The following is a 57,536-nucleotide window of genomic DNA, read 5'->3' as shown; positions in this document are numbered from 1 at the left end:
CGGCCATTTCATCCCGATGGCCTTTGAGAAGGCACCGACCCTGACGGCCATGGACGCGCTGCCGCAGGAGGCAAGCAATGCCTATCTGATCTATGCCAGCGAGGTCCGCCATCCGGTCGAGGTTTTTGCCGACCAGGAGGCGCATCTCGCAAAGTGGCTCGGAAAGCGCCTCGACATCGCCGACCTCAAGGTGCCGAACCTGCAATCGGTCGGCTTCAAGCTGGTCGGTGGCCGCCTTCTGCCGGTGGCGGACAAGCCCGGCGCGATGTTCATGTTCGAAAACGAGGCCGGGCGTCGGGTCACGGTCCTTGTCGGCCGCAACGGGGAGAACCGGACGACGAGCTTCCGCTTCGCCTCCACCGGCGGCGTCGAGACCTTCTATTGGATCGACGGCGACCTCGGCTATGCGGTAACAGGCGACATTCCCCGCACGCTTCTCCAGCAGATCGCCGAAGAATGCTACCGGCAGTTTCCGAGCTAGGTTCAGCCGGCGCGACCGGGTCAGGCGCGCCCGGCCCGGATCATCGAAAAATAGTCGTCGCCGCCGACCTGGCCGCCTTTCAGCGCGATCTGCAAACCGTCCAGCGCACCGCCATGCGCGATGCAGAGCGGCGAGCCCGGTGTCTGCGGCAGCGGCATTTTCAGCGTCAGCGCCGCAATGCCCATCTCGCCGAGCGCATGGCTGGACGTGTCCCCGCCTGCCACCACAGCGCGGGAAAGGCCGGCGCGTGCGACGAGTTCGCGCTGGATGCCACCAAGCGCCCGGCCAAGGCGGTGGCGGGCGGAGCCGTCGAGTTCACCACCGCGATCCGCCGAGGGACCGAGTGCCGTATACAGCAGGACGCTGCGCCCGCTTTCCAGCACCTTGAGACCATCCTCGACCGCCGCGGCAATCGCTGCCGCTCCGCTGTCGCCGGACAGCAGTAGCGGATCGAGCGTTACGCCGCCAAAGCCATCGTCGAGCGCATGGCGGATCTGCCGTTCCGTCGTGGGTGAAACGCTGCCCGAGACGACGGCGATGCGATCCACCGCACCCGCCTCGGCAAAGGCCGGTTTTTCCCCGATCAGGCCCTCGGCACGCCATGCCGGGATCAGGGCATATTCCACGCCGGAAGAGCCACAGACGAAGCGGCTTTTTCCCCGCAGACCGTTCCAGAGCAATGCGCCGGCGGCGGCCTGTGTCGCCGCGTCGAGCACGTCGATCAGCAGGATATCGGCCGCCTCCGGTTCCGGCCGACCGGACAGGGCAACCATGTCGACAAGCGCGGACGACAGCGTCGTCTGCCGCGCGAGATGCATCAGCAGATTGGCCTCATCCATCGGCGTGACCGGATGGCGCGACATCACGGGATGGCGGTCGATCCGATAGTTGCGGCCCTGGTAGGCGGCAAAAAGGTCGCCGAATGCCGTGTAGCGACGGATCTGCGGTGCACCGACGATCAACGGCACCGTCGCCTCGCCGAGGACCGCCCGCCCGATCTCGATGGCCCGGCCAATGTTGCCGATATGCGGCGCGGAATCGAAGGTGGAGCAGACCTTGTAGTGGCAAAGCTCGGCATCCAACGCTTTCAACCAGTCGAAAGCCGCGCGAAGATGCACATCCATCCATTGCGGCGTCTCGCTGCGGCTGGTGCCGGCAAGACCGAACGCGCGTGCGCCTGAAAACCGCGACAACAGTGCGTCATCGGGCACTTTCAGGAACAGGACGGTTTCCACCCCGTTCGAGGCGAGCGCCTCCATCACATCGGTCGAGCCGGTGAAATCGTCGCCATAGTAGCTGATCAGGGGGCGCGTCATGGCTCAGGCCGCCTTGCCATCGGCAAATTTGTCGATGGATTGCGCAAGTTCGGCATGGTCCTTCGCATAGGTCTCGAGCGGAATGCCTGCAACCGACGCCTCCCAGGCCTGTTTGACCGCTTTCACGCCGGCACCCGGCCCACCGGGATGGCTGACGATGCCGCCGCCGCAGAGATAGAGCAGGTCCGTCGAGCCGCCCGTTGCCGCAATCGTATCAGGCGCCTGCCCGCCCCACTGGCCGGAACCGATCACCGGCAGCGCGACATCCCCTTCAAAGAACAGCGGCGTGGTAACTGCCTTGTAGGAGCGCACGAAGCTCTCGTCCGGCTCCCAGTATTTCACGCGGATGCCATTGATCTGGAACTGGTCGATGCCAAGCAGGCGCCAGAACTGCTGCCAGACCGAGAACTCGAAACCAAGGCCAGCATGACGCGTCAAGATATCCCAGCCATTGCGATGGGCATGCAGCACGAGGCTGGAGCGCTTGCGCAGGAAGGAGATGCCGCCAAAGCCAATCGAGTTGATGTTGACGACCGCGCAATTGCCGCCCGCCGCGGCCACCAGGTCGTGGTTGCGCATCATCTCGTCCGGGTCGGCATGGCTGATGCCGAAGGCGTACATCACCTTCTTGCCGGTCTTCTGCTCATGGTCGAGGATTTTCGGCATGATCGCCGCCACCCGCTCCTTGAGCGGCGAATAGGCCGGGCTCATCAGCTTTTCGTCATCCTTGATGAAATCGACGCCCGCCGCGATCAGTTCGCCGACCATCTCCGCCGTCTCGTGCGGCCGCAGACCCAGCGCCGGCTTGACGATGGTGCCGATGATCGGGCGGTCCTTCACACCCGTCAGCGCGAAACTGCCCGGCACGCCGAACTGCGGGCCCGGATGGGCGGCGGCAAAGTCCTGCGGCAGCTTCATGTCGACGATGCGGATGCCCGTCATGCCCTTGATGGAGAAGACGCCGCCGATCGCGATGGTCATCAGCGCGGAAAGATCGGTGCCAACGGCATCGATCGGGAATTCGATATCGACATCCGCCCGATTGAAGTGCGTCGCACCACCCGCCTCGTCCGGAAATGAGGCACGATCGGTCGATGGCAGATGGCGGATCGCAACCACACGCGCCGCCACCCGCGCCTTCAACTCTTCCGTCTCCCCCGGCAAGGCCACGAAGGTGCCGGTCGACTGGTCGCTGGCGATCTTCGTCGCCATCGCTTCCACCGAGCCGGGCGTCTCTATCCGATAGGTCAGACGGATCACGGTTTTTCCTCCCGGGCGTAGGCACGCGCTTGTTTGCTGTCGTCAACTGGTATAATGAGTATTTATGTTATTGCAAGCCGATTGCTGCGAAAGCTGTTGCGGCGAACCGACTTGGTGCATATTCCAACCTGTCGAAACCAGGTGATCCATGAACGTCGTCTCCGAACCCATCGTCCGCAAAAAACTCTCCGACGAAGTCTTCGCGCGCCTGAAGCACATGATCGAAACCGGCGAGTTGAAGGCGGGCGACGACATGCCGTCCGAACGCGAACTCATGGAGCGTTACGGCGTCGGCCGCCCGGCGATCCGCGAGGCGATGCAGGCGCTCGCCGGCAAGGGCCTTGTCGAGATTTCGCAGGGCGAACGCGCCAAGGTGCTGCGCATCACTGCCGAATCCATTTTCCGGCAGGTCGATCTGCCGGCCAAGATGATGCTCTCTGGCTCCTCCGATTCGCTGGAACACCTGAAGAGCGCCCGTATCTTCTTCGAACGCGGCATGATCCGGGAAGCGGCCGCCAGGGCGACGCCGGAGCACATTACGCAACTCAACGCCCTGCTCGACAAGCAGAGGCAGAGCCTTAGCGATGCGGACGCCTTCATCGAGGCCGACATGGAGTTCCACCAGTATATCGCGCAGATCTCCGGCAATCCGATCTTCGCGGCGGTCAGCGGTGCGATGCTGGGCTGGCTGAAATCCTACCATACGGAAATGCTCATCTGGACGGGCCGCGAAAACTTTACGCTCGCCGAACACGAGGAAATCATCCGCACGATCGAGAACGGCAATGCGGACCTCGCGGAAAAGGCGATGATCAAACATCTCGAACGCTCCCGCGCGCTCTACGCCATCAAGGAGCGCACGTAAGGTTCAGAACACGACCTCGATACAGCCATAGGGCGGCACCACGATCTGTTCGCCCGCCGGCACATCGGCTGTGTCCCCACCGATCAACGAAACCCTGCGTGGCTGCGCAGGCAAGGCCACCGTCTGCGGCGCGGGGGTCATGTTCGCCAGCAGCAGCCGTTCCTGTGCGGCAAGCCCAAGCACCGCATCCGGGCGCGCCGTCGCGACGGCATGCACCACTTCACCCGCCAAGGCGCCAAGGCGCGCCAGAACATGCGCGAGCGGCCGCAAAGCGCCCGGTACCGTCGCCTCGCCCTCCCCTGCGATCAAGCCGAATGGACCGGCCAGCGTCGAAAGCGTCAGCACCTCCAGCCCGGTAGTGGCGACCGTTGCGGCATAGGCCAACGTCCAGGCCGCGCCGAACTGACCGTTGTGCCGCGGATCGACATTGGCCATGGGAATGCGCCGGCCCGCCGGGTTATCCTTCGTCGTGCTGCCATAGGGATTCTGCCGCATGGCGATCGTCGACGGGCCGATGCGGTAGGCCTTGTCGCCATAGATCGCGCGGGCAGAGCTGACGACATGACGCAGCGCTTCAAACGTCTGCATGACGGAAAGATCATCGGCCGCATGCACGATCGGGTTGGTGCAATGGCTGACATAGTCGATAGGATCCGCCGGCACGCGCTTGCGGTTGAGTTCGGTGAAATAGCTCATCATGCCGCCGCCAAGCCGCACGCCGGCAAAGGCCGCGCGCGCGGCAGCATAGACCTCCTCCAGCGGCGGGCATTCCGGCCACGAACTTCCCGGCGGCGTCGATTGGCGATCGACCGAGGGGCAGACGAACAGCGTGTCGAGCGTTAGGCCGGCCTCGCGGACAAGGGCGGCGAACCCGGCCATTTCCTCGTCCAGCGGCCGTCTGCAGGGCACGGCAAGTTCCAGCGTCACCTTGAGGCCGGATTTTTCCGCGATCTGCGCGTAGCCCTTCAGGGCTGCAAGACCATGGCCCGCCCCCGGATCGAAATGGCAAATCAGGTGCCGTGCGCCGATGGTTTTCAGGGTTTCGAGTGCTGCCAACTCCTGCGCAAGGCATTCCGGCCGCAGACCGACACCGATTTCGGGAAAGCGGAGATCCGTTGGCGCCAGGTGCAGGGTGATGACGTCAGATGCGCCGGCAGCGGATGCAGCACCCTCTTTCGCCTGAATGTCAACGACGACCTTCTGGCTGAACGGCTCGTTTTTCGCCACGAGATAGGGCCACGCCAGCGCCAATGGGCGCACATAGGTCTTGTAGGAACCGTCGGTCCAGTTGCGCTGGTCCTCCATCTCGAAAATGTCGCCATCAAACGCCGTCGTCGCCGCGATACCAGGCGCGACCTGATGGGTAATCGCGGCGATGTCCTTGAACGGCTGCCAGGGCTCGATCTGGTTTGGCCAGTGCGACCGTTCGATGTCACCGTCACCATGCCGGACCTCGACAGGCGCTCCCGCAACGCCGACGATCGGGTGCAGCACGACGAAGCCGGCGCGGGCCGTTTCGAAATCGGCATCGCTGACACAATAGGTGGAGAACGTGATGGTCTTTGCCGTACCCGAAATCGCGATGGCACAATCGAGATTGGCGCCCGAGGGCGCGGTAAAGCGAGCATCATAGGTTACGGAGAAACCCTCATCCGTCTCCCGCACGGATAGATCCGTGATGGCGGCGCAACAAGTACCCCAATCCTTGTCGCGCACGAGAAAGGCGATGGCCCGGAGGACCTCGTGCCCGCGGAACCGCAGGGTGCGGAGGTTGCCGTCCTGAAGCTCAACACGGAGATCACCCGCAGCGAGTGTCCGGCTTTCCGGCTCACATTCGCTTGTGCCGTAGAGCCGCTGCAGGTCCTCGCTCATGTCAGCAAGTCTTGCAGCGAAACGGTTTCCGCACGTTCGGCGCTCAGATAGGCGGCTTCGACGAGCGCAAAGGTTTTCAGATTGTCGCGACCCGAGGTGTCCGGCTCCCGACCGGCCGCCAGCCGCTCGACCCAGTGTTTCTGGATGAGGGCGACGCTTTCCTGGATGTTGTGCCACGGCTGCGAGGCCCAGGGCAGCAGGTTCGGCGCAACGACGGTTTCCGTCGTGCCATCAGGCCCATGGACGATCAGCCTGTAGTCCTTGCCGAGGCGCAGCGTACCCTTGCTGCCGTCGATCTCGACGAAGGTCTCCGGGAACGGTTCTTCCGGCAGCCTCGTCGCATAGCTGACATCGACGATCGAGGTGACGCCGTTGTCGTGATCGAGCAGCATCGTCGCGACGTCCTCGCCGGCAATGTCAGGATTGATGCGGCGCGCGCGGGCTGTCATGCGGTTCGCATCGCCGAACAGGAAGCGGGCGATGTCGAGCGAATGGATGCCGAGGTCTTCGATGATGAAGCGCTTGCCTTTGGCGAGATAGGGCTGGCCGGAGAAGACGTCGAAGCCGGAGCGGAAGGAGACGCGACCCCAGAAGGCTTCACCGATCACACCGCTGTCCAGCACCGCCTTCACCGCCAGGATCGGCGTCTGCCAGCGGAAGTTTTCGTGGATCATCAGCGGAATGCCGGCCTTGTCCGCGGCAGCGACCATCGCCTTGGCATCTTCGAGCGTCGGCGCAAACGGTTTCTGGCAGATCGCCGGCACCTTGTGGCTGGCGGCAAGCTCGACCAGCGCGCGGTGGCTGCCGACGGTCGTTGCAATATCGACGAAATCGAAGCCACCATCGGCGAACATCGCGTTCGCCGACTGGTAGCGTCGCGCCACGCCGAACTGATCGCCGACGATCGTCAACCGTTCCAGATCGCGATCGCAGATCGCCACGATCTCGACGTCGGCCAGATCCTGCCAGCCATGCATCTGGTTGACGGCGAAGAAGCCGCAGCCGATCAGAGCTCCCTTCATCTTCGCCATGCTCAACCCGCCTTTGCCATCTGCATCAGCGTGACGCGTTGCTGCAAGCGGCGCTGCGCCTGATCGACCACCACTGCGACGATGATGACGAGGCCCTTGATCACCATCTGCCAGAACGAACTCACGCCCATCATCACCAACCCGTCCGAGAGAATGCCGATCACGAAGGCGCCGATGATCGTTCCGCCGATCGTGCCACGCCCGCCCGACATGGATGTACCACCCAGAACGGCCGCCGCAATGGCGTTGAGTTCGAGATTGGTGCCGGTCGCCGGATGGGAGGCCATCAGCTCGGAAGAAATGACCAGGCCGACGATCGCCGCGCAGAAGCCGGAGAACATGTAGACGAACATCTTTACGCGGTTGACGCGGATGCCGGACATGCGCGAGGCGCGCTCATTGCCGCCGACGGCGAAGATATGCCGGCCGAGCGGCACGAAGCGGGCGAAATAGGCCGCCCCCAGCGCCACGACAATGAGGATCCAGACCGAAACCGGCAGCCCCAGGATCGAGCCGGAGCCGAGATAGGAAAAACCCTGGTTGCCGAGGTCTTCGCGCCCCGTGAGGTTGGGCAGCGTCTGGCCGTCCGAATAGAGCAGCGCCATGCCGCGCGCCACATAGAGCGTGCCGAGCGTCGCGATGAAGGGTGCGACGTTTAGCCGGGTAATCAGCAAGCCGTTGACCGCGCCGATCAGGATGCCGACGACCATGACGATAACAGCCACCTCGACGATGTTGAAATAGACCGTGTAGCCCAGCGGCAGCGCCACGCCATACATGATGAGCCCGCCGGCGATCATGCCGCAGAGGCCGACGATCGAACCGACGGACAGGTCGATGCCGCCGGTGATGATGACGAAGGTCATGCCGATCGCCAGAAACGCGTTCTGCGTCGCATGTTTCGACATCAGGATCATGTTGGCGGTCGATAGAAAGTTCGGCGCGAAGATCGAGAAGAAGATGATCACCGCAAAGAGCGCGATAAAGGTTCGAAGCTTCATCAGCGTGAGCAGGGCGGCGCCGGTGGAGAGGTGGTTGCCGGTGGCGGCAGTGTGCGTTGCTGTCGTCATCACGCATGCATCCTTTTGGTTTTATGTCCCTCTGCGGAGGCCGAAATCACCATGTCCTCGGTGGCGTCCCTGCGATCGACCACCATCACCAGCCGGCCATTGCTCATGACCGCGATGCGGTCGGACAGCGCCATGACCTCCTCGAGATCGGAGGTGGAGAAGAGAATGGCAAGGCCCTCGCCCGCCAGCCGCCGCATGGTGCGGAAAACGTCGGCCTTGGCGCCGACATCGATGCCGCGGCTCGGCTCGTCCATCAAAAGCACCTTCGGACCGGTCATCAGTGCCTTGCCGATGACGACCTTCTGCTGGTTGCCGCCCGACATGGAGGTGACGTCGAGATCGGGGTTCTTCGCCTTGATCGAGAGATTGCGGATCGCGTTGGCAATCGCCTCCTTCTCGCGCTTCAGGTCGATATGAAAGCCGGCCTTCAGGAACTGGCCGAGGCTTGCCATGGACAGGTTGTCGGCAATCGACATGGACTGCACGAGCCCTTCGCGCTGGCGATCCTCGGGGATCAGCGACAGCCCTTCGCGGATGCGCCGGGTCGTATCGCGGCCCTTCAACTCCTCACCCTCGACGAAAATCTTGCCGGTATAGTGCTCGTGCCGGCCCATGATGCATTCGAAGAGCTCGGAGCGCCCGGCACCCATCAGACCGTAGATGCCGAGAATTTCGCCCTTGCGCACGCCGATCGAGACATGATCGACCGCATAGCCGCCCTGCGCGCGCGGCAGGCAGATGTCTTCCGTGCGGAAGACTTCCGCGCCCGGCTCATGCTCGACCTGCTTGGCAAAGTCCTTGGCGTCCGAGCCGATCATCGAGCGCACGATCCAGCGCGTATCGATGTCCTTGACCATAGCATGACCGGTGATCTGCCCGTCCTTCAGCACGGTGATGTAATCACCGATGCGCATCAGCTCCTCCAGCCGGTGCGAGATATAGACGATGGCCACACCACGCGCCTTGAGGTCCGCGATGACGCGGAACAGCACGTCGACTTCGGCAGCACTCAGCGCCGAGGTCGGTTCATCCATAATAAGGATACGCGTATCGAGCGACACGGCACGGGCGATCTCGACAAGCTGCTGCTGGCCGATCGGCAGGTCTTCCGCCAGCGTATCGGCGGAAATGCCGGCTTCGAGGCGGTTGAGGAATTCGTTGGCCTTCTCCACCTGCGCCTTGTGGTCGATACCGCGCAGGCCGCGGGTGATCTCGCGGGTGGCAAAGATGTTTTCGGCAACAGAGAGATTGCCGAACAGGTTCAACTCCTGAAAGACGATGCCGATCCCGTGGCGCACCGCGTCCGCCGGGCTGTTGAGATGGATGCGCTCGCCATCCATCCAGATCTCGCCGAGCGTCGGCCGCTCGACGCCGGCGATGATGCGCATCATGGTCGATTTCCCGGCGCCGTTTTCGCCGACAAGCACGTTCACCGCACCGCGCCGAAGTTTCAGGTCCGCCTTCTTCAGCGCCACGATGCCCGAATAGGCCTTCGTGATGTCCTTCAATTCGAGAATGACGTCGCCGTCGTCCTGTTCGGCCATGATCAGCCTCCCACGGTGATGGTGGCCGGCACGAATTGCGGCAGCTGGCCCTTGGCGGGCAACGGATAGGCGCCGATGGCCTTGATGGTCTTGCCGGTCAGGCCGTCGCGCGACAATTTCTCCAGCAGCGCACCGTTCACATAGGTGTTGAACGACTTGCCGTATTGCGCCCACTCGATCTGGTTCTTGAACTCGTTGAAGTTCACGAATTTCAGGCTGTCGCGCAGCGCCGTGCCGCGGATCGCCGGACCGATCGACACACGGACATCGGCCTTGCTGTCGCCATCGACATCCACGTCGACGTAACCGGCACGTGACTTGGTCTCTTCGCCGACGATCACGCCGTCGATCTTGGCGGCGAAGGTCCAGGGCGCGTTGCCCTGCTTTTCCTTGTGGCCGTATTTTTCAGCGGCCGCGTTCAAGTCGCTTGCCGCAAGAGCCGAGACGTCCTGGAACGCGCCGCCGCGCTCCTCGAGATAGGGCACGACCTTCGCGTCCCATACATCGGCGACCAGCTTGTCGGGATTGAAGGCGCCTGCCGCCGCCTGTTTCTGCTCGTCCTCGGTCTTGACGAACTTGCAGCCGCTGAGCGCGAGTGCGCCCGCAAGCACGAGTGTACAGGCAGCGTTTAACCTCAGCATTCCCATTCTCCGTCACAAACAGAAAACGCGAGGCGGGACCGCACCCCGCCTCGCGCCATCGCGGAAAGGATTATTCGGAGAGCGCGAAGGTTTCGAGCTTGCCGGCATTGTCCGCGGTGATGAGCACGCAGTCCATCAGCTGCTTTTCCTCGGCCGGCGCCTTGCCGGTCGTGATGTACTCATGCGCCTGGGTGACGGCGAGCTGAGCCTGGGCGTAGGCCGGCTGCATGACGGTCGCCTTGATGCCGCCTGCCTTGATGGAGTCGCGCACGTCGTTCGAGCCGTCGAAGCCGACGACAATGACATCCTTGCGGCCGGCAGCCTGCAGGGCGGCGATCGCACCCATGGCCATCGTGTCGTTGCCGGCGATCACGCCCTGGATATCCGGGTTCGCCTGAAGGATGGTCTCCATCTTGGAGTAGCCTTCGGTCTGGCTCCAGTTGGCCGACTGCTGGGCGACCATCTTCATGTCGGGATATTCGTCCATGACGTCGTGGTAGCCCTTGGAGCGGATACCGGCATTGAGATCGGCTTCACGGCCGAGCAACTCGACATAGTTGCCCTTCTCGCCCATCAGCTTGACGAACTCTTCGGCACCGAGCTGGGCGCCCTGATAGTTGTTCGAGACGATCTGCGAGACGGCAACGCCCGTGGCGTTGATTTCGCGGTCGATCAGGAAGGAGGGAATGCCCGCATCCTTGGCTTTCTGCACGGCAGCGATCGAGGCTTCCGAGCCGGCATTGTCGAGGATGATCGCCTTGGCCCCGCGGCCGATGGCCGTATCGATCAGCTGCGACTGCTTGTTGGCGTCGTCGTCATGCACCAGAACCAGCGTCTCGTAGCCGAGTTCCTTGGCCTTGGCTTCCGCGCCGACAGCTTCCGCCTTGAAGAACGGGTTGTCGTGGCTTGGCGTGATGATGGCGATGAGGTCGGCCGCGAAAGACGGCATGGCAACGCTTGCGGCCATGACGGCGGCAAAGCCGACGGTGATCAGTCTGCGGGTAATGTTCATAGTCTCTCCTCCCGGTTAGGCACCGAACTCCAGCGGCCATCCCTCCATTGAAAATGGCCGCCCCGGTGCGATCTTTAGCCGGCGCGTGACGCCGGCCGCGGCGGGCCTGGCCCGCCGGAAATCAGGTGATACGCTGGATGCTGGCCGCGATTTCCGCAGGCTCGAACACGCGCTTCCAATCGTCCTTCATGAGCACGGGCTTGCCGAATTCGATCGCCTTGTTGCAGGCATCGGAGAAGACGCCGGGCGTCTCCTCGAAGATCACCGCGCCGAGCACGTTCATATGGCCGAGCAGAAAGTCGCGGGCTGCTTCCTTGGCAACGCCGCGGCGCACGCATTCATCCATGGCTTCGCGCATCACGACGAGCAGCGACGCGCAGACGGTTTCGGACAGGCCCGGCTCCAGCAGCGCCATCTGCTCGACGGTGACGCGGTGCGAGCGCATGACCGGCGCCCAGATCACCTTGGCGATCTCCTCGCCGAGCGCATAGGCCTCTTCAGGGCCCTGCATCAGCGCGGACACGATGTGCTGCTTGGCAGCGACGCCGCCGAAGAAGTCGCGCTTGGCGACCGGATCCGTCTCGTCGTTGAAGATCGGCGGGTGGCAGGGATGCGTGACGAAGTAGGTGAGGTCCGCGCGCTCCGGCAGATGGCCGGCGAAGGGGGCGGCGGCATCGAGTGCCACGACCATGGTGCCCGGCTTCAGCTTATCGACGATGCCGGCTGCGACCTTGCCGATCGCCGTATCCGGAACCGCGAGAATGACGACATCAGCGCCATCAAGGCCTTCGTCGGCTGATACGCAGGAGAGCCCGAGATCATCGGAAAGGCGCGCCTTGCCGGCATCGCTCACTTCGATATGCCGGACATCGAAGCGAGAACCCTTGAGATTCTTGGCGAGCCGATAGCCCATTTTGCCACCGGCACCGAACAGCGCGATCGATGTCATCGAAGACCTCCCTGAATGCGAGCGGCCGGATCCAAAATCCTGTCCAGCCGAAATTTCCTCCACCGGTCACCCGGTGTGGGCCTATATTTCTCAACTGGTATAACAAGTCAATAACTATCTCTCAGAATAAGTGACATGAAAGAGCGCGTCTTCTTATTCCAACACGCAAAGAAAAAGCCGACCGTCTCGCGACGGTCGGCTCAAGGTCACGCGCTCCGCGCATGCAAGGATGTCAGAGGCTCACGCGGTTGAAGGCGGTCAGGTGTTCGGTAACGGCTGCAATCTCCTCCGCTCGTCGGCGTTCATGCCAGCCGAGGGCAGACGCGGCGACGGTTGCGATCTCGTCCAGTCCGGCGACGCTCAGCCGCCCTTCGATGGCAAGCGTCGTTCGCCGCATGACTATATCAGCGAGATGCTCGACCATTTCGTTGCGCGCGATCCAGTCGATTTCCGCCCTGGTGTAACCATCCACATGGGCGAGCGGCGCAACGCCAGCCTCCCCGCCGATATGAGCCAGCACCGCATCGGCGGTCGTGCCGTAACGGCCGAGCAAAGCATCGACCATCGCGGTGGGCAGACCGGTTTTCGCGGACCGTCCGGAAACCCAGGCGCGCCGCGCGGCATCATCCACCGGGAAGTCACGCCCACCGCCGATCGGCAGCATCTGCGTGCTGATCCTGCGCGGGCGGCCCATGCGGGCGAGGATCGTATTGGAAACCTCCTCGGCGAAACCGCGGAAGGTGGTCCACTTGCCGCCGACCAGCGAGATGACGGAAAACGGCCGGCTGCCGGTCGGCTCCACAACGGGTGCCGAATGGTCGCGGCTAATCAGGCCGGGATTGCTGGCATCGGACGCCGGCAGAGGCCGGATGCCGCTATAGGCATAGACGATCTGCTCGCGGCCGAAGTCCAGCTTAGGCAAAAGCGACCGCAAGCTGGCCAGGAAATAGTCGATCTCTTCCTCCTCGCAGCGCACCGTCTCCGGATTGTCGGCCTTGATGTCCGTCGAGCCGACCAGCGCGAGGCCGAGGAAATCGTAGACCAGACAGATGCGTCCATCGTCGGCCTCAAAATAGATCATCCGGCCCTTGAGGCTTTTGACGAGTTCGGGGTGCCGGAGGAGGATATGCGAGCCCTTCGTGCCGCCGATCAGTTTTCCGGCAACGCCAAGCGTCGCATTGACGTGATCGATCCAGGGACCGGCGCCATTCACGACGGTGGCCGCACGCACCAACTGCTCCGTGCCGCGCGGATCGCGAAGGCGCAGCGCACCCTCCTCCTGCCCCAGCAACGTCGTGTCGTTCATCGCGCGGGCGTCCGGATTGGCATCGAGGCCATCCCGCACCAGTTCCCAGACCAGGCGCTCCGGCCGGCTGATCTTGGCATCGTAATAGATACCGCCGGCGACGATACGCGGCGTGATCTCCGGCATTTCCTTGAGCGCCGTGCGACGGAAGAAGAACTGGTGCTTCGGCATGACGCGATGGCGGGCGCCATAGAGATCGTAGAGCGCCAGGCCGATCTTGATCAGCACGGCACCACGGCTGCGCGGCGCGGTCGTCGAGCCGAGCAGCGTGCGCAACGCCGCAAAGGCGCCCTTCATCATCGAGAAGGAGGGAATGAAGGTCGGCAGCGGCTCGACGCAATGCGGCGCATTGCGCAGCAGGAGATTGCGCTCCAGCGTCGACTGCGCGACGAGGCCGAGCTCACCCGTCTCCAGATATTTGATGCCGCCATGGATAAGGCGCGAGGGCGCGGCACTGGTGCCGGAGCCGAAATCGGCCTTGTCGACGATGAGGCATTTCAGGCCCTGCAGGCAGAGATCGCGGAAGAGCCCGGCCCCGTTGATGCCCGCGCCGAGGATGATGACGTCGAAGGTCTCGACCGTGCCGGCTGCTGTATCCGTCATGATGGGTATTCCTGTTCCTATACGGCATCGCCGAGACGCCGGAGCGTCGGCCAGAGCGGCTTCATGGCCTCGGCGATATCGAGGAAGACCCGATATTTCTCGTCATAGGCGCGCAGCCGGTCTGGATCCGGCTGATAGGTCGTCTCGATCGAGGCGAGATCGCGTGGATCGGCGGTGGGCGAGCTGAAAAGACCGGCCCCGGTTCCCGCACACAACGCCGCCCCCCAGGCGGCCGCCTCCTCCGTCCGCGTCGCCGTAACCGGCAGGCCGACAATATCGGCAAAAAGGCCGGCCATGGCGGGATTGCGCGAGATGCCGCCCGTCAGTCGCGCGGAGGTCGGCGCAAAACCGTCGCGCAGCGCATCGACATGAACACGATGGTTGAAGGCGATGCCTTCCAGCACGGCGCGCACCAGATCGCCCCTGTCGTGCCAGGCATTGAGGCCGTAGAACCCGGCGCTCGATGCCCCGCCGAAGGGCGAGCCGAACAGATAGGGGTGGAAAAAGGCGCTCGACGGGCGCTGGCGCGCAACCTCGAATTCCTTGCCGAGGATCGCGTGGATGCTCTCGCCCGACGCCTCGGCCTGCCGTGCATCGCCGGCGCAGAACTGCTCGATGAACCAGTCGTAATTGGCGGTCGAGGCGGGCGAGATGGACATGTTGTTCCACTCGCCGGGCTCGATGCCATTGCGGCAGAACCAGCGGCCATCGACCTTCGGCACCGGCGAGACCGTCTCGTTGATCGAATAGGTGCCGGCGATGACGGCGACCACGCCCTCGCCATACCCGCCCATGCCGAGTGCGGAGGCCGTGACGTCATGCAGGCCGGCCATCACCGGCGTGCCAGCGACGAGACCCGTCTGCCGCGCCGTCTCGGCCGTCACGCCGCCGACGATCACGGTCGAGCCCGCCATCGGCGGCTGTCGGCCGGCGAGCCGCTCCAGTCCGAACAGACGAAAGGCGTCGTCGGCATAGTCCTGCGTCTGCACATTAGTAAAGGAGGTGCTGGCTTCCGTTCGATCCGTGCCGATCGTGCCGCACAGGCAAAACCGCAACCAGTCCTTTGCCGCGATGAAGTGGGCGATGCGGGCGTAACGCTCCGGCTGGTGTTCGCGGATCCAGCGCAGAATGGCCGACGGCGCAGAGGCGTGCGGCTTCTGGCCGGTCAGCGCCAGCGACTGTTCGCCGATCTCGCCCTCGTTCCACGCATCGGCGATCGCGCCGGCCCGTGTATCAAGCGAAACGATGGCAGGGCCGAGCGGCCGCCTATCCTCGTCCAGCAGATAGATGCCGTCGCCATGGGCGGTGGCGGCGATCGCCACGATATCAGATGCCGGGCGACCACAGGCGGCCACCGCCTCCCGGATCGCATCCGCCGTTGCCGTCCACAGCCCGTCCATGTCGCGCTCGACATGTTGCGGCGCCGGAATCAATTGCGGAACACGGCGGCGGGCGATGGCCAGCACCGTGCCATCCGCATCGAAGATGACGGCCTTGGTCACCGTCAGGCCGCTGTCTATACCCATGATGCAAGGCATCGCTGTCTCCATTCTCAAGCGAAGGAAGAGCGGTGACCGACATCAGGATATCCGCGACAGCGGAAACCTCAGCCGGTCCGTTCCCCGTCCGCCACAATGACGTTGATCCCCTTCGAGCGCATGCGCGACAGGTGGGAGATCGGGATATCCTCATCGACGATCACCGCGTCGAATTCTTCGAGCGTCGCGAAGTGGTGCAGCGCGCGCCGCTCGAACTTGGTGTGATCCGCCAGAAGCACGCGCCGGGCGGAGCTTTCGAACATCGCCCGCTTCGTCGCGACGGTTTCCGGCGACTGGTGGTAAACCACGTCGTCGACGATCGCCGAAAGCGACATGAACACGGTATCCGCCCGGAGGCGGCGAATTTCGTTGGTGGTGATATGCCCCATGAAGGCATTGCACCAATGGTAGAACTGCCCCCCGAGACAGATCAGGTTGAGGTCGTTCACCTCTTTCATCTCGTTGATCAGCACGAGCGAATTGGTGATGACCGTCAGCGGCACTTTGGCCGGCAGGAACCGCGTCATTTCATGCACGGTCGTGGCGTCGTCCATGAAGATCGCCTGCCCCGGCTCGACGAACTGCATCGCGGCGCGCGCGATCGCCTTCTTCTCCTTGGCCTGCTTCGTCGCCCGGTAGGCGTCCGAGGATTCGATGAGGCTCGTGGGGGCGGCGGAAACGATACCGCGCGTCTTGCGGAAAAGGCCGCGGCTGACGAGGTCGTCGACATCGCGGTGCGCCGTCATCAGGCTGATGCCGAAGCGCTCGGTCAGATCCTCGATGCGGATCGACCCTTCCGCGATGACTGTTTCGGCAATCGCCTGGCGGCGCACGAGCTGGCGCGCATGCCGGCTGTCGCTCGGCAGCTCTTCCGATAGCAAATCCTTGACGTCGACTTTCTTGTTCACGGGGAACCCTGCCATGCTTCGAGGAGAGAAGTTTCGTATCTCGTATCGGGCGGCAAGGAAAATGCCAAGCAAGGTGGATGGGAGCGCCCGCGACAGGCGCTCCCGGCGTTGATTACTCGCTCAGAACGAACGGAGCGGTGTACTTGTCGACATTGTCCTTGGTGATCAGCAGGCAATCGAACAGCTGCTTTTCGGTGTCGACACCGGTCGAACCGTTCTTGATCACGTTGTCGGCCTGCTTGACGGCCGCTTCCGAGAACACGGCGACCGGCTGGAGCACGGTGTACTGCAGTTCACCGGCCTTGATGGCAGCGACCGCGTCCGGCGAACCGTCGAAGCCACCGACCTTGACCTGCTCGAGCTTGCCGGCTTCCTTCAGGGCAGCGATCGCGCCCAGCGCCATTTCGTCGTTGCCGCTGATGACGCCGATGATGTCCGGGTTTGCCTGAAGCAGGGACTGCATCTTGGCGTGGCCCTTGGTGCGATCCCAGTCAGCCACTTCCTTGCCGGACTTTTCGAGGTCCGGATACTGCGTAAGCACGGTTTCGTAGCCGTTCGAACGGGTAGCGGCGTTGTTGTCGGACGGTGCACCGAAGAGCTCGACATACTTGCCCTTGTCGCCAACCGCTTCGACCCACTGCTGCGCGCCGAGAGCGGCACCCTGGGCGTTGTTCGACACGAGCTGAGCCTTGGCAAGACCTTCCTGGTTGATCTCGGCGTTGACGAGGATGACCGGGATGCCGGCGGCAACGGCCTTCTTGACCGCGCCGACCGAACCGTCGGCATTGGCCGGGTCGAGAATGATGGCGACCGACTTGTTGGTGATGGCGGTGTCTACGAGGTTGCTCTCGGTGTTCGTGTCACCCTTGTGGGCGCCGACATTGGCCGTGTAGCCAAGGCTTTCGGCCGTCTTCTTGGCAACTTCGCCTTCCGTGAACCAGTAAGGGTTCGACGGATCGTTGACGATGACGGTGATCAGGCCTTCGGCCCAGGCAGAACTGAACAGCAGCGGCAAAGCGGCAGTTGCTGCGAAGAGTACACGCATACCTTTTTTGAACATGATCTCACTCCCTTTGTTGAGTTCGTTTGCGCCGATTTTCGGCAATACTTTCCGCTGCCGGGGCACTCGATGGTCCGCCTCTCCCGGCCGCAGTCAGTTCCGGTCAGCTGCCGCTTGTCAGCGGCGGCCGTATTTGAAGCTGTTGAGCAGAACGGCGGTGACGATCACGGCGCCGGTGAAAACCGTCTGCCAGTAGGCCGAGACGCCGATGATGACGAGGCCATCCGACAGGAAGCCGATGACGAAGGCGCCGAGCATGGTGCCGATGACCGTGCCGCGACCGCCCGTCAGCGCCGCGCCGCCGATGACGACAGCGGCAATCGCCGTCAGTTCATAGGTGGTGCCGGCCGTCGGGCCAGCCGAGGTCAACTGCGAGGACAGGACCAGGCCGGCAACCGCCGCGCAGATGCCCGAGAGCACATAGACGGTGATCTTCACGCCCTTGACCGGCACGCCCGAAAGCTCCGCCGCACGCTCGTTGCCGCCGGACGAGTAGAGCCAGCGGCCGAAAGCCGTGCGGGCGAGCAGGATGTGGCAGGCGATCGCGAAGACGAAGAGCACCAGCACGCCGATCGGCACGCCGGCGAGGCGGTTGAAGCCGAGCCAGTCGAAGCCGGTATTGCCGAGTTCCGGACGGCCGCCGAGATTGTTGTAGGTGAGGCCGTTGGTCATCAGAAGCGCGATGCCGCGGGCGACATAGAGCACGCCGAGCGTGGCGACGAAGGCCGGGACGCGCAGATAGGCGATGAGCACGCCATTGACGGCACCGACGACGGCGCCCAGCAGGCAGGTCAGCACCACGACGACCCAGACCGACGGATAGAGGATCACGCCGAATTGCGGCAGCGTCACACCCTGCATGAGGAAGCCCGCGACGACGCCGGCGAGCCCCAGCGTCGAGCCGACCGAAAGGTCGATGCCACCGTTGAGGATGACGAGCAGCATGCCGATCGCCAGCAGGCCGAAGATCGCCACATGCGAGGCCATGATCAGGAAGTTGTTGACGGTGAAATAGTTCGGCGACATCAGCGAGAAGACGACAATGATGGCGATGAGCGCGAAGAAGGCGCGACCTTCAAACAAAAGCTCGACGAGGCTCTTCTTGCGCTTGCCGCCGCTGACCGCCGTCTTCGTGTCGATTGCAGGTGTGACTGACATGGATTCAGCGCTCCTAATGGGCATGCACGGCTTCGCCAGAGGCGGCCATGATCTGTTCTTTGGTCACATCGGGACCGAATTCAGCGGAGATGCGGCCACGCCGCATGACGATGATGCGGTGGGCGATGCTGAGGCATTCGCCGACCTCGGAGGTGGTGTAGACGACGGCAAGCCCGCTTTTGGCGCGCTCGGCCAATAGCTTGAAGACCTCGGCCTTGGCGCCGATATCGATGCCGCGGCTCGGTTCGTCGAGCAGGATCACTTCCGGCTCCGTCGCCAGCATCTTGCCGATGACCACCTTCTGCTGGTTGCCGCCAGAGAGCGAGCCAATGGGGGCCGCACCGCCATCCGTCTTGATATGCACCTTGCGGATCGCCTCGCCGATCAATCCCGCCTCGCGGGAGGTCGAGGTGAACAGGCCGCGTGTGAAGGCGCCGAGGCTGGCGAGCGAGAGGTTGCGGCCGACGCTCATGGTCTGCACCAGACCGTCGCGCTGCCGGTCTTCCGGCACAAGCACGAGGCCATCGCGAATGCAGGCCGAAATCGACTGGCCGGTGACGTCCCGGCCCTTCAGCACGACCTTGCCGGCTGTGGGCTTGAGGCGCCCCGCGACCGTTTCGAGCAGTTCGGTGCGGCCGGCGCCCATGAGGCCGTAAATGCAGACGATCTCGCCTTCGCGAACCGAAAGGGAAAGCCCGTCGACCACCGAATAGCCGGCCCCGCCGGGATCCGTCACCGTTAGCCCTTCGATCGACAGCGCCACGTCGCCCTTGTCATAGCCGGTCGGCGGCGAGCCGAGATCGAAATTGTCGCCGACCATGTGGCGGACGATCCACTCGAGATCGATGTCCTTGCGCTCGGCATAGGCCGTCATCGCGCCATCGCGCAGAACCACCGCATGGTTGGTGATCTGCAGGGCCTCCTCGAGATGGTGCGAGATATAGACGATCGAAACGCCGCGGTTCATCAGGTCGCGAATGACCTTGAACAGCACCTCGACTTCAGAGGCACTGAGCGCCGAGGTCGGCTCATCCATGATCAGGATGCGCGAATTGACCGAAAGGGCACGGGCGATCTCGACGATCTGCTGCTGGCCGAGGCGAAGTTCCTCGACGGGGGTGAGAGGATCGATGTCCTCTTCCAGTTCAGCCATCAGGAGGCGCGTCTGGCGCTCTTCTTCAGCGAAGTCCACGCCTGTTGCCGTCATGATTTCGCGCCCCATGAAGATGTTGTCGCGAACGTTCATGTTGGGGGCGAGGCTGAGCTCCTGATGGATGATGGAGATACCGCGGTCACGTGCTTGGGAGGATGACGCGAAAACGATAGGCTCTCCATCGAGAATGATCTCGCCGGAGGTGGGCTGCACCACGCCGGAGAGGATTTTCATGAGGGTCGACTTGCCGGCGCCGTTCTCACCGAACAGCGTCGTGACCTGGCCGCGATGAATGTCGAAATTGACGCCCTTGAGGGCATGCACGCTGCCGTAGGACTTCGCCACGTTGCGCGCGGCGAGCACGACTTCACCCTTCGGTCCGGTGTCGGCGGCCGCGCTCATTGGACGTCGAGCCTCACGGGAATGACGATCCAGCTCTTCGGGTTGACCAGCTTGAACACGCCGATGACCGTCACGGTCTTGCCGGAAAGCGCTGCCGGGTCGATGCCGCCGAGTACCACCTTCTTGACCTCGTTGTTGATCGCCGAGCCGGCGTCCTGATACTCGATCTGGTTCTTGAACTGGCCGAATTCGATCTGGCCGGTGGCGTCGCGCAGGTCCGTACCGTTGAGCGCGGGGCCGGTCTGCACCCGCACGGTCAGCTCGGCCGGCAGGCCTTCGACCGCAACGACGTTGTAGTTGGCCTTGCGCTCGCCGACGACGCCGGTGAACTTGACCGGAAGGACCGGGCCGACCGAGGTCGCAACGCCGTATTTCTCGGAGGCCGCCTTCTTGTCGGCAGCAATCGCCGTCGACAGTTCGACCGCGTCGACGGCACGCGTCTCGACGCTCTGCTTGATGATCGGGAACTGCTCGGCGCCATAGGCTTCCGGCGAAAACTTCTGCACCTGCACGTCTCTCTCGGAGCCGATCTGGACTATCGTGGTGTCGAACGCCATGGCGCCGACCAGCACAACGGCGGCGGCAATGCCGATCCAGCGATAGTTTCGCGCGGGCTGCGGCGGCTTCGATAGCGTGGTGTCAGTCATGTCGATTGGCCTTGCGATTGAACGGAGGAAACGTCAGTGGGTGCGCCGGCAAGGGGCCGACGACAAGGGCACGCCGACAGACCCGCGCGCGCTGGCGCTGGTGGGCGTCACTGTCTTCCGTACAGAACATGTCATGATGTCCTCCCCATGAAGGCGCCGGCCAGATCTCCTCATCTGCCTTGCGCTGCATTGCACACATCTTTCGCAGTTGCGATATATGCGTGTTATATGTCCCATTGTATATGTTAACTTAACGCAGGCTGTCAATCTGCCTTTTTTGAGTGCCGCGTCTTCCGGTATCCACATTCCACCACCTCCACCTCGCCGGGTGGGCAGACGACATCACCCAACGCATCCCGATGTGGGCGCATAAACAAAGCGGAGGCGGAAACGTGAAAATCTATATATCTATCTGATATTAAATATAAAAAATTCAAATCGCACCTACCTTCAAAGCCATAGAACCGCTATGAAGGCTCGGTCGAGGCAGCCATCGCGCGCCTCAAAACGCTCCTTTGCCCCGCCTTCTATCCGCATCCATCTTATATGAAAAAAAATTCGACAGCCGAAAAATTTTACGAGACACGCGATAACTTTGTGTTATGTTCTCTTCCGAGGTCCGGGAGATCCGTGGTACTGTCCTTGGAGGCCAATTTGGCCTCGGCCAGAGGGCCTGCAAGGGTCACGCACGCTTTCGTGAAAAACGATCAGGAGGATTGAATGCTCTGTTTCGGGTCAGGCGAAGCGACGCGGATTGTCGCGGCATCCGTTGGTGCACGTCATGGCTGAAGCGGCAGACCTGATCATCGGCATCGACGCCGGCACCTCGGTCATGAAGGCTGTCGCCTTCACGCTGACCGGCCGCCAGATCGCCAGCGCCTCCGTGCGCAACACCTACGTCACCGGCGATGACGGCTCCGTCACGCAATCGCTCGACCAGACCTGGCTCGACTGCACGCGCGCCTTGCGCGGGCTGGCAGATAAGGTCGACCGTCTGGCCGACCGCACGGCCGCCATCGCCATCACCGCCCAGGGTGATGGCACCTGGCTCGTCGGCGCCGGCAATCGTCCGGCCGGCGATGCCTGGCTCTGGCTGGACGCCCGCGCGGCACCGACCGTCGAACGGCTTGCCGCCACCGATGCCGACCGCGCACGGTTCGAGGCGACGGGCACCGGCCTCAACACCTGCCAGCAGGGCACGCAGCTCGCCCATATGGACCGCTATTTTCCGGACCTGCTGGCCGGCGCCGAAACCGCCATGCATTGCAAGGACTGGCTCTACCTGAACCTGACCGGCATCCGCGCCACCGACCCGTCCGAAGTGAGCTTCACCTTCGGCAATTTCCGCACCCGCTGCTATGACAGCGACGTGCTTGCAGCCCTTGGCCTGACGCACCGCCGCGCCCTGCTGCCGGAAGTCATCGAAGGCACCGAGACCACCCATCCGCTGACCACGGAAGCTGCTGCCGCCTCCGGCCTCAAGGCCGGCACGCCCGTCTGCCTCGGTTATGTCGACATGTGCATGACGGCGCTCGGTGCCGGCGTGCGCAGCGAAGGCCGCAACGCCGCCTGCTCCGCCATCGGTTCGACCGGCGTGCACCTTCTGGCAAAACCCGTTTCCGAGGTCGTGCTGAACGCCGAGCGCACCGGCTATGTCATCGCGCTGCCGATCCCCGGCGTCGTCACCCAGGTCCAGACAAATATGGGCGCGACGATCAACCTCGACTGGCTGCTGCAAGTCGGCGCGGATCTCCTGGGTGAATTCGGCGTCACCGTCGGGCTCAACGATATGATCGGCCGCGTCGATGCCTGGTTTGCATCGAGCAAGCCCGGCAACATTCTCTACCATCCCTATATTTCCGAGGCCGGCGAGCGCGGCCCCTTCGTCAATGCCCGCGCCCGCGCCAATTTTACCGGCCTTGCCAGCCGTCACCGGTATCCTGATCTCGTGCGCGCGGTCGTCGAAGGCCTCGGCATGGCGACACGCGATTGCTACGCGGCCATGGGCGCCCTACCCTCCGAACTCCGGGTCAGCGGCGGCGCGGCCCGTTCGGCGTCGATCCGTGGCACGCTGGGTGCTGCCCTTGGCGCACCGGTTCGCGTCAGCACCCGCGAGGAGGCCGGCGCCGCCGGCGCCTCGATGATGGCGGCCGTGGCGATCGGCGCCTACCGCACGATGGACGATTGCATTGCCGACTGGGTCACCCCCGAGCTTGGCGATGCCGAACAACCAAAGCCCGAAGACACCGACCGCATGACGCGCCTGTTTGCCGCCTATGCGGATGTCCGCCGCGGGATAACGCCTGCCTGGGACATCCTGGCCGCGCGCTGACGAAAACGATTGCGCCTCCCCGTGAGGCGTCGAAGGAGATTGAGATGAACGAGCCCGAGCGTATTGACCTCTTCGTGATCGGCGGCGGCATCAACGGCGCCGGCATTGCGCGTGATGCAGCCGGCCGTGGCCTGTCCGTCGTGCTGAGCGAGAAGGACGATCTGGCCGAAGGCACCTCCTCGCGCTCGGGCAAACTGGTGCATGGCGGTCTGCGCTATCTCGAATATTACGAATTCCGGCTGGTGCGCGAGGCGCTGATCGAGCGCGAAGTGCTGCTTAACGCCGCCCCGCACATCATCTGGCCGATGCGCTTCGTGCTGCCGCACAGCCCGGAGGATCGCCCGGCCTGGCTCGTCCGGCTCGGCCTCTTCCTCTACGACCATCTCGGCGGCCGCAAGAAGCTGCCGGGCACACGCACGCTCAATCTCGCACGCGACCCCGAAGGCACGCCGATCCTCGACCAGTACACGCGTGGCTTTGAATATTCCGACTGCTGGGTGGATGACGCCCGCCTGGTGACGCTGAATGCCGTGGGCGCCGCCGAAAAGGGCGCCTTGGTGCTGACCCGTTCGCCGACCGTCTCCGCCCGCCGCGAAAACGGCGCCTGGACGGTGACGACGAAGAACAGCACGACGGGCGAAACGCGCACCTTCCGTGCCAAGTGCCTCGTCAACTGCGCCGGCCCCTGGGTCTCCGACGTCATCAACCGCGTCGCCGGCTCGAACTCCTCGCGCAATGTGCGCCTCGTCAAGGGCAGCCACATCATCGTTCCGAAATTCTGGGCGGGCGCAAACGCCTATCTGGTGCAGAACCACGACAAGCGCGTCATCTTCATCAACCCCTATGAGGGCGACAAGGCGCTGATCGGCACCACCGACATCGCCTATGAGGGCCGCGCCGAAGACGTTTGCGCCGACGAGACGGAAATCGACTACCTGCTGAAGGCGGTTAACCGCTACTTCAAGGAAAAACTGCGCCGGCAGGATGTGCTGCATTCCTTCTCCGGCGTGCGTCCGCTGTTCGACGACGGCAAGGGCAACCCCTCCGCCGTTACCCGCGACTATGTCTTCGATCTCGACGAGACCGGCGGCGCGCCGCTGCTCAACGTCTTCGGCGGCAAGATCACCACTTTCCGCGAACTGGCCGAGCGCGGCATGCACCGTCTTGCGCATATCTTCCCCAATATGGGTGGCGACTGGACGGAGAAGGCGCCTCTTCCCGGCGGCGATATGCCGAATGCCGACTATGAGACGTTCGCCAACAGCCTGCGCGACACCTATCCGTGGATGCCGCGCAAGCTTGTACAGCATTACGGCCGCCTCTACGGCACCCGCACGAAGCATGTCATCGGTGGTGCCAGCAACCTGGAAAGCCTCGGCCGGCATTTCGGCGGCCAGTTCTATGAGGCGGAGGCGCGTTATCTCGTCGCCAGCGAGTGGGCGCAGACGGCACAGGACATCCTCTACCGCCGGACCAAACACTACCTGCATATGACGGAAGCCGAGCGCGCGGCCTTCGCCGACTGGTTCAACGCTACCCGCCTTGCCGCAGCCTGAGGTCGACCATGCCGCTGACGCTTTCACTCAACACCAATCCGCTGGTCAACCGCTTCGCCGATCCCGACGACCTGATCGACACCGTCGCCCGCGACCTTCGCCTGCGCGATCTCCAGTTGACCCACGAGTTCATCAATCCGAGCTGGAATGCGGCGACGATCCGCCGGCTGACGCGGCAGATGGACAGGGCGCTGGAACGGACCGGCGTGCGCGTTACGTCCGGCATGACAGGCCCCTATGGCCGCCTCAACCATTTCGGCCATCCGGATGCCGATGTGCGCCGCTACTATGTCGACTGGTTCAAGACCTTTGCCGATATCATCGGCGACCTCGGCGGCACGTCCGTCGGCACCCAGTTCGCCATCTTCACCTACAAGGATTATGACGATCCGGCGCGCCGCGAGGAATTGATCCAGATCGCCATCGACTGTTGGGCGGACGTGGCCGAGCACGCGAAAGGTGCCGGCCTCTCCTATGTCTTCTGGGAGCCGATGAGCATCGGCCGCGAATTCGGTGAGACCATCGCTGAATGCATCAAACTGCAGGATCGGCTGACCGCCGCCGATATGGCGATCCCCATGTGGATGATGGCCGATATCGACCACGGCGACGTGACCTCCAGCAATCCGGACGACTTCGAGCCCTATGCCTGGGCGCGCGCCGTGCCAAAAGTCTCGCCGATCATCCACATCAAGCAGAGCCTGATGGACAAGGGCGGCCATCGACCGTTCACCGCCGAGTTCAATGCCAAGGGCCGCATCCAGCCGGAACCATTGCTGAAAGCGTTCGCCGAGGGCGGCGCGGTCGACAACGAAATCTGCCTGGAACTCTCCTTCAAGGAGCGCGAGCCGAACGACCGGCAGGTCATTGCGCAGATCGCCGAAAGTGTCGCCTTCTGGGCGCCGCATATCGATACCGGTGTTTCCGATCTCAAGCTGGGCTGACCGCGGCGGGCGCGCTTGCTAAGGCTTGGCCTGAAAAATCGTTCCCGGTGCAGAGCAAGGCAGGACACCACTGATGATCGACAATGAAGATTCCCTCGCCGTCCGCGCCGCCTGGCTGCACTATATCGGCGGCTTCACCCAGTCTGCCGTCGCCAAACGCCTGGGGATTCCGTCGGTCAAGGCGCACCGGTTGATTGCACGCGCCGTTGCCGAGGGCGTCGTGAAGGTCAGCATTGACGGCCACATTGCCGAATGCGCCAACCTGGAGGTGGAGCTTTCCACCCGCTACGGCCTCGACTACTGCGAGGTCTCTCCCGATATCGACGACGATCCGCTGGCGCTGACCACGCTCGGCCATGCCGGGGCAAATTTCCTGCGGCGCGAAATCGAACGCGGCGAATCCGCCGTCATCGGCCTCGGCCACGGCCGCACGCTTTCGGCCGCCGTTCGCCATCTGCCGCGGATCAGCGCCAGCGGCACGCGCTTCGTCTCGCTGCTCGGCGGGTTGACCCGCAACTATGCCGCCAACCCTTACGACGTCATGCACCGTCTTGCGGAAAAGACCGGCACCCAGGCCTATGTGATGCCTGTGCCGTTCTTCGCCAATACGGAAGAGGATCGAGAAGTGCTGCTCTCCCAGCGCGGCGTCAGCGAGGTGTTCAACCTTGCCCGCAGCGCCGACCTCAAGATCGTCGGCATCGGCACCGTCGACAACCAGGCGCATCTGGTGAAATCCGGCATGCTCCAGCCGGACGAGCTGGAGGAGATTGCCGCCCTCGGCGGTGTTGGCGAATTGCTTGGCCATTTCTTCGACAGCAAAGGCCGCATCCTTCAAACCTCGGTTACAGCGCGGACGCTTGCCGCCTCCTTCTCCGAAGACGGCAACGACCGCATCGTCGCCATTGCAGGTGGCCCGGTGAAGACCGAGGCTATCCGCGCCGTCCTGCACAGCCACAAGCTCCATGGGCTGATCACGGATGAGCGCACGGCACGATTGCTTCTGCAAAGCTCAGCGTGACGAAAATCACAAAATCACAAAAATAATGTTACAAAAACGCAGGAATGATGTTATAGACCTATCCGCAGCGTCAGGATGGAGTACGCCGTGAAACGGGAAGAGCGCAGACAGGAGATCATCAATCTTCTGGTCGAAAGCCGGGCTGTCGAGCTTGACGACATCGCGGCGCGCTTCGGTGTCTCCAAGATGACCATCCACCGCGACCTCGACGATCTCGAACGGGCTGGCGTGCTGCGCAAGGTGCGCGGCGGCGCGACCATCGATGCCGGCACCCAGTTCGAAAGCGATTTCCGGTTTCGCGAGTTGCAGGAAGCCGATGTGAAGCGCGCGCTGGCCGAAACCGCCGCCGACCTCGTCGAACCCGGCATGACGGTGATGATCAACGATGGCTCGATGGCCTCGGTGCTTGGCGACGTGCTGGCGGCGAAAAAGCCGATCACCATCATCACCAACAATGCGGCGATCATGGAGCGCCTGAAGGGTGTCTCCGGCGTCACCCTGATCGGCCTCGGCGGCATCTATTCAGCCAAGTTCAACGCCTATTTCGGCATCGTCACGGAAGAGGCGCTGTCGCGCCTGCGCGCCGACATCGCCTTCATATCCGCACCCGCAGCCTCGGGTCGGCTTGCCTATCACATGGATGAGGCCGTGGTGCGCACCAAGCGGGCGATGATGACGTCCAGCCGCCAGTCCTGCCTGATGATCAACAGCCGCCGCTTCGGCCACACCGCACTGCATGTGCTGGCCGACCTTACGGAATTCGACACGGTCCTATCCGACAAACCCCTCCCCCACGACACGTTGGCCGAACTCGGCGACGGAAAAACCGTGGTGCGGATTGCCCACAAGGAGACAACCATATGAGCCAAAGCCGGACATTCTGGGTTGGCACGAGCTGGAAGATGAACAAGACGTTGGCCGAGGCCAAGATCTTCGCCGAACGTCTTGCTGCTGCCGACAGCGACCGCGATGCCCGAATCCAGCGTTTCATCATCCCGCCCTTCACCGCCGTGCGCGAGGTCAAGACGATGCTCGCCAATACGTCCGTGAAGGTCGGCGCGCAGAACATGCACTGGGCCGACGAAGGTGCCTGGACCGGTGAGGTCTCGCCGGTGATGCTGAAGGATTGCGGCCTCGACCTCGTCGAGCTCGGACATTCCGAGCGCCGCGAGCACTTCGGCGAGACGGACGAGACGGTCGGCCTCAAGACCGAGGCTGCCGTGCGCCATGGCCTCGTGCCGCTGATCTGCATCGGCGAGACTCTTGCCGACCGCGAAGGCGGCCATGCGACGGAGGTGCTGGCACAGCAGGTGCGCGGCGCCCTGTCGCGGCTCGACACCACGCAGAAACAGGCTGAAATCCTGCTCGCCTACGAGCCCGTCTGGGCGATCGGCGAGAAGGGCATTCCGGCGACGGCGGACTATGCCGATGCCCGCCACGCCGAGATCGCCGAGGTCGCGGAAAAGATCCTCGGCCGCCGCATTCCCTGCCTCTACGGCGGCTCGGTCAACCCGCAGAACTGCGAGGAACTGATCGCCTGCCCGAACATTGACGGGCTCTTCATCGGCCGCTCAGCCTGGAAGGTTGAAGGCTATCTCGACATCCTGGCGCGTTGCGCCGCCACCATCTGAAAGGAGATTTTCCATGAAACTCGCTATTGCCGGTGACAGCGCGGGCGAAGGCCTCGCCAAGGTTCTTGCCGATCACCTGAAGGACCGCCACGACGTGCACGAAGTCTCGCGCACCGATGCCGGCCCGGACGCCTTCTACGCCACGCTCTCCGACCGCGTCGCCTCCGGCGTCATCGCCGGTGAGTACGATCGCGCGATCCTCGTCTGCGGCACCGGCATCGGCGTCTGCATCTCCGCCAACAAGGTGCCGGGCATCCGCGCCGCGCTGACGCACGACACCTATTCGGCCGAACGCGCCGCCCTCTCCAACAACGCCCAGATCATCACCATGGGCGCCCGGGTCATCGGCACAGAACTCGCCAAGGCCATCGCCGACGCCTATCTCGCCCAGACCTTTGACGAAAACGGCCGCTCCGCCGGCAATGTCCAGGCGATCAACGAGGTCGACGCGAAGTACAACGCGGCCAAGTAACGACCAGCGCCGACCGCTTCAGACCAGCCCCTGCACAATGCCGGGGCTGGTCAAATCATTGCCGCGAGGACTACGTCTGTTCGTCCTTGCGCTGCACGACCACGCTGAGCAAAGCCAGCGCGCCCGACCCCACCATCAGGAAGAACGAGACAGCGTTCAGCACCGGCGTCGAGCCGACCTTCACCATGCGGTCATACATGGTGATCGTCAGCGGCGCATCGGAGCCGACGAGCATCAGCGTCGTGTTGAAATTCTCGAACGAGACGAGGAAAGCCACGACGAAGGCGGAAAAGAGCGCCGGCATCAGATAGGGCAGCGTCACCGTCATCAGCACGCGCAGCCGCGAAGCGCCAAGATTGAAGGCCGCCTCCTCCAGCGCGATGTCGAATTTCCGAAGACGCGCGGCGATCACCAGCGAGGTGATGGTGGTGAGGAACGAGAACTGGCCAAGGATGACGAGAAAAATCCCGGGGCGCAAAAAGTCCCATTCGATTCCAAACGTTTCTTCCAGGCCGTTGGCGATCATGCTGGCGAAGACCAAAAGCGAGATGCCGAGGATGACGCCGGGAATGACCAGCGGCACGATCATCAGGATGTAGAAGATGTTCTTGCCGGGAAACTGCTTGCGCTCGAAGAGGAACGCGTTGCAGGTGCCGGCGGCAACCGCCATGGCAGAGACGGCGACGCCGATGATCAGCGAGTTCTGCAGGCCGCGCAGCAGCCGCCGGTCATGGAACATGCCGATCTTCGGCTCGGTACTGCTGAAGAACCAGTCGAGCGTAAAGCCATTCCACGGCAGCGCCGGGAACATGGAATCATTGAAGGCGAACATGCCGGCGGCGAAAAGCGGTGCGGCGAGATAGATGAGGAACGCCAGCATATAGCCGCGGTAGACCCATCGGAGGAGAGGCGATTGCGGGGCCGCAACGTTCATGGGTCAGTCCTTTGCGACGGTGGAGGCGAGGCTCTGGTCGGTCAGCCGCAGCCCAAGCCAGACGACGAACGAGGTGAACACGAGAAGCAGGACACCGAAGGTCGCGCCGGACTCCCAGTTGTAGCGCGTGACGAACTGTTCGTAGATCTGCTCCGTGAACCACATGCTGTTCTTGCCGCCGAGCAGGATGGGCGTGAGATAGCTGCCCGCCGTCAGCATGAAGACGATGATGCAGCCGGCGACGATGCCCGGCATCGCATAGGGCACGACGATGCGCCGGAAGACGGTGAAACGGCTGCCACCGAGATTGTAGCCCGCCTCGATCAGCGAATTGTCCATGCCGTCGAGCGTGGAAACGAGCGGCACGATCATGAACAGCACGACCGTATAGACGAGCCCCATCACCACGGTGGCGTCGTTGTAGAGAAACTCCACAGGACCGCTGACCAGGCCGATCTTCTGCAGGAAGCTCGAGACAAGACCGGTTTCACGCAGGATAACGATCCAGCCGAAGGCGCGCACGAGGTCGCTCACCCAGAGCGGGATAAGGCACATCAGAAAAAGGGCTGCCCGCGAGCGGCGCTGCGCGATCTTGGCAATGTAGTAGGCTACCGGAAAGCCGACGATGAGCGCCATCGCCGTCACCAGGATCGACATCCAGGCGGTGCGCAGCAGCGTGTTCCAGTAGATCGGTTCCGAGAGGAAGGCGACATAGTTCGAGACGCCGAACGTGTATTCGCCCGGCCCCACCTTTTCCCGAAGCGAGATATAGCCGATGCCGAGCTGCGGCAGGATGATGAGCAGCGCGATCCATAGCGCGAAGGGCGCGAAGAGCAGGATGAAGGAGAGTTTCGTGACGTCCGAGCGCGCCATCGCCGTCACCTCGAGACGCTGAAGCAGCGGCCATGGCCGTGGCTCCAGCCGATATCGACCCGGGCGCCGGGTTGAACGCGGTTGGTGCCGTCCATCACGGCCTGGCCGACTTCGATGAGATTTCCGCCCTGGGCACGCACGAGGATACGGCTGCTTGCGCCGTTGAAAAGCAGGCTTTCGACCGTTCCTTCGAGACGGTTCTCGGCGCCTGGCCCCACCGAAAGGACTTCCGGTCGCACGAAGAGTTCGACGGTGCTGCCCGCTGCAATGCGGTCGTCACCCGCCGTGGCGATCGCCTCGCCGCCACCATCGAGCGCCACGCGCACCTTGCCGTCCGCCACGGAAAGCGCGCGGCCAGGCCAGCGGTTGCTGTCGCCGACAAAACCGGCGACGAAGCCGGTCTTGGGATCGTTGTAGAGTTCCTGCGGCGAACCGATCTGCTCGAACTGGCCGGCATTCATGACAGCCACATTGTCGGACATCAGCAAGGCTTCCGACTGGTCGTGGGTGATATAGAGGAACGTCGTCTCGAACTGGTGCTGGAGCTGCTTCAGTTCGATCTTCATGCGCTCGCGCAGCTTGAGATCGAGCGCGCCAAGCGGCTCGTCGAGCAGCAGGACATCGGGTTCGAGCACCATGCAGCGGGCAATGGCGATACGCTGCTTCTGGCCGCCGGAAAGCTGCGACACCTGCTTTTGCTCCGTGCCGGGCAGGCCGACGCGGTCGAGCACCTGGGCAACCTTGCGGGTAATGTCGGCCTTGTTCTCACCGCGGCAGCGCAGGCCATAGGCGATGTTCTCGCCGATGTTCATCATCGGAAAGAGCGCGAGATGCTGGAACACCATCTTGACGGGACGCTTGTTCGGCGGCGTCGAGAGCACCGATTGCCCCTTGATGCGGATGTCGCCGCTCGTCGGCTCCTCGAAACCGGCGATCATGCGCATCAGCGTTGTCTTGCCGCAGCCGGAGGGTCCGAGAATGGAGAAGAACGAACCGCGCGGGACATTGAAGGACACGCTGTTGACGGCGGTATAGGCGCCGAACCGCTTGCTCAGGCTTTCGCATTGAAGGTCGTGCATGGGTGCTCGCAAATCGCGGCCGCAAGGCGGCCATTTTGAAAACAGCCGACCAGGGTAATCCCCCGGCCGGCTGGTGTCGCGCCTTGGGAGGCGATCAGTTCGACGCGGCGGCCTTGATGCGCTCGAGCGCCTTGCCTTCCATGTCCTCCAAGCCTGCCGGAATGTTGGCGAAGAACTTGAGGTTCGCAAGATCCTTCTCGTCGAAAGCAGCCTTCACGGCCGCCTTCTTGTCGTCCGGCAACAGGTCGATGCCGTTGCTGACGGCAGCGATCGCACCGGTCGAATCCGACATCAGCTTGACGATCTCGGGCTTCATGACGAAGTTGATCCACTTGTAGGCGGCATCGTCCGCCTCGCCCTTGCGCGGGATGACGAAGGTGTCGATCCAGGCAAGCGCGCCGGTTTCCGGCGGCACATAGACCAGGTTCTTGTTCTGGCCGTAGAGCTTGAAAGCCGTGGAATCCCAGGCTTCCGAAACGACGACTTCACCTGACAGCAAGAGCGTCGAAAGATCGTCGCCGCCGTTCCAGTAGGTCTTGACGTTGTCCTTGCAGGCAATCAGCTTTTCCGTCACCTCGTCGAGCATCGTCTGGTAGGCCGCCTTGTCGCCATAAAGCGCGAACGGATCCTTGCCGAGCGAGAAGGCCGTGCCGAGCAGGATCGTACGGCGCAGGCGCATCGAGGTGCGGCCCTTGTATTCCGGATTGCACAGATCGCCCCAGCCCTTGACGTCCGGCGCCTTGGAGATGTCGGCGACGATGCCGGACGTGCCCCACTGGTGCGGTACGGCATAGAGCGCGCCGTCGATCGTCGCATTGGCCTTCACGCCTTCGAGAAGGTTCGGCGCGAGGGCGGCCGTATCGACCTTCGAAAGATCGAGCGGCTTGTAGATGTTGTATTCCTGCTGGGCCGCGAAGATGCGGTCATGGCTCGGCTGGGCGAGGTCGTAGCCGGCGCCGCCGGTCGCCCGGAGCTTGGCGACCATTTCCTCGTTGTTCGACAGCGTGACCTCGACGGTGATGTCAGGGTTCGCCTCTTCGAACAGCTTGATGACGTTGTCGGGCGCATAGCCGCCCCAGGTGAGCAGGCGCAGGGTTTCAGCCTGGGCTGCTGTGCTTGCGACGATGAGGGCAAGCGCCGTCGTCGCGGCGAGCGCGAATGTCGATTTCATGCTGTTCTCCTCTTCCATTTGGCTGTTAAAAGCCGCCGTTTCTCCGGCGTTCTTGTCTGAAGAGGACCATCTCACTCCCGATGATGGCCCTTGGTTCCCGATTTTTAGCCATTGCCATCAAAGAGGGAGATTGGCTCCCCCGAAAGGTCCATTATCTCCTTGCGGTAAGACCAGTATGACGATCAGCTGATCTTCGCGGCCAGGCTCTTCGTGCGGGTATAGCTGCGCAGGGCCTCAAGTCCCTTCTCGCGACCGAAACCCGACAGCTTGCTGCCGCCGAACGGCACCTCGATCCCGCCGGCAAAATACTCGTTGATATAGATCTGCCCGGCCTCGATATCGCGCGCCATGCGATGGGCACGGCCGAAATCGCGGGTGTAGATGCCGGCGACGAGACCAAAATCCGTACCGTTGGCGATGGCGACCGCTTCCTCTTCGCCCTCGACAACCTGCACCGACAAGACCGGCCCGAAAATCTCCTCCTGGATGACAGGGTCATCCGCCTGGACGGCGTCGAGAATGGTCGGCTGGAAGAACCAGCCTGTGCCGCTCTCCGGATCGACCGCTCGCTGCCCGCCAGCGGCAATCGCAACCCCTCGCTCCCGCGCGCCCTCAACATATCCGGCCACCTTGTTGAGATGGGCGGCGGAGTTCAGAGCACCGACCTGTGGTCGCCGAAGACCATGGCCAAGTTTCAGGCCATTGGCACGGGCAGCGATCCGCTCGACCAGTTCCGCATGCACCTTGCGTTCCACCACGAGGCGCGAACCTGCCGAGCAGATCTGGCCGGCATTCTCATAGATCGCGCCAAGCACGCCTTCGATGGCGGCATCCAGATCGGCGTCGGCCATGACGATGACCGGCGACTTGCCGCCTAGTTCGAGCACGACGCTGGTAACGTTGGCGGCAGCCGACTGCATGACGCGGATGCCCGTTGGCACGGAACCCGTGAACGTGACATGGCGAACATCCGGGTGCGACACCAGCGGCCCGCCCGCCTCCGCGCCGGTGCCGGTGACGACGTTGCAGACACCCGCGGGCAGACCCGCCCGGAAAAGAATGTCCGCCAGCATCAGCGCGGTCAGCGGGGTCTGCTCCGCAGGCTTGGCGACCACCGTGCAGCCGGCGGCCAGCGCCGGCGCAATGCTGCGCGCCGCCGTCGAGAGCGGATAGTTCCAGGGAATGATATGCGCGGTCACACCGACCGGTTCCTCGATCGAGTAACCGATATAGTCCGTCCCAAGCGGGAAGGTATCGCCCTGAATTTTGTCGGCCGCACCGGCGTAATATTCGAAGCAGCGCGCCGCGCCTGCGACATCGCCTTCAGCCTCCTGCAAGGCCTTGCCGCTGTCGAGGCTTTCCACCACAGCCAGCCGCGCCGCTTCCGCCCGGATGATCTGGGCGGCGCGGAACAGGATCGCGCCGCGGACACCCGCCTTGGTCCGGCCCCAGTCGCGCTGTGCCTTGCGGGCGGCGGCGACTGCCCGATCCACGTCATTACCGTCGCCGGCCGCGAAGGTGTGAAAAGCGCGCGCAGAGCCGGGATCGAAGGTTTCCATCCCGCGGCCACCGGTGGCGTCGACGAAGACACCGTCGATGAAATGACCCGATGGCAGCGCGGACAAAGTCCCCTTGGAGAAATATTCGCCGACAAGAGCTTCGCTGCTCATCTCAATTCGCCTCGCTCATCTGGTAGCTCGAACGCGCGAGCCACTCCGGGTCGATTTCCACGCCCCAGCCGGGTTCATCAGTCACCATGGCCTTACCATCGACGATGTCATAGGGCGACTTGCGGAACAGACCATCCTGCCAAGGATAATAGTCCTCACCCTCGATCGAGAATTCGAGATACTTGCCGGCATTCGGGATGGCGCGCAACAGGTGCATGGTGAAGAGCGTCACCATGGAAAGATTGGCGGCATGCGGCGTCACGGGGATGCCGGCCGCTTCAGCCATGCGCACGACGCGCAGTGTCCGGCTGATGCCGCCGAGATAGCAGATATCCGGCTGGACGATATCGACCGCCTTCATCTCGATCATGCGGCGCCAGGTCGGCAGGTCGCAATCCTGCTCGCCGCCGGTCACGTCCATGTCGAGCGTGTCCGTGACTTCCTTCGTCTGTTCCAGCTCCCAGTAGGGGCACGGCTCCTCGTAGTGCACGAGACCGTTGTCCTGCATGATCCGACCCACCTCGATGGCGCGTGCCGGTGAATAACAGGAATTGGCATCGGCAAGCAGATCGGCCTCGGCGCCAACGGCCCGGGCGATCGTCGGGATGATCTCCTCCGTCCGGCCCGGCCATTCGTCCTGGTTGCGGCCGCATTCAGCACCGACGCGGAACTTGAAGGCATCGAAGCCGTAGTCGCCGCGCAGGCGCTTGAAGCGCTCGGCCTCGGCGGCCGGCGTGATGTCGCGCTTCATGGAGGAGGCATAGGCGCGCAGTGGCCCGGCCGAGCCGCCGAGCAGCGCCGCGACCGGCTTGCCGGCCTGCTTGCCGCGCAGGTCCCACACTGCCGTGTCGAGGCCGCACATGGCGCGGTAGAGGTAGGAGCCCGGAAACTTGTGCTCGCGCTCGAAGACCCGGTCGAGATGGTCGTCAAGGTCGGTGATCTCGGCGCCCAGCGTATAGGGCGCGACCTGACGATGCAGGATCTCCGACGTGATATCGGAATTGTAGGTCGATACCTGGCCCCAGCCGGTGGCGCCGGTTTCGTCGGTGATGCGGACGAAGCCGACATATCTGTTGCAGAAGGTCTCGATGCGTTTGATCTTCATGACAATCTAATCTGTTTGACGGCCAATCTGCCTGGCGGATGAAACGGCCCTTGACGCCGCGAACTGGTACGACAATCATCGCAAATTCTTCATGCGATAAGGTCCACTTTACTTTTAGTAGCGGACCATTATTGCGAGGGGACGACAGGCCGGGAGGGCGCTATGGTCAAGTATCCGGGTGGCGCCTTGCTGCCCACGCTGCAGTTCGATCGCAATTCCAGGACGCCGATCAGCGCGCAACTCTGTACGGCGCTCCGCGAGATGATCCTTTCCGGCGAACTCCAGCCCGGCGAGCGCCTGCCATCCAGCCGCACGCTCGCGAAGGACCACGAGGTTTCCCGCACCACGGCGATCAGCGTCTACGAGCAACTCGCCGCCGAGGGCCTGATCCGCTCCAGCATCGGCGCCGGTGCCTATGTGGCCGACACCCTGCGCGACGGCCGCCCGGCGAGAATACCGCCGAAGAATATCGAAGACGAAATACGCAGCCCGCCACGTCTTGCTCAGCTCAGCGCCGACGCGTCGGAACATTATTTCCCCCGCCTGGCGCATCCGGAAAACCCGCGCCCCTTCATCACCGGCATTCCAGCCTTCGACGAGTTTCCGATGGCTTTGTGGGCGAGCATGGTGGCGCGGTACTGGCGCCAACCGCGCAACCTGCTGCTCGGCTATCCGCCGGCGGAGGGACTGATGGAACTGCGCCGGGCCGTGGCGATGCATCTGCGCGCCAATCGCGGCATCACCTGCGAGCCCGAACAGGTCTTCATCTTCAACGGCGCGCAGGACGCCTTCAACCGCATCGGCAACACCCTGCTTGATCCCGGTGATACGGTGTGGATCGAAAATCCCGGCGCGATCGGCGCGCGCAACAGCCTGATTTCCTCCGGTGCGAAACTCGTGCCACTGAGCATCGACGAAGAGGGCATCAACGTTGCCGAGGGCCTGGCCGTCGCGCCGGATTTCCGCCTCGCCTTCGTCACCCCCGCCCATCAGCACCCGCTCGGCGTGACGATGAGCCTGCAGCGCCGCTTCGAACTGCTGCGGGCGGCCGAAAGAGCGGGCGCCTGGATCATCGAGGACGACTATGTCGGCGAGTTCCACTATGCCGGCCACCCGCCGCCGACGCTGAAGAGCGTCGATACATCCGGCCGCGTCATCTATGTCGGCAGCTTTTCCAAGGCGCTGTTCGCAGCCCTTCGCCTCGGTTATGTCGTCGCACCGCCCGGCCTGGTCGACGTCTTCTACCGCATCGCCGGCGCAACCCTGCAAGGTTCAGCCGCAAGCCTGCAATCGGTCGTCGCGAGCTTCATCGAGTGCGGCCACTTCTCCAGCCACATCCGCCGCATGCGGCGCATCTATGCCGAACGGCTCCAGGCACTGCTCGACGGCGCGGCGCAGCATATGCAGGGCATGATGGAGGTCGCGCCCACCGAAACGGGCTTTCACACGGTCGGCCGCCTTGCCGACGATGTCGACGAACTCGCCGTCGCCCGCCGCGCGGCAGAGCGCAACATCCTCGTCTCTCCCATCAGCCGCTTTGCCATCACACCGGTCAAGCAGCGCGGCCTTATCCTCGGCTTCAGTTCCGCGCCGCCGCGCATGATCGCAAGTGCCGCCGAAACCCTCGGCGCCGTCCTGAAGGACATGCGCAAGGAACAGGCCCGCCGCACCGGCTAAGCGCTAGCCGGCGTCGGTGAGGATCATTTCGGCACCCTTTTCACCGACCATGAGCGTCGGCGCGTTGAGATTGCCGGACGTGATGCGGGGGAAAATCGAGGCATCGACGACGCGCAGGCCGTCAAGACCATGTACGCGCAGACGCGCATCGACCACCGCGGTCGCGGCGTCCGGCCCCATGGCGCAGGTGCCGCAGGGGTGGAACACCGAGCCGGAGCGTTCCCGGATATCGGCGATCAGCTCTTCATCGCCCGTGATCCCGGTGCCCGGCCGGATCTCGCTTTCGATGATCTCGCGCATCGGGCCGGTCCGTGAAAGGCGCCGCAGGAAATGCGCGGCTTCGAGCAGTTCCTGCACGTCTTCTTCTGTCGACAGGTAGTTCGGCTGGATTTCCGGCGCGGCAAAGGGGTCCGCGGAGCGGATGGCAAGCTCTCCGCGGCTGGTCGGATGGCAGTTTGAAACCCCGACGAGGAAGCCGGAGAAGGGATCCGGACTCATCAACGCCCGCCGTCCCGGCAGCGCACGTGTATAACTGACCGGCGAGAAATAGAGCTGCATGTTCGGCCGCGTGTGCGCCGGGCTGGTGCGGAAGAATCCGCCGCCCTGGTTCACGCTGAGCGACAGCGGGCCGCTCTGCGTCAGCACATACCGCAGCCCCACCATCAGCCTGCCCCACCAGGGCCGCAGCACATCGTTCAGCGTCGGCCGCCTGCTCCGGTAAAGATGGTCGAAGCCGATATGGTCCTGCAGGTTGCGCCCGACGCCGCTGGCCGCATGGACGACCGCGATACCATGGCGCTTCAGCAATGCCGGATCGCCGACGCCGGAGAGCTGCAGAAGCTGCGGCGTGTTCACCGCCCCGGCGGAAAGGATCACCTCGCGGCGCGCCCGGATCTGCCGCGTCTCGCCACCCTGCCGGTATTCGACACCGGTCGCGCGTTTGCCGTCGAACAACAGGCGGGTCGCCTGGGCGGATTTTAGGACATTGAGGTTGTGCCGCCTGCGCGCCGGAGCGAGATAGGCAGTGGCCGCCGAGCAGCGAAAGCCGTGGCGCGTCGTGATCTGATAGATGCCGATGCCTTCCTGGGTCGCGCCGTTGAAATCCGGGTTGTGCACAAGGCCCGCCTCCTGCCCGCCGGCAAGATAGTTCGCGCAAAGCGGATGCACCACCTTCTCGATATTGGTGACGGTGACCGGTCCATCCTGCCCACGCCATTGATCGGCCCCGGACAAGTTGTTTTCCAGACGCTTGAAAGCCGGCAGCACGTCCTCATAACTCCAGCCCGGATTGCCGAGCGCGCGCCATTCATCAAAATCCTCGGCCTGTCCCCGGATAAAAACCATGGCGTTGATCGAGCTGGACCCGCCGAGCACCTTTCCACGCGGCCAATAGCTCTGGCGGCCGCCGAAGCCCGGTACGGGTTCGCTCAGATATTTCCAGTTCAGCGTGTCGTGATAGAACGCCTTGCCATAGCCGATCGGCATGCGCACCCAGAAATTCAGGTCACTGCCCCCGGCCTCCAGCAGCGCAACACGATAGTGGCCACTCGCTGAAAGCCGATTGGCAACCACGCAGCCCGCCGATCCTGCGCCGACAACAACGTAGTCGTATTCGTCCATGTCTCCGCCATTCCTTCAAATGCACGCCGTCTCCAACTCCCTTGCTATCCGCCCGTGGACCTTGCGTCAGCATCCATTTCGATGGGATTGGCGTACCAGTTTATCACATCCCCGTTCCGGATCGGCTTTCGGGCCGGCGCTATCTGGCATCACAGAAAGAACCGGCTAAATTGCAAAATGCCGGTGCGGTATTGAGCGGAGTTCAACAATGGCCAGAGACACCATCAGCGATTTGAGCACGTTCCTGGTCGTCGCCCGGGAAAGGAGCTTCACAAAAGGTGCGGCAAAGCTTGGCCTTTCACCATCCGCTCTCAGCCACACGATCCGCCTTCTGGAGGAACGATTGGGGGTGCGGCTTCTGACGCGAACCACACGAAGCGTTTCGCTCACCGAGGCAGGCGAGCGCCTACTCCTGACGATCAAACCCCAGTTCGAGGAAATCGAAATGGCGCTTTCGGCACTGACGGCGCTGAGGGACAAACCCGCAGGCACCGTTCGCATCACGGCCGGCGAGCACGCAGCCGAAAAGATCCTGTGGCCAGCGGTGGAACGGCTATTGCCGGATTATCCCGATATCAAGGTCGAGATCGTGGTCGACAATGGCCTGACGGATATCGTCGCCGACCGCTACGACGCCGGCATCAGGCTTGGCGAACAGCTCGACAAGGACATGGTCGCGGTCAGCATCGGCCCAGAAATGCGCATGGCCCTCGTCGGGTCTCCGTCCTACTTCCAGCGCTATCCAACGCCCGTGACGCCGCAGGACTTGACCGCGCATGCCTGCATCAACCTGCGACTGCCGACCTATGGCGGCTTCTATGCCTGGGAACTGGAGAAGGATGGGCGCGAGCTTCGCGTTCGTGTCGACGGACCGCTTGCTTTCAACGTCTCGCACATGGTGGTCAACGCTGCCCGTACCGGCGCGGGGCTGGCCCTTGTTCTGGAGGACATGGTGCGCGAAGACATTTTGGACGGACGCCTGAAACGCGTCCTGGCCGACTGGTGTCCGCCATTCTCCGGCTATCACCTCTACTACCCGAGCCGTCGCCAGCTTTCCCCGGCATTCGCCGTTCTGCTAGATGAGCTGCGCAAAAGTGATACCATGAAACCACCCCTACCCTTCGAACACTCGCCGGGCAGCGGGCCGAAGCCGTGAACGTCGCTATCGCTTCCCAAACCATGGCATTCCTGAATGCCATTCACAGGTTCATGCCACCACCTCCCTCTAATCGCATGGCCTGCCCGATGCTATTTGCCTTCAATGATGCCCGGCCTTCGCCGTGGCCGACCTTGGGTGATGCCCCAAATCCAGCCTCTTAAATCAACGAAAGGCATATCCATGAAAAGTTTTGGTTTTGCAGCAACCGACGCCAACGAACCGCTGGTTCCCTACACTTTCGAACGCCGCGCGCCGCGTGCCAACGATGTCGTCATGGAAATCCTCTATTCCGGCGTCTGTCATTCGGACCTGCACATGGCCCGCAACGACTGGACCTGGACCGTCTATCCGCTGGTGCCCGGTCACGAGATCGTCGGGCGGGTGATCGAGACCGGCAGCGCCGTGACACGCTACAGGATCGGCGATCACGTTGCCGTCGGCTGCATGGTCGACAGCTGCCAGAGCTGCGACCAGTGCCGCCGCGGCGAGGAACAGCTGTGCCGGGAAGGCAATACAGGCACATATAACGCGCCCGACCGCATTACCGGCGACATCACCCGTGGCGGTTACTCCAAGCATCTCGTCGTGCGGGAAGAATTCGCCTGCCGCGTGCCTGACGGCCTCGACATCAGTCGTGTTGCACCGCTTCTTTGCGCCGGCATCACGACATATTCGCCGCTGCGCACATGGAATGTCGGGCCGGGAAGCCGCGTCGGCGTGATCGGCCTCGGCGGCCTTGGTCACATGGCCGTCAAGCTCGCCTCCGCCATGGGCGCCGTCGTGACGGTGCTGAGCCGCACCAGTGACAAGGCAGACGACGCGAGGGCCTTGGGCGCAGACAGGCTTTTGATCTCCACCGACGAGCAGGCCATGGCCGACGCCCAGTCGAGCTTCGACCTGATCATCGATACCGTGCCCGTCAAGCACGACCTCGACCTCTATACGCCCTTGCTCGACGTCGACGGGACGCTGGTGATCGTCGGCCAGGTCGGCCCGATGAACCCGTTCAACAGCGTCCCCCTGCTGCTCGGACGCCGGCGTGTGGCGGGATCACCCATCGGCGGCATCCGCGAAACGCAGGAAATGCTCGACTTCTGCGCCCGCAAGAACGCCCTGCCCGATGTCGAAATGATCCGCATGGACGAGATCAACGAGGCTTTCGAACGCATGGAACGCGCCGACGTCCGCTACCGCTTCGTCATCGACATGGCATCACTCAAGGCCGCCGGATAAGGCGCTTCTGCCGTGCGGCTTCGCTTCGGCAGCCGCACGGCATGTCCTCAGGTTGGCAGAGAACGACGACATCGGTCTGCCAATAGCTCCAGCATCCGCACACGGTCCGTTTACCGTCGCTCTGGCCCATGACGTTAAAGAGGGGCGTTGGTCTCCCCCCTGAAAAGTGATCCTTCATGAAGTGTGGCTGTTGAGGCGAGGAAGGACATGGTAGTGGCCGAGAGCTTCTTTAAGCTTCTGAAGCGAAAGAGGATACGTCGCAAGGCCTACCGTTCACGCGATGAAGCTCGCCAGGACGTGTTTGACTACATCGAAATGTTCTACAACCCAAAACGCAGATACGTCAGGAACGGGATGCTGTCACCCGTCGATTTCGAGAAGCACAGAAAATCTGACCCGAGGGGGCATGCGAAACGTGGGGCTATTCACCTTTTGCGCGCTGCTTCCCAATCTCCCGCTGCCAAATATTATTACGCTGAGATCGCGGGCCTTCATGATAGGCCCGGCAATGAAGAGACGCGAAGTTTTCTAGGAGAAGGCGGAGGATCTTGCCCCCCCAAACGTCAAAAAGCCCCGGGACATTTCTGTCTACGGGGCTTTTGGGTGTTTTTGGTTGCGGGGGCAGGATTTGAACCTGCGGCCTTCAGGTTATGAGCCTGAACACTATACGTCTAATTACTTGTTTATATTTATAGAAATTAGAAGCAAAAAAATTTGTGCTAAAATTCGTGTTTTTTTGGGTTCAGCATACACAACGCCTCCCTCAGCAGGCCAATGTTTAAAAGAGCTAATTGTACTTTATGGAGCGGAATTTCTATGGGGTGGTGCCAAGCGTGTTTATACCCGCAAGCCCTGCAACATTAACGCGGTCAAAATCCCACTTCGGAACGCGGTCTCCTTTGGAAACAATTTCTGCAATGAATGCCTTAAATGCATCCACGCTCGAGAAGCCCAGAAGAGGTTTGAGTCTCTCAAAGTACGCCATCGATTTGCCTCGGGCAAACATCTCAAAGGGCCCCCCGTGCCGATCTGCATATAACAGGGTCTCGGGCCACCACCTGTTCCAATCAGTACCCGCGACACTACGAAGATAAAACACGAAGTCCGCCGCTTGCAGGTGTTGAAATGCAACGCCAGACCCTTGGTTACGCTCTTTTAACATATCGGCTCGTAGCGAATACCTTCGCAAGTTAAGCCGCTTATTGCGGAATTCGAGAGATCGCAGATTTTCGTCAAAGACGGAAAAGCTTTTCATGCCGCTCTCACTACGAAACCGATTAAATTCGTAATAGTCTGTATTAGCAAAGTATGCGGCAGCTCCAAACTTCTCGTACTTAATAAATATCGCTACACAGTAGAGGAAAGCCTCATGCACGATAAATCTGTAGTTGTCGTAGTCCCACTCTGAGTAACTGTTCACGCCCTGCGGCACACGATAATAAGGCAAACATCGTTCAAAAAACCGATGGATTGCTTCAACCATATTATCATCAAAAGCATAAAGCGCCGCAGCACTAAACAGTTCAATAAGTTCATTTCTATGCGGAGTAAACGCATCAATACTCGCAAGAACTATTTCATCAAATGTCTCGTTTGTCTCTGGTGTAGCTTGAATACGAAACTTCTCTAGGCCCGAAGATATCGTCTCCAAATAATCACCAGCCAAGGCTGCGGCGTTTGCTGCACCGCTTCGCATGCCATCCATCGCACGCCGATGAGCAACAGAACCTGCAATCTTCGGTACCGAAGCATTCTCATTTAGAAATGAGGGCTTCGCGCCCTGCGCAGGTCGTACATGTAGCGGTTTATTCCACGCCCATCTCACGATCTTTTCAAACTCCTCCGCATAACGGGCTGGATTTGATAGATCGAAGTAAATGCGACCTCCATAATAAGTCGGCAGAAAAGGCTTTCCCTCCGCATCACGCTCTCGGACTACGGCCACGAACTTGTCTTGTTTGGCTGATGCATAAATCTTCGGAGTAATGATCTGAGCTTCGGTTCCAGCCCCACCCTTCCGATCATCCGATTTTGCCGCATAAATCTCATCGCATATTAGGATGACCTTTGTGACTGACTTATCCTTAACCATACTTTCCATGAAGTCGTTGGCGTCATGGCCAGGCTGCAAATCCCATTTATCTAAGACTACATGAACTCCTTGGCTCACCAACTCCTCTGCCAAGCCAATAACCCATGCCTCATGATCCTGATTGCTCCAGCTATAGGAAATGAACAGTCTCGGCTCGGTAGTTTCTGCTGGCATGGCAAGCTTTGTCCTCAAAAATAGTTAGGTGCCCAATCCTGAAACAAATAGGGACACAATCAATGCGCTATGGCGAAACGTCCAATTCCTTAGAATCTACCCCACCTATCGTAACGCCGGATCAAGTGTCGCGGGTCAGGCCTTTCCTCAGGGCGGGGTGCAACAAGTTTCTGCGGTAAAAGCGTGTATTCTTGCGCATCCTTGCCACTTACCAGCCACCGGAGATTCTGTAGGAACACGCCAACATCACCGAAGTAATTGGGGTAGGTTCGGATCAGATTCTCTATTTTATCAACCTCCACTACCACGACTTTAGCCTTGCCGCCGCTGCTCTCGATATCTTGTTCAAGGCCAGCCAACCGCGCCGCAACCTGCAAGGTTTCGGTGTAGTTCTCGACGGTGACGGTACGGTCTTCCCGATAGTGGATAAGAAAGAACTTGCCTCGCTCGTAAACGAAGGTTTCAGCGTAGTGGGTCGCTGTCCTGATGTTTTCCAAGATGCTCACCGCACCCAGCTTGTCATTCAAGATTTTGATTTCATTTAAACGCTCGCGGCGCTGTGGTACGTCAGGGCCAATCGGGCATCCTTCGACGTGCGCAAATTCGGCAGACACAAGCTGGAACAGCCGCAACCAATCGCCGCTGCCCTTGTGGTGTTTCAGATCTTCGCCGTTAAACAGGCCAACTGCTTCTACAGCGGTTGCCCATGAATGTTGCAACCGTGTCCTGACTTGAAGTTCGATGCGCCGACCATCAAAAGGCCTCTGCTCTCGGGTTCTCGGGCAAAACGTGAACACGATATGATGGCTCCTGTAGCCATCTGGCTTAGGCTTTTCAATGTAGGGCCATTCTTGCCGTATGACGTGCGGAAACTCCTGTCGGATTTTGTCCAGCAAAGCCCGCACTCCAGCAATATCGTCAAGAATGGCACGGCATCCGCCGATATCCTGCATCTGGTCAAGCTTAGTAGAGCTTTCACGCAATTTCCGCCTAATGCTCGCCATCCGCTTCGGGCGCGCTGCCATATCTCCGCCGATTTGCTCCTTTCGCATCCTGTATTTTACGGAAAGGAAAACAGACCGCATCGGCATGAAGTGTGAATCTCGCCAACTATGGGCCACGGCGAACACCTGACGAGCTTCGCTAATGTCACGATTCGGCCCGAGGCTGAGGTCTCCTGCCAGTCGCTCGCCCGCTTTGCGGACAGTCTGCATGCCAAACTGAAGCTGAGGATACTGTGCCATAAAGAATCACACCGGCCTTTGTTACCACCGCCATTTTACGCTCCTGCAAGTTGAGTAAAAGGGCTGGAGGTGGGTAATCCACCGGACTGCGACAAACACGTATTGGTCGCGACTAGGCATGAACACGAAAAACCGTGCTCTCGCTCACACCCATGTCTTGCGCAATCCGCGCGCACGTCTCGCCTTTCGCCCGCCGCTCCACCACAATTTTACGCTCACATGGCCCGAGCTTCGGCTTGCGCCCGAACTTCACGCCGCGTTGGCGCGCCAGTTCGCGCCCGTGGGCCGTATTCTCCAAAATCCGCTGGCGCTGTAAACGGCCTGCCCAGCCCATGAGGTAAGCCACCACGTCGGCCATGTCCGAAACCGTATCAATCAGCGGTTCGTCAAGGAGACGCAACCGCGCTCCGGCGTGTTTCACCCTGTAGAGGATGTTCACCATGTCGAGCGGATCGCGGGCCAGCCTGTCCGACACCGTGGCCAAGAGCAGGTCGCCCGCCTGAAGGCTGGCCAAAAGCGTGGCAAGCTCGGGGCGGTCATTGGTGTTCTTGCCGCTGCGTTTCTCCTGATAGATGCGATGGCATCCGGCTTCCTCCAGCCGCTGGAGTTGATAGGCCAAGTCCTGCCCTACGGTACTCACGCGGGCATATCCGATAATCTTTGGGGAGGCATGAATGTGGGCCATTAAGCGGGTTCTCCTTTTCGAAAACCCACGAAAATCTCGCAAATCATGACGTTTTATTTAAGGCCTTCCCGAGGATATGCTTCCGTCAGAAATCACGAATTTTGCAAGGTCGTAGGATTCACATTTTTTAAACATGACCAGAGGTGGGTGATACTGGAAAAGCGCGATTTTGTTCCTTTTAAAATGCTCGAATCCGGCATTTCGGGCTTCCGTCAAAATTCGTGATATTTGATAGGCAGGTACCCAAGGGACACGTTGATAACTGGGTACATCATGACTTCTCGTTTTCTGTCCGCGACCGTGGGTACGGTCGCCGTGGGCACCGCCCTCGGATTCATCGTAGGCGCTCTCACCCGCCCGACTTTCCTCGGCACAACTTTGCCCATGGGGCTGCTGTTCGGGAGTCATCCCGACGATAGGGATTTCAAGCTACAACTGATTTCCCACCTCGGCATCACCACCATCAGCGGCCTCATCCTCTCGGCCATTCTGGCCCTTGTCCTCGTCAAAGCACTCAAGCTCTAGGCACGCCGCCGCCTGAAGGATTCCCCATGACGCAACCTGTCTCCGACTCGGCTGTACGGCCGCGCCCCTTTTGGATTCTATGGGGCGTTGCGGCCCTGCTCGTGTTTCCGCCGTTCCTGCCGGTGGGTTATACCCTCATCCTGTTTGCCCTTCGCCTCGCGGCGGCTCTGGTGTTCCTCGGTCTTGCCTATCGAGGATTCCGACAATGGCGACAACCGGCTGCCCATTCCTTGGTGCAGACCGTGGGGGCGTCTCTTGCCGTTGTGGGGGGCCTCTATGTTGCCTTTCAGGGATATGATTTGGTTGCCCCCAGCAACCGCTCCATCCAAAGCCTCATAGAGGCCGAGTTGCAGGCCCAAGGGGCCGACAGCGCGGCCGAATATAGAGACCTGAAGGTATCCGACGCGGAGTGCCAAAGCTGGTCTGACCGATGGCCTTGCAAGTTCAATGTCTCCTACACCCTCGTATCCACAGGGGAGGCCTATATAGGGTTGACGGAAGAGCTTGAGTTTATGCGCCCGACAGGAAAAGCCGTCCGGCCAGCGGGATGCGAGTTCAATTTCCAATGGTCGCAACGACTGCGCAAGACACCGTACTACGACAACGCCCTTGAGCCGATTGCATGGGGAGGTTGTTACTTGGACCCACGGCGAAAGAGCAACGAAGACCTAGAGTACCTTAACTTCGTAAAAAGCATCCAAGGCCAGAAAATACAGCGCGGGATAAGCATCAAATACGCGGCCTCTGACGCGGCAACCACAACGCTTGCGTTTCCCGATGCCGACGAACTCTTGAAAGACCGTATCGACGGGAAAATTGAAACGATCAACTGCGAAGACGTTTCCGACAAACCCGATGCGCATGCAATGTCCTGCTTCATCGGCGGAACCAGAACCGTGGAGACCGGCGACGCCCTTACAGGGATGGGCCTCGGGCGTAACAGCCCCTCGCAGGTAACAGACGGTTTTTCACAACGCGTCGTCATTGCCCCTGAAGGTTTGCGGTGGGTGGTCAAACAATGAGAGCGGGGGCGAGAATGAGTAATACCCTCGCCATACTGGCCGTAACATTCGGCCTGCTGTTCACCAGCACGGGTACGGCTATCGCCGCGCCCCTCATGCCCGCCCTTGCCGAGGCCGGAACCGACGTGGTGCCCGTCGCCAAGAAACGCAAGAAGGTGGCCAGCCGTGGCCCCGTCCTGCTCGGACGGGTCGCGGACATTGACCGCCACGAACGGATGGCGAAGAACCGGCGCGGTGGCAAGGTGGTAGGCCGTGTGCCGACCAAGGGCCGCACGCAACAGAACGACACCCTCAACCGCTTCATGCAGGGCTTTGCGGCCGGAACGGTGCAAGCCCTGACGGGAGTTGGTGGAGCGGGTGGCGGTTGCGGCATCGACGTGACCACGCCAAACCCGACCGGATGCGGCACGCGCATGGGCGGCAACGGCGGCAACAACGGCCTGCGCCCTCCCTATCAGTGCATCGTCAACGGGCGTACCATCACCACCAACACCTTCCGCGCGGGGTGCTGGATGGTACGGCAGAACAACACGACCATTCCGATAAGGCGTTAGCGTCGTGGGCGTGGATTTGGAGTTTCAACGCTGCAAGCACCCTTTGTTAATCCGAATCCATTTTCGGTGAAAAAATCCGCTGTAAAAATACTATAATATCACGCTATTGTGCCCCACATAAAGTGGAGGCATCACATGAAGGCACCTGCTTACCTAATTGCCAACGAACCCGCACTCCCTGAACGGTTCGCTTTTCTAGAAAATTTACAAACCCTTCTAGCAAAGGCGTACAGCAATCCCAAAAGTGGAAAGCTCACCCAAGAGCATCTCTTGGGTGCTCGCCAGCGAGCGGTAAAGCGTACTTTCGCGGCAGAAAGCCTGCTAAGGCCGGAAGCCCTTGAGGCAATAAAGAATAGCATTCGCCTCCATTGCAAGTGGGATACACTTGACAGCGACCTCCAAGAAATCACCCAAAAATATCAGGAAGAATCAGCCGCGATCAAGCGCGACAATGTTAGCTACAACAAGGATTTAAATATACGAATTATAAATAAACGAATTAGCAGGTCTACCTTAATACAAAGAGCCGTAAGTATAACAAAGAATCACATGAACGACCTAAAATCAAAAGAGGTAATAAATCATATTATTGATAAATTCATAAATTCTCAAAGAATATCAGGAAAAAACAGTGCGGGAACTGCTCAAGCAATATATTTCGCGTTGTCTTTCGACAAAAAACTCCGAGAAATTGGCTGCTCACAAGAATATACGTCTTGGGCTGTCGCTTCCGCACTAGATTCAGGAAGCTACTCTTCCTTTCACGCACTGAATTATGCGGAAATGGATTTTCTTCGAGATATTTACGGCAAACTCGACATTAAAAGCCCGATCTTCCTGCTTTCTCGGGAGAACCATAACCATCGTCTCGCCTCGTGTTTTGAAAGAAACAGGACCGGATGGGATTGCGAACATGATGTTTATCAATGCGACGTTGATTACGCCGCAAAAGCTTTTGAGATGTCAAAAGAGTACGGAAATAATGATTACGTCCGACAGAGTTTTATGCAGACCGATGCCCATAAAACGAATGCCGCGCTGGAATATGCGTTTCACGGGGTTGATCTCAATTTCGTGCCAGATGCGTTTCGTAACGAAAGTCTATCGGATGCAATGCTGTCGACAATGCACGGGGATGAGCAACGGAAAAATTGGGAATCCGCAGCAAGAACCGCCAGTTCGTTGGGACGGGAATATTTAAGACGCGGATACCTTGAGGAAGCTCGGGAATTAGCGGACAGATCGCACTCATACCTACTGAATTTGCTTTCTGAAGAAGACCGCAAACTTGCGCAGGGCACATATGTTTTACCAGTGGTACAAAATAACAGCCCTACGGCTTGGGCGGGCTGGATGGCATTGAGAGCGAGAACTGATTTCGAGATGCTTAAACACTGGGGCCAAGAACCAAAAATGAATATCTGGAACCTCGTCGCTGATGCAGCTAAACTTTATGCTGGTTCAGGGGCCATGAGTTGGTCCATGTCGGCTAGGAAAACAGCAAATCGCGTTGCCGAACACTATGGTTCAACAACGCGAATTTAGCTGGTCAATTCACGGAAGACGCGGATAACTCTTGGCCGCGATGTGCGGATATTCTTTTCTGAAGCTCCAGTTAACCGGAATGCCATGTTTGCGCCTCTCAACCACGCGTTGAGGGGTGCTCAAGAATTCGGTTGGAACCGCATTCGACATTGCCGATGCAACCGCCCGATAAAGCTCCGGCGTGCATTTTGCTTCTATCCGCGACCCTATTTCATGCTCAAGCATGAGACTTTCTATCGCGAAAATCGCGGGAGCACGACTAGCATAAGAATCCATTATGCAGCTGATTTCTTTTATGTAACGCCGTTCCAGTCGAATGGCTTGGTACGCGTAGGCAAAGTTTTCCCGTGACGGCGTTAGCAGCGCCGAATGGTCTTTAAACATTTCAGATACTCCTAATGTGGAGTACCTACTATTGGGAGCGTAAGCCCATTACGCAACCCTAGATTGCTTCGTCTCGACTCAGTTTTTCAAATAAATCAATATAAAATGCTGGCGAAATCTCACCAGCATTTCGCCAAGCTATTGTTTTGCAATATAAATAGAAAAATCTTATTTCAAAATTATTGAGGATCCGAAAAATCCTCAATAGGTCAAATATCAAAGAGTGACAAATAGAGAATTACCATGAGAAATTCACGAAATACCAAGATTTCTATTAAAGATTCTTCGGTGTATTCTGAAGAATTTGGAATGACCGGAGGTGAGGAAGAAAGCCCCACCAAACTGAGCGGTAGATGGGAGAACCTGCCATTCGCGGTATTTCTCTTGTCAGCGGAAATGGCGTTCAGCCATCAGGCCTTCGAGAAAACGGGCAACGACGACACCAAGATCGATCCCGCGCACCCTCAGCCAAGTCCAACCGAAGAGTAAGTTGCAACCTAAAACATGGAGAAATGCCATGCACGACTCATACGTCAAAGACTTCTTCAGCAACATCGCCCCCACCAGAAAAGACGCCTTCGGCCGCTCGATCGGGGGCCGCGTTATCGGCTGGAAAAGAGCCAATACCGGCCAGTTGGGCGCAATCTGCGTCTTCCCGCATTTGGGCGGTAAATATCTCTACACCGTCGATGCGCAGAACCCCATGCGTCTGCGCTTCCTCCACAAGCTGTAAGGAGGCTACAATGAGAAAGTTCTTTTCCCACCGCACGGGCACCATCCGCTCCCGCCTGCCCCTGACGATTGAGCATCAGGTCACGCCCGCTCCTTCCGCAATGGCGAGAACGGGAGGCATCGCCGCCCGCCACTTCGACCATGACCCGACGGAACCGCTGCACCCCGATGTCGTCCAGCGCATCCTCGTGAGGGCCATCGAGAACGCGGCAAACAACTATGACTACATTCTGGGGCTTTATACGCCTCGGCTGATCGCATGGGGCACGCTTCAGGACGGAACAACTGTGGGAATGGTGGAAGACAACCAAACGGGTGTTCGCTACCTGTGGACGGTTCATCCGGTTCACTTCAAGCCGGTATCCTACGGGCCGGTGAACGCCTGACATGGAGAGACTGACCGGCCTCATCTTCAAGCTCGCGGAACACATCATCACCCTGTACGTCAGGGTGATGATTCTTCTCCTCCGCGAACTCTTCAAGGCGGCGGTATCTGTCGGAGGTCATATCATCCGTCAGTTCCCTGTTCGACGCGCCGCAGGCCGTCGAACACCGCCCGTAGGGCGTCGGGACGTTCCCCGTCCCGACGCGTTCAGGATAGCACCGCGCGCACCTACAGCCACCCGCAGGGCCGGAGCAACGCGAAGGAGGGGCAAAGCCCCTTGGCGGTAGGGAGCACGGTGCTAACCCACCTCATTTTCATAAATGACCCAACACTAGGCAGCCGGTTTGCAACCGGCTGCCTTCCTTTGGCATGAAGGTGGCAATGGACGTTTTTCGAGGAATTCTGTGGCTTGTCTCCGCTTCGCTCCGGCTGGCGTGGCGCATTACCTTTTTCCTGCTCCGGCAACCTGTCCGGCTCCTGCGCGCCACGCGCCATACACGCAAGGCCCATGGTTCGGCCCGCTGGGCCTATCGCTGGGAACAGTGGTGGCACGGCGCGATCTCCGGCGAGGGGGTGATACTCGGACGCGGCGCATTCCGCCGCCTGCTCCGCTTCTCGACGGACGGCATGGTGATGGTGTTCGCCGCCATGGGTTCAGGCAAGGGCCTCGGCGTCGTCATCCCTTCCCTGCTTACCTATCGCGGCTCCATGGTCGTGACCGACCCCAAGGGCGAAAACTACGCCATCACGCGCCGCCGCCGCGCCACCTTCGGCAAGGTGTGGATGCTCAATCCCACCGACCTCATTCACTCGGAACGCTATAACCCTTTCGACATGATACGGCGCGCCGCCTTGCAGGAGGCCGACGATGCCGAGGCCCTTGCGCGGCTGATGGTCGTTCCCGATGCCCGCGAGGCGCATTGGGATGACAAGGCCGTATCGCTTATCAAGGGCCTGATCCTCCATGTCCTGCACAACGAACCAGCAGCCAGCCAATGCCTGTCCACGGTGCGGCGGCTATCCGCTGAAAAGCGGGAAACGTTCCTAGATAACCTCAACGACATTGCGGACAACTCCCCATCCGCCGCCGCACGGGAAGTCATAAGCGGGGTGCTCACCAGCGCCGTGGCCCCCGATGGTGACTTTTCGCAAGAGTTTCGCTCCGTGCTGTCCAACGTGCAGAAGGCCACCGAACCTTGGTCGTCCACCAGTCCGGCGGGCAAGCTGTCCGCGTCTTCCACGTTCCAACTCTCCGACCTGGTCGAAGGCACGGGCACGCTCTACCTCTGCGTGGACGAAGACCTTTTGGACGTTTACGCCCGCTGGCTACGCGTCATGGTCGGCTGCACGCTCAAGACCCTCACCCGCGCCAAAGCCAACAAACCAAAACGCAAGGTCGTGCTGCTGCTCGATGAAGTCGCGGTGCTCGGCCGCCTTGATGTTCTCGAAAAGCAATCGGGCTTGCTGCGCGCCTACTGCACGCCCGTCCTCATCTGGCAGAACCTGCCGCAGGTCGCCAAAATCTACGGCGAGGATGCCAAGGCGTTCCTCGCCAACGCTACCGCCCGCGTGTTCTTCGGCGTGGGCGATAATGACACCGCCGAATATGTCGCTACGATGGTTGGCAACACCGGCGCGGAATCCAACTCGTCCAGCGTGAGCCTGTCCGGCTGGGCGCAAAGCAGCCGCTCGCAAAGCTCTTCGGACGGCAGCTATCGCCTTCTCGATGCCGCAGAAGTCCAGCGCCTGCCCATCACCAAGACCATCGTCAAGCTGCGTAACCTCCCCTACCCCGTTCTTGGCAAACGCATCGACTACCGCAAGGTTTGGTGCTGGCGCGGATTGTGGGACGGGTGGAATGTCAGGCCTGCCGGTTTCAACAACGAGCCTAGACAAGTAACGAATACGGAGGACGGCGGGAATTTGGAGGGCGCGTAACTCTTAACGCGCTCGCCCATCATTCCGCCCGCGCGTCCTTGGCTCCATCCTCTTCGCCCACCCCTCCAATTCGCGCATGCGGATAAGACCCTTCTCGCGCTGCTTGCCGCCAAGCCGCAAAAAGTCGTCCAATCGCTTCATCATCATGACAAGCTGTTGGAACCGCTTGCGGGCGTGCTCGGCCTTCAGGCGGCGCTGCTTCTCCTCCTCGGCAGCTTTCCAGCGGTTGAATCGGAACTGGCCGCCCTTCAAGTTTCCCTCCGTCCAGAAGGCAATGCGCCGCTCCCAATAATCAAGCTTTCGCTGGTAGCGGTCAAAACGCCGGCTCACGGCTTCCAAGTCGCGCCGTAGCTTTGCGTCATTGGCAGAGGCAATGCGCTCCAGCCAGTTCAGGCGACTGCCCCTGTCGCGCGCCGGATAATCACGCAGGCGCTTGGAAGGAACACCCTCCGGCTCCCTCGCCCGATAGGTGCCACGCTCCCGCACCCTGCTAACGGGCTCTCTCTGGCGGCGCACGGCCTGTTTTGATTTCGGCCCCACATGGATTTCCGGCTCCCTGTCGAGCAACGACGCCCGCGCCATGTCACGCTGAGTCACGGCCTCGTCACGCTGCGCCTGAAGGGTGCGGTGATCAATCTTCACCCGCTTTCCGGCGCGCTCCAACGCACTGTTGCATGCCAGCGCCCATTCGGCCCGCCAGACATTCAGAAGATCGCGGCTGTTCCACTCCCGCGTCTTCACGGGATGCAGCCCATCGGGCGTTGCCTTGCGCAAGGTCAGCATCACATGGGCATGGAAGTTGAAGCGGTTTTGCCCCTGCTCGGCGATGGGGTCATGCAAGGCAATGTCGGCCACCATGCCGCGCTGCACGAAATGACGCCCGACGAAATCGCGCACCAGTTCCAGCCGCTGCCCCGCATCCAGTTCATGCGGCAACGCCATGTTGAACTCACGGGCGAGCTGCGCATCACGCCGCTTCTCCATCGCCTCCACGGTATTCCACAGAAGCTCACGATTCTCCAACCAAGGCGCACTCCCCGCCGGCGCCATAACTTCCTCATGCACCACACCGCGCCGCTGGCTATAGTCGTGCACCTGTCCGCTGGTCCTATCAACCAGCCGCTGGCCGGAACGATACGCCGCCGCCGCAACGGCATTGGAAGGAGGACGGCGAGTGCCATCGGGATTGGCTTTGACGGCGCGCCCGAGTACCTGTCCCGAGAAGTGGTAAATCGCCATCGGCATCCCCTTCCTTGACTCTCCGGCAACACATATAAGGATGCCTGTAAGGGCATTCCATACGGCCATCAGCCACGTCCCCGTGGCGGCCGTGCCACCTATGTTGCGAAGCAATGTATAAGTGCGCTATTCCCCTCGTCTATCGTCGGTTGTTTCCGTCTCTGTGGCTTCCTATCTACACTCCGATATTCCTTCACCTGACGGCCTGCCATGTCTTCACGGCTTTCACCGCCCCGCATCATCTGCAATCTTGCCGCACTCGTCGGCTCGGTTCTGGTCGTTGGATTTCTCTTCGACCTTGCAGCCGGATGGCTCGGCTATGCCCCCCTAGCCTTCTGCATTCTGCTCCGGCCAACGCTGGCCGTCGCCTACGGCGTCGGCGTGCTGCTTACCTGTGTGGGGGTTATCATGTGGGGCGTTTCGATGGGCAAAAGCGAGGCAGGAATAACCCTCACGCTCGGCGGCATGATGTTATTCATCCTGCCGCTGGTGCTCCCGCGCTATCTCGGCGCAGAGTGCCTAATTCAATAGGCCTTTTTAATTGTCCGGCGCTTCAAACGTTTTCGGCCTAATCGTAAGTACGCGGTCATAGCCGCCTTTGATCCCGCCTTGCCAATTTTCACGACTTAACGTTACGACATGGATACCGGAATCACTGTCTCGACGGCCAGCATCAACGGGAAGCTCCAACAAGGAAGCTCGATCTGTCACACCTGCCTTCTCCAACAATCTGTCCCCTAGAGCGCGAAAGCGTGTTTCGGCATCCGCAGCCAGACTCGGATTGTTGATATATAGCTTGAGACGCAAACGCTTCACCGCAGACATGTCACCTATCAGGAAATAGCCGAGACGGTTGGGCAGCAAACCATTATCAAGATCGAGCGGGTTCGCGCTGCATGACCAATCTCCATCATCGATGTCCTGATACGCGTTGGTCTCTAAACCATCATCCTTGAGAAAGTCCCTTGCCGCATAGGGCGACCAGCCATCCCTTGGATCAACCGGCACAGGCGACTTTTCCCTGCGTTTTGCATTTTTAATTGAAGCGATGGCATCGTTTAGACCGCCTCGCGTAGTGGGCTGCGTTCGGTTCAACTTGTTACACCACCGGTCAAGCCCTTCTAGATCGGCTCTGAACGCAAAAAAACTCCGCCAGCGTGCATAGCGACGCAAACTTCGATCAGGGATAGAATAAGGGAACGAGCTAAACACCCTTTCGTAATTCACCCACAGGCCAAAAAGGAACAAGAAAGGGAAAAACAGGAGAGACAGTGCGATGGGGACGGCAAATTCCAGCGCGGTATTGCGCTGCGCGAACTCGGAGAATTCAACCGCAATCCACCAAATGCTGTACGCGAGCATGCCAGTGCCAACCAATGCCGCCAAACCATCAAGGAATTTTCCAACCCAAACGAATTCAGGCTTGGAGGCAGCAACAGCCCGTAGCGCACCCAAGAGAAACAGGAACGGCACAAGCACCAATTCACCGAGCAAATTAAAGGTGGTGAATTCCGTGACGAAAACCACGATAGCCGTTGCGCTGAAGATATCTCGAAGGATCTCGCGATAGAAATGCGGCCTTCCGATCTTTTGCACGTCAAACATCGTGACGAAAGCAAACGTCACGGCCCAAAGCAATGTCGTTTTGAAATTCGACCACTCCCACGCGCCATATCGGTGCATGAGGAAGACGCAAAGGCCAATCCACAAGCTGGCAATACCCAACGCTTTAATGATCAGCGGCTGAGTTAATGCCGCCAGAAGATGAGCAAACGCGCTACGTCCGTAGGGCTTCAAAAGAAGAAAGAAAAGCGCGACACCACCCCATACAAGCGTAGCGATCTCGCGGTTGTTAAGTTCCATTTCTATCCTTTATTGCCGTGCATCGGTGCAGAGATGCACCGAACTATAAGGCCTTCGGCCATTTCTGGTGAGCGTGCATGACGGTGATGATTTCAATGTCGCGCCCGACGCGGTACGGAATGATATAGGGAATATCCGCCAAGACCACTTCACGCGTCCCCTTGATGCGGCCAACGCGACCCGTCGCCGGAAGCTCCGCCAGCGTGTCCACGGCCGTCACGATACGCGCGACGACACGCGCCGCCGCATCGGGATTGTCCTGTTCTATATACGCGCCGATTTCATCGAGCCGCCGTAGCGCCCGAAGCGTCCAGCGAATGCGCTTGCGGCTCATGACTGGCGGGCGGACTTGACGTATTTGCCGACGACTTTGGCAACATCCTCATCGCTGGCGAACTCGCCACGGTCGGCTTCGGCCAAACCGGCTTCGATTTCGGCAAGCTGCCATTCTTCACGGGCAACAAAGTCCTCGATGGCCTGCGCGGCCATATAGGAACGGGAGCGGTCGGACTTCTCCGCGATCTGCTCCAGCTTGGTTGCGGTCTCTTCCGAGACGCGCACGGTGAATGCGGCCATGGGGTCTAACTTTCCTTGGTTCACTATAATTATGGGTGAACCACTCTGGTTCGTCAAGGTTCGCTCCATGAGCGGGGACTTTCTTCTTGATCAATGAACTCCGGCAACGAAGCAAACCCCGTCGCCGGATAGAGAAGGGCTAAACCCTTCTTGAGCACCCGCCAAGCGGGTGCTTGCGAACCGGCAAGCGGTTCGTGTTGACGCCCCTTCGGGCGTCTTATCGGGCCGTAGGGCCTCGATGTTCACGATAGGACGGTGCTCCCGCCCCCTTCGGAACCCTTCGCCCGCGATACGCCTGCTTGGGCTTGCGGGAATTGATGGCCGACGCATCAAGGGTCGTCTTGATGTGCGCGGCGTAAAACTTTTCAATCATCTCGACACTGGTGCGGCAGTTTTTGGCAATCGCGTAAACGTCTGCCCCTTCCATGAGCCGCAGACAGATATAGGTATGACGTAAGCTGTATGCTGTACGTGGCTTGCCGTCGCGATCCAGCTTGAGGTTCTGGTCGTCCAGCAGGTTGTTGAACATCTTGAGATAGCTGGAGGGGAACACGGGGTCAGTGGGCTTCGTTTTTACGCCCTCTCCCGCCTTGTCCTTATCACCACGAACCGGCCTAAGCCGGTCACGCAGCCGCTCGTAAGGCTTCACCGCGCCGACCATCGACTTACACCAGCCGATACCGCGCTTGCCGCGCACCTCGATTTCCAAAATCCGTTCGCGCGTGTCGGCATCCACGACGATCGACACATCACGGTGCTGCAACTGCTTGGCCTCGTCGGGTCGCAGGCCGGTATTGGCCATGAACAGCACGAAGTCGTGAAGCTGCTCCGCTTCCCAACGGAAGTGAGGGTTCTTCGGCTCCTTGGCGTTCTGGCGCGTGGCCTCGTAAAGCTGCTTGTATTCGGCAGGGCTGAACCAAGGCCGGTGCACAATCTTTCCCTGCGTCTTGTACGGCGGCGACAGGTCAGGAAGGTGTTGCAGCCATTTGTGGCGGATGGCGGTTTTCAGGACCTGCCGGAGCGTGCCGACTTCATCGTGGAGCGTACTCCGCGCCGGTGCCCTCCCCGTCGTGGACGTGGCGATGCGATGCACACGGTAGTCCTGAACCGTGCCGGCATTGATTTCCGAAAGGCCCATCTTGCCGAAGAACGGCGCCAGATGAAGCCGCAGGCGGATGCTGTGGCCCTCAACCCATTTCGGGCTGCGCTCCCCCTCGGTGATGGCGGCATATTCCTGCTCGAACTTCTTGGCAGCTTCCGCGAAGGTGGTTTCGGTCTTCAAAAGACC

At 61.0% G+C, this 57,536-nt stretch carries 53 protein-coding genes and 1 pseudogene (1 of these 54 running past the window's edge); 22 read left to right on the top strand and 32 right to left on the bottom strand.

From position 1 onward, the window contains the following. On the top strand, positions 1-481 hold the 3' portion of the coding sequence (locus GR138_RS18645; protein WP_160860771.1) for an anti-sigma factor family protein. The gene continues 302 nt to the left of window position 1, outside the view; the window shows 481 of its 783 coding nt (coding positions 303-783); its start codon lies beyond the left edge, outside the window; the stop codon is at positions 479-481. A 20-nt stretch (positions 482-501) separates the two neighbouring features. Here the strand turns inward: GR138_RS18645 and GR138_RS18640 are convergent, their stop codons facing one another. Both GR138_RS18640 and oiaX read right to left on the bottom strand, forming a co-directional pair. After that, positions 502-1,797, bottom strand: coding sequence for a four-carbon acid sugar kinase family protein (locus GR138_RS18640; protein WP_160860770.1), 1,296 nt, complete (start codon positions 1,795-1,797; stop codon positions 502-504). A 3-nt stretch (positions 1,798-1,800) separates the two neighbouring features. Next, positions 1,801-3,057 carry a 3-oxo-isoapionate-4-phosphate decarboxylase OiaX gene (oiaX, locus tag GR138_RS18635; RefSeq protein ID WP_160860769.1) on the bottom strand — a complete coding sequence of 419 codons (1,257 nt, stop codon included), beginning with the start codon at positions 3,055-3,057 and terminating at the stop codon, positions 1,801-1,803. A 148-nt stretch (positions 3,058-3,205) separates the two neighbouring features. Between oiaX and GR138_RS18630 the strand changes: the two genes are divergently transcribed. Beyond that, positions 3,206-3,922 (top strand): transcriptional regulator NanR, encoded by a 717-nt coding sequence (locus GR138_RS18630; protein WP_160860768.1) that lies wholly within the window; start codon positions 3,206-3,208, stop codon positions 3,920-3,922. 3 nt (positions 3,923-3,925) lie between these two features. Here the strand turns inward: GR138_RS18630 and apnL are convergent, their stop codons facing one another. The 14 genes from apnL to GR138_RS18560 form a co-directional block, all read right to left on the bottom strand. Next, positions 3,926-5,794, bottom strand: coding sequence for a D-apionate lactonase (gene apnL, locus GR138_RS18625; protein WP_160860767.1), 1,869 nt, complete (start codon positions 5,792-5,794; stop codon positions 3,926-3,928). Further along, positions 5,791-6,825 (bottom strand): Gfo/Idh/MocA family protein, encoded by a 1,035-nt coding sequence (locus GR138_RS18620; protein ID WP_160860766.1) that lies wholly within the window; start codon positions 6,823-6,825, stop codon positions 5,791-5,793. The genes apnL and GR138_RS18620 overlap by 4 nt, the downstream gene beginning before the upstream one ends. A gap of 2 nt (positions 6,826-6,827) precedes the next feature. Continuing rightward, positions 6,828-7,895: an ABC transporter permease gene (locus tag GR138_RS18615; protein ID WP_160861075.1), complete on the bottom strand. Its 1,068-nt coding sequence runs from the start codon at positions 7,893-7,895 to the stop codon at positions 6,828-6,830. After that, positions 7,895-9,439, bottom strand: coding sequence for a sugar ABC transporter ATP-binding protein (locus tag GR138_RS18610; protein ID WP_160860765.1), 1,545 nt, complete (start codon positions 9,437-9,439; stop codon positions 7,895-7,897). The genes GR138_RS18615 and GR138_RS18610 overlap by 1 nt, the downstream gene beginning before the upstream one ends. Before the next feature lie 2 nt (positions 9,440-9,441). Continuing rightward, entirely contained in the window at positions 9,442-10,080 is a 639-nt protein-coding gene (locus GR138_RS18605) for a DUF2291 family protein (protein ID WP_160860764.1), read from the bottom strand. Positions 10,081-10,150: 70 nt separating this feature from the next. After that, the gene (locus GR138_RS18600) at positions 10,151-11,092 is read right to left on the bottom strand and encodes a D-ribose ABC transporter substrate-binding protein (protein WP_160860763.1); all 942 of its coding nucleotides are present in this window, start codon (positions 11,090-11,092) and stop codon (positions 10,151-10,153) included. 121 nt (positions 11,093-11,213) lie between these two features. Continuing rightward, a complete protein-coding gene (locus GR138_RS18595) occupies positions 11,214-12,041 on the bottom strand; it encodes a phosphogluconate dehydrogenase C-terminal domain-containing protein (protein WP_160860762.1) in 828 nt (275 codons plus the stop codon). Positions 12,042-12,273: 232 nt separating this feature from the next. Continuing rightward, positions 12,274-13,950 carry a glycerol-3-phosphate dehydrogenase/oxidase gene (locus tag GR138_RS18590; protein WP_160860761.1) on the bottom strand — a complete coding sequence of 559 codons (1,677 nt, stop codon included), beginning with the start codon at positions 13,948-13,950 and terminating at the stop codon, positions 12,274-12,276. A gap of 17 nt (positions 13,951-13,967) precedes the next feature. Next, positions 13,968-15,488, bottom strand: a complete 1,521-nt coding sequence (locus tag GR138_RS18585; protein WP_160860760.1) for an FGGY-family carbohydrate kinase — start codon at positions 15,486-15,488, stop codon at positions 13,968-13,970. 68 nt (positions 15,489-15,556) lie between these two features. Then, positions 15,557-16,411: a DeoR/GlpR family DNA-binding transcription regulator gene (locus GR138_RS18580; protein WP_202402721.1), complete on the bottom strand. Its 855-nt coding sequence runs from the start codon at positions 16,409-16,411 to the stop codon at positions 15,557-15,559. A 97-nt stretch (positions 16,412-16,508) separates the two neighbouring features. Next, a complete protein-coding gene (locus tag GR138_RS18575) occupies positions 16,509-17,456 on the bottom strand; it encodes a D-ribose ABC transporter substrate-binding protein (RefSeq protein ID WP_160860758.1) in 948 nt (315 codons plus the stop codon). A gap of 117 nt (positions 17,457-17,573) precedes the next feature. Beyond that, the gene (locus GR138_RS18570; protein WP_160860757.1) at positions 17,574-18,614 is read right to left on the bottom strand and encodes an ABC transporter permease; all 1,041 of its coding nucleotides are present in this window, start codon (positions 18,612-18,614) and stop codon (positions 17,574-17,576) included. Positions 18,615-18,627: 13 nt separating this feature from the next. Further along, positions 18,628-20,169 carry a sugar ABC transporter ATP-binding protein gene (locus GR138_RS18565; protein ID WP_160860756.1) on the bottom strand — a complete coding sequence of 514 codons (1,542 nt, stop codon included), beginning with the start codon at positions 20,167-20,169 and terminating at the stop codon, positions 18,628-18,630. Then, positions 20,166-20,816 (bottom strand): DUF2291 family protein, encoded by a 651-nt coding sequence (locus GR138_RS18560; RefSeq protein ID WP_160860755.1) that lies wholly within the window; start codon positions 20,814-20,816, stop codon positions 20,166-20,168. Before GR138_RS18560 ends, GR138_RS18565 begins: the two co-directional genes overlap by 4 nt. A 781-nt stretch (positions 20,817-21,597) precedes the next feature. Between GR138_RS18560 and GR138_RS18555 the strand changes: the two genes are divergently transcribed. From GR138_RS18555 to derI, 7 genes are all read left to right on the top strand, one after another. Further along, the gene (locus GR138_RS18555) at positions 21,598-23,148 is read left to right on the top strand and encodes an FGGY-family carbohydrate kinase (protein ID WP_160860754.1); all 1,551 of its coding nucleotides are present in this window, start codon (positions 21,598-21,600) and stop codon (positions 23,146-23,148) included. 44 nt (positions 23,149-23,192) lie between these two features. After that, positions 23,193-24,704 (top strand): glycerol-3-phosphate dehydrogenase, encoded by a 1,512-nt coding sequence (locus GR138_RS18550; RefSeq protein ID WP_160860753.1) that lies wholly within the window; start codon positions 23,193-23,195, stop codon positions 24,702-24,704. 8 nt (positions 24,705-24,712) lie between these two features. Beyond that, the gene (locus GR138_RS18545) at positions 24,713-25,648 is read left to right on the top strand and encodes a sugar phosphate isomerase/epimerase family protein (RefSeq protein ID WP_160860752.1); all 936 of its coding nucleotides are present in this window, start codon (positions 24,713-24,715) and stop codon (positions 25,646-25,648) included. Between the two features lie 73 nt (positions 25,649-25,721). Further along, positions 25,722-26,666: a sugar-binding transcriptional regulator gene (locus GR138_RS18540; protein ID WP_160860751.1), complete on the top strand. Its 945-nt coding sequence runs from the start codon at positions 25,722-25,724 to the stop codon at positions 26,664-26,666. 87 nt (positions 26,667-26,753) lie between these two features. After that, positions 26,754-27,530, top strand: a complete 777-nt coding sequence (locus tag GR138_RS18535) for a DeoR family transcriptional regulator (protein WP_160860750.1) — start codon at positions 26,754-26,756, stop codon at positions 27,528-27,530. Further along, on the top strand, positions 27,527-28,297 hold the full coding sequence (locus GR138_RS18530; RefSeq protein ID WP_160860749.1) for a triose-phosphate isomerase: 771 nt from the start codon (positions 27,527-27,529) through the stop codon (positions 28,295-28,297). The genes GR138_RS18535 and GR138_RS18530 overlap by 4 nt, the downstream gene beginning before the upstream one ends. A 13-nt stretch (positions 28,298-28,310) precedes the next feature. Continuing rightward, on the top strand, positions 28,311-28,769 hold the full coding sequence (gene derI, locus GR138_RS18525) for a D-erythrulose-4-phosphate isomerase (RefSeq protein ID WP_069060916.1): 459 nt from the start codon (positions 28,311-28,313) through the stop codon (positions 28,767-28,769). A gap of 70 nt (positions 28,770-28,839) precedes the next feature. Here the strand turns inward: derI and GR138_RS18520 are convergent, their stop codons facing one another. The 6 genes from GR138_RS18520 to GR138_RS18495 all read right to left on the bottom strand — a co-directional run bounded on the left by GR138_RS18520 (position 28,840) and on the right by GR138_RS18495 (position 35,601). Further along, on the bottom strand, positions 28,840-29,703 hold the full coding sequence (locus GR138_RS18520; RefSeq protein WP_160860748.1) for an ABC transporter permease: 864 nt from the start codon (positions 29,701-29,703) through the stop codon (positions 28,840-28,842). A 3-nt stretch (positions 29,704-29,706) separates the two neighbouring features. Further along, positions 29,707-30,576 (bottom strand): ABC transporter permease, encoded by an 870-nt coding sequence (locus GR138_RS18515; protein WP_160860747.1) that lies wholly within the window; start codon positions 30,574-30,576, stop codon positions 29,707-29,709. 5 nt (positions 30,577-30,581) lie between these two features. Further along, complete coding sequence (locus GR138_RS18510; protein WP_160860746.1) at positions 30,582-31,655, bottom strand: ABC transporter ATP-binding protein; 1,074 nt, start codon at positions 31,653-31,655, stop codon at positions 30,582-30,584. 94 nt (positions 31,656-31,749) lie between these two features. Further along, entirely contained in the window at positions 31,750-32,826 is a 1,077-nt protein-coding gene (locus GR138_RS18505) for an extracellular solute-binding protein (RefSeq protein ID WP_160860745.1), read from the bottom strand. Positions 32,827-33,008: 182 nt separating this feature from the next. Next, a complete protein-coding gene (locus GR138_RS18500) occupies positions 33,009-34,496 on the bottom strand; it encodes an aldehyde dehydrogenase family protein (RefSeq protein WP_160860744.1) in 1,488 nt (495 codons plus the stop codon). A gap of 1 nt (position 34,497) precedes the next feature. After that, positions 34,498-35,601, bottom strand: coding sequence for a mandelate racemase/muconate lactonizing enzyme family protein (locus GR138_RS18495; RefSeq protein WP_160860743.1), 1,104 nt, complete (start codon positions 35,599-35,601; stop codon positions 34,498-34,500). A 162-nt stretch (positions 35,602-35,763) separates the two neighbouring features. Between GR138_RS18495 and pdxR the strand changes: the two genes are divergently transcribed. Continuing rightward, positions 35,764-37,278: a MocR-like pyridoxine biosynthesis transcription factor PdxR gene (gene pdxR, locus GR138_RS18490; RefSeq protein ID WP_160860742.1), complete on the top strand. Its 1,515-nt coding sequence runs from the start codon at positions 35,764-35,766 to the stop codon at positions 37,276-37,278. Positions 37,279-37,281: 3 nt separating this feature from the next. On the opposite strand, the gene GR138_RS18485 is transcribed toward pdxR, so the two are convergent. Next, positions 37,282-38,898 carry a GMC family oxidoreductase gene (locus GR138_RS18485; RefSeq protein WP_160860741.1) on the bottom strand — a complete coding sequence of 539 codons (1,617 nt, stop codon included), beginning with the start codon at positions 38,896-38,898 and terminating at the stop codon, positions 37,282-37,284. 208 nt (positions 38,899-39,106) lie between these two features. On the opposite strand from GR138_RS18485, the gene GR138_RS18480 reads away from it, so the two are divergent. The 3 genes and pseudogenes from GR138_RS18480 to GR138_RS18470 form a co-directional block, all read left to right on the top strand. Beyond that, entirely contained in the window at positions 39,107-40,054 is a 948-nt protein-coding gene (locus tag GR138_RS18480) for a LysR family transcriptional regulator (RefSeq protein WP_160860740.1), read from the top strand. A 183-nt stretch (positions 40,055-40,237) separates the two neighbouring features. Next, positions 40,238-41,290, top strand: coding sequence for an NAD(P)-dependent alcohol dehydrogenase (locus GR138_RS18475; protein WP_160860739.1), 1,053 nt, complete (start codon positions 40,238-40,240; stop codon positions 41,288-41,290). Between the two features lie 204 nt (positions 41,291-41,494). After that, positions 41,495-41,671 (top strand): annotated as a pseudogene (locus GR138_RS18470) (IS3 family transposase); the annotation flags it as partial. Positions 41,672-42,104: 433 nt separating this feature from the next. Here the strand turns inward: GR138_RS18470 and GR138_RS18465 are convergent. The 3 genes from GR138_RS18465 to GR138_RS18455 all read right to left on the bottom strand — a co-directional run bounded on the left by GR138_RS18465 (position 42,105) and on the right by GR138_RS18455 (position 45,485). After that, positions 42,105-43,556: an SEFIR domain-containing protein gene (locus tag GR138_RS18465; RefSeq protein ID WP_160860738.1), complete on the bottom strand. Its 1,452-nt coding sequence runs from the start codon at positions 43,554-43,556 to the stop codon at positions 42,105-42,107. A gap of 89 nt (positions 43,557-43,645) precedes the next feature. Beyond that, positions 43,646-44,800 carry a RelA/SpoT domain-containing protein gene (locus tag GR138_RS18460; protein WP_160860737.1) on the bottom strand — a complete coding sequence of 385 codons (1,155 nt, stop codon included), beginning with the start codon at positions 44,798-44,800 and terminating at the stop codon, positions 43,646-43,648. 112 nt (positions 44,801-44,912) lie between these two features. After that, the gene (locus GR138_RS18455) at positions 44,913-45,485 is read right to left on the bottom strand and encodes a recombinase family protein (protein WP_160860736.1); all 573 of its coding nucleotides are present in this window, start codon (positions 45,483-45,485) and stop codon (positions 44,913-44,915) included. Positions 45,486-45,758: 273 nt separating this feature from the next. On the opposite strand from GR138_RS18455, the gene GR138_RS18450 reads away from it, so the two are divergent. The 4 genes from GR138_RS18450 to GR138_RS18435 all read left to right on the top strand — a co-directional run bounded on the left by GR138_RS18450 (position 45,759) and on the right by GR138_RS18435 (position 49,131). Continuing rightward, positions 45,759-46,010, top strand: a complete 252-nt coding sequence (locus GR138_RS18450; RefSeq protein ID WP_160860735.1) for a hypothetical protein — start codon at positions 45,759-45,761, stop codon at positions 46,008-46,010. 26 nt (positions 46,011-46,036) lie between these two features. Further along, complete coding sequence (locus GR138_RS18445; protein ID WP_160860734.1) at positions 46,037-47,032, top strand: hypothetical protein; 996 nt, start codon at positions 46,037-46,039, stop codon at positions 47,030-47,032. Between the two features lie 14 nt (positions 47,033-47,046). Then, positions 47,047-47,586 carry an EI24 domain-containing protein gene (locus GR138_RS18440; protein ID WP_160860733.1) on the top strand — a complete coding sequence of 180 codons (540 nt, stop codon included), beginning with the start codon at positions 47,047-47,049 and terminating at the stop codon, positions 47,584-47,586. Between the two features lie 135 nt (positions 47,587-47,721). Continuing rightward, complete coding sequence (locus tag GR138_RS18435; protein ID WP_160860732.1) at positions 47,722-49,131, top strand: hypothetical protein; 1,410 nt, start codon at positions 47,722-47,724, stop codon at positions 49,129-49,131. A gap of 9 nt (positions 49,132-49,140) precedes the next feature. Here GR138_RS18435 and GR138_RS18430 read toward each other — a convergent pair whose 3' ends face one another. Then, positions 49,141-49,515 (bottom strand): hypothetical protein, encoded by a 375-nt coding sequence (locus tag GR138_RS18430; RefSeq protein ID WP_160860731.1) that lies wholly within the window; start codon positions 49,513-49,515, stop codon positions 49,141-49,143. Positions 49,516-49,758: 243 nt separating this feature from the next. Between GR138_RS18430 and GR138_RS18425 the strand changes: the two genes are divergently transcribed. From GR138_RS18425 to GR138_RS18410, 4 genes are all read left to right on the top strand, one after another. Next, positions 49,759-50,004: a hypothetical protein gene (locus GR138_RS18425; protein WP_160860730.1), complete on the top strand. Its 246-nt coding sequence runs from the start codon at positions 49,759-49,761 to the stop codon at positions 50,002-50,004. A 28-nt stretch (positions 50,005-50,032) separates the two neighbouring features. Further along, complete coding sequence (locus tag GR138_RS18420) at positions 50,033-50,248, top strand: hypothetical protein (protein WP_160860729.1); 216 nt, start codon at positions 50,033-50,035, stop codon at positions 50,246-50,248. A 10-nt stretch (positions 50,249-50,258) separates the two neighbouring features. After that, a complete protein-coding gene (locus GR138_RS18415) occupies positions 50,259-50,633 on the top strand; it encodes a hypothetical protein (protein ID WP_160860728.1) in 375 nt (124 codons plus the stop codon). A 380-nt stretch (positions 50,634-51,013) separates the two neighbouring features. After that, positions 51,014-52,570, top strand: a complete 1,557-nt coding sequence (locus GR138_RS18410) for a type IV secretory system conjugative DNA transfer family protein (protein ID WP_160860727.1) — start codon at positions 51,014-51,016, stop codon at positions 52,568-52,570. Positions 52,571-52,573: 3 nt separating this feature from the next. On the opposite strand, the gene mobQ is transcribed toward GR138_RS18410, so the two are convergent. Further along, entirely contained in the window at positions 52,574-53,809 is a 1,236-nt protein-coding gene (mobQ, locus tag GR138_RS18405) for a MobQ family relaxase (RefSeq protein ID WP_160860726.1), read from the bottom strand. A gap of 210 nt (positions 53,810-54,019) precedes the next feature. Between mobQ and GR138_RS18400 the strand changes: the two genes are divergently transcribed. Then, the gene (locus tag GR138_RS18400) at positions 54,020-54,340 is read left to right on the top strand and encodes a hypothetical protein (protein WP_160860725.1); all 321 of its coding nucleotides are present in this window, start codon (positions 54,020-54,022) and stop codon (positions 54,338-54,340) included. A gap of 6 nt (positions 54,341-54,346) precedes the next feature. On the opposite strand, the gene GR138_RS18395 is transcribed toward GR138_RS18400, so the two are convergent. The 4 genes from GR138_RS18395 to GR138_RS18380 form a co-directional block, all read right to left on the bottom strand. Beyond that, a complete protein-coding gene (locus tag GR138_RS18395; RefSeq protein WP_160860724.1) occupies positions 54,347-55,672 on the bottom strand; it encodes a hypothetical protein in 1,326 nt (441 codons plus the stop codon). Positions 55,673-55,715: 43 nt separating this feature from the next. Continuing rightward, positions 55,716-56,006 (bottom strand): type II toxin-antitoxin system RelE/ParE family toxin, encoded by a 291-nt coding sequence (locus tag GR138_RS18390; RefSeq protein WP_160860723.1) that lies wholly within the window; start codon positions 56,004-56,006, stop codon positions 55,716-55,718. Then, positions 56,003-56,248, bottom strand: a complete 246-nt coding sequence (locus GR138_RS18385) for a CopG family ribbon-helix-helix protein (protein ID WP_160860722.1) — start codon at positions 56,246-56,248, stop codon at positions 56,003-56,005. Before GR138_RS18385 ends, GR138_RS18390 begins: the two co-directional genes overlap by 4 nt. A 217-nt stretch (positions 56,249-56,465) precedes the next feature. Further along, positions 56,466-57,536: tyrosine-type recombinase/integrase (locus GR138_RS18380; RefSeq protein ID WP_160860721.1), on the bottom strand; the 1,071-nt coding region annotated here is incomplete at its 5' end.

It is taken from the genome of Shinella kummerowiae (genome assembly GCF_009827055.1).
Classification (GTDB): Bacteria; Pseudomonadota; Alphaproteobacteria; order Rhizobiales; family Rhizobiaceae; genus Shinella; species Shinella kummerowiae.
This window is presented reverse-complemented; position numbering and strand designations above follow the sequence as displayed.

Bases quoted from the DNA above. Each gene is read 5' to 3' on its own strand.
- GR138_RS18620 (WP_160860766.1), bottom strand. From the start codon at position 6,825: ATGGCGAAGATGAAGGGAGCTCTGATCGGCTGCGGCTTCTTCGCCGTC.
- GR138_RS18430 (WP_160860731.1), bottom strand. From the start codon at position 49,515: ATGTTTAAAGACCATTCGGCGCTGCTAACGCCGTCACGGGAAAACTTT.
- GR138_RS18420 (WP_160860729.1), top strand. From the start codon at position 50,033: ATGCACGACTCATACGTCAAAGACTTCTTCAGCAACATCGCCCCCACC.
- GR138_RS18560 (WP_160860755.1), bottom strand. From the start codon at position 20,816: ATGACTGACACCACGCTATCGAAGCCGCCGCAGCCCGCGCGAAACTAT.
- GR138_RS18630 (WP_160860768.1), top strand. From the start codon at position 3,206: ATGAACGTCGTCTCCGAACCCATCGTCCGCAAAAAACTCTCCGACGAA.
- derI (WP_069060916.1), top strand. From the start codon at position 28,311: ATGAAACTCGCTATTGCCGGTGACAGCGCGGGCGAAGGCCTCGCCAAG.
- GR138_RS18415 (WP_160860728.1), top strand. From the start codon at position 50,259: ATGAGAAAGTTCTTTTCCCACCGCACGGGCACCATCCGCTCCCGCCTG.
- GR138_RS18615 (WP_160861075.1), bottom strand. From the start codon at position 7,895: ATGACGACAGCAACGCACACTGCCGCCACCGGCAACCACCTCTCCACC.
- GR138_RS18395 (WP_160860724.1), bottom strand. From the start codon at position 55,672: ATGGAACTTAACAACCGCGAGATCGCTACGCTTGTATGGGGTGGTGTC.
- GR138_RS18640 (WP_160860770.1), bottom strand. From the start codon at position 1,797: ATGACGCGCCCCCTGATCAGCTACTATGGCGACGATTTCACCGGCTCG.
- GR138_RS18460 (WP_160860737.1), bottom strand. From the start codon at position 44,800: ATGGCACAGTATCCTCAGCTTCAGTTTGGCATGCAGACTGTCCGCAAA.
- GR138_RS18590 (WP_160860761.1), bottom strand. From the start codon at position 13,950: ATGACGGATACAGCAGCCGGCACGGTCGAGACCTTCGACGTCATCATC.
- GR138_RS18410 (WP_160860727.1), top strand. From the start codon at position 51,014: ATGGACGTTTTTCGAGGAATTCTGTGGCTTGTCTCCGCTTCGCTCCGG.
- GR138_RS18565 (WP_160860756.1), bottom strand. From the start codon at position 20,169: ATGAGCGCGGCCGCCGACACCGGACCGAAGGGTGAAGTCGTGCTCGCC.
- GR138_RS18530 (WP_160860749.1), top strand. From the start codon at position 27,527: ATGAGCCAAAGCCGGACATTCTGGGTTGGCACGAGCTGGAAGATGAAC.
- GR138_RS18515 (WP_160860747.1), bottom strand. From the start codon at position 30,576: ATGGCGCGCTCGGACGTCACGAAACTCTCCTTCATCCTGCTCTTCGCG.
- GR138_RS18510 (WP_160860746.1), bottom strand. From the start codon at position 31,655: ATGCACGACCTTCAATGCGAAAGCCTGAGCAAGCGGTTCGGCGCCTAT.
- GR138_RS18440 (WP_160860733.1), top strand. From the start codon at position 47,047: ATGAGTAATACCCTCGCCATACTGGCCGTAACATTCGGCCTGCTGTTC.
- GR138_RS18385 (WP_160860722.1), bottom strand. From the start codon at position 56,248: ATGGCCGCATTCACCGTGCGCGTCTCGGAAGAGACCGCAACCAAGCTG.
- GR138_RS18550 (WP_160860753.1), top strand. From the start codon at position 23,193: ATGAACGAGCCCGAGCGTATTGACCTCTTCGTGATCGGCGGCGGCATC.
- GR138_RS18520 (WP_160860748.1), bottom strand. From the start codon at position 29,703: ATGAACGTTGCGGCCCCGCAATCGCCTCTCCTCCGATGGGTCTACCGC.
- GR138_RS18575 (WP_160860758.1), bottom strand. From the start codon at position 17,456: ATGTTCAAAAAAGGTATGCGTGTACTCTTCGCAGCAACTGCCGCTTTG.
- GR138_RS18610 (WP_160860765.1), bottom strand. From the start codon at position 9,439: ATGGCCGAACAGGACGACGGCGACGTCATTCTCGAATTGAAGGACATC.
- pdxR (WP_160860742.1), top strand. From the start codon at position 35,764: ATGGTCAAGTATCCGGGTGGCGCCTTGCTGCCCACGCTGCAGTTCGAT.
- GR138_RS18455 (WP_160860736.1), bottom strand. From the start codon at position 45,485: ATGGCCCACATTCATGCCTCCCCAAAGATTATCGGATATGCCCGCGTG.
- GR138_RS18545 (WP_160860752.1), top strand. From the start codon at position 24,713: ATGCCGCTGACGCTTTCACTCAACACCAATCCGCTGGTCAACCGCTTC.
- GR138_RS18555 (WP_160860754.1), top strand. From the start codon at position 21,598: ATGGCTGAAGCGGCAGACCTGATCATCGGCATCGACGCCGGCACCTCG.
- GR138_RS18390 (WP_160860723.1), bottom strand. From the start codon at position 56,006: ATGAGCCGCAAGCGCATTCGCTGGACGCTTCGGGCGCTACGGCGGCTC.
- GR138_RS18585 (WP_160860760.1), bottom strand. From the start codon at position 15,488: ATGCCTTGCATCATGGGTATAGACAGCGGCCTGACGGTGACCAAGGCC.
- GR138_RS18580 (WP_202402721.1), bottom strand. From the start codon at position 16,411: ATGGCAGGGTTCCCCGTGAACAAGAAAGTCGACGTCAAGGATTTGCTA.
- apnL (WP_160860767.1), bottom strand. From the start codon at position 5,794: ATGAGCGAGGACCTGCAGCGGCTCTACGGCACAAGCGAATGTGAGCCG.
- GR138_RS18485 (WP_160860741.1), bottom strand. From the start codon at position 38,898: ATGGACGAATACGACTACGTTGTTGTCGGCGCAGGATCGGCGGGCTGC.
- GR138_RS18540 (WP_160860751.1), top strand. From the start codon at position 25,722: ATGATCGACAATGAAGATTCCCTCGCCGTCCGCGCCGCCTGGCTGCAC.
- GR138_RS18475 (WP_160860739.1), top strand. From the start codon at position 40,238: ATGAAAAGTTTTGGTTTTGCAGCAACCGACGCCAACGAACCGCTGGTT.
- GR138_RS18465 (WP_160860738.1), bottom strand. From the start codon at position 43,556: ATGCCAGCAGAAACTACCGAGCCGAGACTGTTCATTTCCTATAGCTGG.
- GR138_RS18425 (WP_160860730.1), top strand. From the start codon at position 49,759: ATGAGAAATTCACGAAATACCAAGATTTCTATTAAAGATTCTTCGGTG.
- GR138_RS18445 (WP_160860734.1), top strand. From the start codon at position 46,037: ATGACGCAACCTGTCTCCGACTCGGCTGTACGGCCGCGCCCCTTTTGG.
- GR138_RS18495 (WP_160860743.1), bottom strand. From the start codon at position 35,601: ATGAAGATCAAACGCATCGAGACCTTCTGCAACAGATATGTCGGCTTC.
- GR138_RS18500 (WP_160860744.1), bottom strand. From the start codon at position 34,496: ATGAGCAGCGAAGCTCTTGTCGGCGAATATTTCTCCAAGGGGACTTTG.
- GR138_RS18505 (WP_160860745.1), bottom strand. From the start codon at position 32,826: ATGAAATCGACATTCGCGCTCGCCGCGACGACGGCGCTTGCCCTCATC.
- GR138_RS18570 (WP_160860757.1), bottom strand. From the start codon at position 18,614: ATGTCAGTCACACCTGCAATCGACACGAAGACGGCGGTCAGCGGCGGC.
- GR138_RS18480 (WP_160860740.1), top strand. From the start codon at position 39,107: ATGGCCAGAGACACCATCAGCGATTTGAGCACGTTCCTGGTCGTCGCC.
- mobQ (WP_160860726.1), bottom strand. From the start codon at position 53,809: ATGGCGATTTACCACTTCTCGGGACAGGTACTCGGGCGCGCCGTCAAA.
- GR138_RS18600 (WP_160860763.1), bottom strand. From the start codon at position 11,092: ATGAACATTACCCGCAGACTGATCACCGTCGGCTTTGCCGCCGTCATG.
- GR138_RS18450 (WP_160860735.1), top strand. From the start codon at position 45,759: ATGACTTCTCGTTTTCTGTCCGCGACCGTGGGTACGGTCGCCGTGGGC.
- GR138_RS18435 (WP_160860732.1), top strand. From the start codon at position 47,722: ATGAAGGCACCTGCTTACCTAATTGCCAACGAACCCGCACTCCCTGAA.
- GR138_RS18605 (WP_160860764.1), bottom strand. From the start codon at position 10,080: ATGCTGAGGTTAAACGCTGCCTGTACACTCGTGCTTGCGGGCGCACTC.
- GR138_RS18400 (WP_160860725.1), top strand. From the start codon at position 54,020: ATGTCTTCACGGCTTTCACCGCCCCGCATCATCTGCAATCTTGCCGCA.
- GR138_RS18595 (WP_160860762.1), bottom strand. From the start codon at position 12,041: ATGACATCGATCGCGCTGTTCGGTGCCGGTGGCAAAATGGGCTATCGG.